Raw genomic sequence first — 57,671 nt, forward strand, 5'->3', positions numbered from 1 at the left:
CCTATGACGCAGCAGACCGGCTCATTAAGCTTGAGAACATCCGAAACGATGGAACCATCCTCTCCAGCTTTGAATACACCTATGATCAAGTCGGAAACATCCTTAAGGAAGTTCAGAATCAAGCGGGTTCACTCTATATTCGTACCTATACCTATGATGATGCCGATGAAGTCATCGCCTTTACGGAAGAAAAAGACGGACAGACCACGGAATATCGCTATACCTATGATTCTGCCGGGAACCGTCTAAGTGCAGATATCTCCGGCAATGACGGAACAAAACATATCAGCTATACCTATAACGAAAACAATCAACTTATCCGCTTGGACCAAGACGATCAGAACATCCGCTATGAGTATGACGAGAATGGCAATCTCATTAAAGCCACAACCCAAGGCAATCAAGTAACTGCTTATAACTATGACAGTGAAAACCGACTGATTCAGATTGCTGAACACCAAGGTAAAATTCAGACCTTCGGTTATGACAGTGATGGCAATAGACTTTTCAAAACGGTTGGAGTCTACGCCTTTGAACAGCTTCCTCTTCCCTTAGAACCTGGCGAAGGTAACGGGAAGGGCAATTCGGATGGAAACGGAAAAAGTGGAGACAACCCAGGCCAAGGAAAAGGCCCGAGTAAAAAGATTCAATCCTTGGGGATTTATTCGCTCATGCAGTTAAACCTCGGAGATTCTGTAGCCAAAAATGATAATAATAATGGAAATAGTAATGGCAACGGGAATTCTGGGAATAGTGGAAGCAGCAACGCGGGTGGAAATGGAAATTCCGGCGGAAACAGTGCAGGGAATGCCGGGAGCAATGGCAACGGAAATTCCGGCAATAATGGAAATGGACTAACGAATGGAAATAACGGTCAAGGAAATGGAAACCTAGAAAAGAACGACAAGAACACTTCCCAAGCGAAGAAACTCGGTATAGATAAAGAAAAGCTTAAGAAAGAAAAAGGGAATAAAGGGAAGCACCTCGGCTGGTATAAGCGAGCCGATCATCCAAAGAATCCATTCGGCGAGCAGATCATCAATAAGCCGGAATCCTATGAGACTGTCAACTATATTAACGACATCTCACTGGAAAATCCGGAAGTCCTCATGACCTCTGACCAACAAGGAACGTATAGAGGAGTTTACACCTATGGTCTCGAAAGAATAGCAGAACGAGATTTCGTAGCAGTCGAAGGGGTACCCAACGATCCCCTCTATTACCTCTATGATGGGCATAATAGCGCCACCCAGCTCATCAACTCTGCCGAAAATGTCCGAGACAAATACCGCTTTGATGCGTTTGGTGCCCCGATGCCCGGCGGAAAGCTCAGCCCGAACACACGACTCTTCAACAATCCATACGGTTATAACGGAGAAGCCCATGATATAGACTCCGGACTCCAGTATCTCAGAGCCAGATACTATGATCCTAACTTAGGGCGATTCCTCACAAGGGACAGCTATTTAGGGAATGTCCTTGAGCCCCTCTCCCTAAACCGCTACACTTATGCCAATAATAACCCGGTCATGTACGACGATCCCAGTGGACATTCACCATTATTAGTGGTTACTGCTCTAATCGGAGCAGCTGCAGGAGGATTATATGGGGCCTATACCTCAAAGCGAGACACAGGAGAAATTGATTGGGGTGAAGTTGGGAAAGATGCACTAATTGGGGCAGCAATAGGGTTAGGTGCCGGGGGTTTAATTGAAGCCGCTCCTGTGATTATGGCAACAGCAGCACCAACAATACTGCCTCTAGGGCAAAAGGTAATAGAAAAAACAACGCAGGTTTACCAGACAGCCCGTTATGCGACTACATCTGTGGAAGCAGCCAAAACGGTAGGGTACAATACAGCTGTACGATATGGAGAAGCCATTGTAAGTGAGGCTGTTGATATTGGGACGTCTATGTTCTCGGGGGATATGGATGGTTATGGCGTAAATAAATTCGGGCAATTAGCGTTAAGTAAGTTGCCAGGTCCTGTCAAGGGAAGATTAACGAAGATTTATCAGAATAAGACTGTAAGTTGTGGAACTGCCCCAGCGATTCAGACACAGGCTGTACCGAAGATCCCTGAGACGAAGATTGAGGTGCCTGGGGGTAAGGGAGCGCGTGAAGTTAAACTATTACCAGGGGAAGGTAATGTAGGTACATACAAAGATTTAATAAAATCTGGAAGTAGAGGCGACAACCTAACACCACATCATATGCCTTCTGCTGAATATATGAAAAGCAATTATGGCATTGTAAAAAATAATGGTGTGAGCATGAATATGGAACAGCCGACTCCTGGTGTTGGTGGAAGACACCGTATGACAAGAACATATGGTTCGGGTGCTGACTTAACAGAAACTCCACGTGATGCATTGGCACGTGATATAATGGATGCAAGAAGGATTTATCAAGAGGATGGGTTATATACACCAAGTATTCGGCAATCGCTCCAAGAGGTTATTGATATGAATAAGAGGCTTTACCCAGAAATATTTAATAAGGTTGGGAGGTAATTCGACTATGGATGTTAAATTAGAAATACAAAAGCTTCAACAAAATAGATTGCTGAGAAATTCAAATGAAATAAACGCCTTTGAATTGGCAATTGAGAACATTGCGTCATTGAAGGATGTTAAGCTTGTAAAGGACTTATGCAGCGGTTTTGATGACAAAACAGAAGACCATGAAGTAATGTTTGGACTTGTTCATGCAATCGAGGATTTTGAAGGCGAGGAAGGACTTTTTGAAATGGCTAAAGTAATACCGAGTATGCTCCCAAATGCGAAGGAATGGGCAACGATTTTAAACTATAGGATTCTAAACCATGAGCCATCAAGAAAGTTATATACAAAAATCCTTTTGAAAGTTGATTGTATGGTTAAAGATACTATAGTTGGAATACTCAAAGAAATAAGAAATGAAGACCCAGTACGCTTTGGAAATTCAGCAAATGAAGTGTTGTCTAATATTAAATAATCACTGGCTTTGTTAGGTTACATACCTTACAGACGGTTATCTTCGGATAGCCGTTTTTCTTTATGTATATTGGGAGGATGAACATGGTTTCTCCCTTAAAGATTAGAATCGGGGAAAAATCGTTTGCTCTTCTAAGCTATTCCTGTTAATTCACTATACTTCCCTCGAAGGTCTATGACAACTATTCTAACGTAAGGGGATATCAACGTACACACGGCATAATAAGGGTATCAGGTATCGCTTTTAGGGGTGATTAACAGTGAAGAAGATTAAAACAACTGCCTGAATCAAGGTTGGATTGAGGGTTGATGATAAATTGTTTCAAATGGAATATTTTTAGAGATAAGATTCAAAGTAACATATTTACACTATCAATTTATAAGGTGTTTAGAGATAAAGTTCTTGAATGTACACCGTGTTTTATGGTTGCAGATGGCTTAGCAAAGGCGATTTAAGAACTACGTTAAACGGATATACATTCGAAGATATTGAAGTATCTGTTAGTTATAAATTTACAGAGATATATCCTAATACGGAACTTCTAAATTTTAAGCGAATAGTACTCAAAGGATTAGTAGAAGTAGTTGGCGAAAATTATAAAGAATGCTCTGGACATGATTTCTACATTTCTCAAGAATTTATGACGGGAATAATAGTGTCACCCAACTTATTAACTCTTCAGGAAATGTCCGGGACAAATATCGCTATGATGCGTTTGGTGCCCTGATGCCCGGCGGAAACTCAGCCCGAACACACGGCTCTTCAACAATCCCTATGGCTATAACGGAGAAGCCCATGATATTGACTCTGGATTACAGTACCTCAGAGCCAGATACTATGATCCCGACTTAGGGCGATTCCTCACAAGGGACAGCTATTTAGGGAACGTCTTAGAGCCCCTCTCCTTAAACCGCTATACTTATGCTAACAACAACCCGGTCATGTATGATGATCCGAGTGGACATATACCATTATTAGTGGTTACTGCTCTAATCGGAGCGGGACTCGGAGCAGCCTATGGGGCCTATACCTCAAAGAGAGACACAGGAGAAATTGATTGGGGTGAAGTTCGGAAAGATGCACTAATTGGGGCAGCAATAGGGTTAGGTGCCGGGGGTTTAATTGAAGCCGCTCCTGTGATTATGGCAACAGCAGCACCAACAATACTGCCTCTAGGGCAAAAGGTAATAGAAAAAACAACGCAGGTTTACCAGACAGCCCGTTATGCGACTACATCTGTGGAAGCAGCCAAAACGGTAGGGTACAATACAGCTGTACGATATGGTGAAGCCATCGTAGGTGAGACCGTTGATATTGCAACGGACATGTTGTCCGGCAATTTAGAGGGCTATGGCTTAAATAAGCTAGAGAAATTAGCGTTTAGTGTTTTGCCAGGCAAAGTTGCAGGAAACTAGTTAAGTTATATAAGAATAAGACAGTAAGTTGTGGAGATGCTCCTGCGATTCAGACACAGGCTGTACCAAAGATCCCTGAGACGAAGGTTGAGGTGCCTGGGGGTAAGGGAACAAGTGTTGATACAGCTAATAAGAAATCTGTACCGGATTTTGTCAAAAAACAATGGGAAGCGGGAAATAAATTTAATAAAGATAATCGTCCTCGCTACCCTTATAATGAAGTAGAATTAGAATCAAAGGAAATAGGTGGTAAGAAATATGTTGTTGACTCCTATGTTCCAGGAAAGGAAATAATTTCGAGGAAATTCACCCAACTCGCAGAAGTTAAAGAAAAGACAGCTCTTGGCTATCTAAATGAATTCACTAAAAAGTATTCTTCCGGTTCAGAAATTTCTGCCGGTAAATTTAATCCTAATGCTCTAAAAGGTGGTCGACTAGAGGGAGAATTAATTCTGGAAGTTCCCGTACAAACAAAAGTAGTCCCACAATCAATTCTTGACGAGGCTACTAAGAAGAATATAATTATTCGTGACATTACCGGGAAGGAGTATAATTAATGGAAATTTACTATTGTGACAAGTGGTCTAATATTAAAAAGAAGCCTTGGAATATTATTGAAGATAGCACTGCAAGTATTCTTCATGCAAAACATCAACCATATACAGCTGTGTTAAGTGATGGGGGTCAACTGAAGTATATCGTTAACGTTACGGATAAATGGGTATCAGTAAGCTTTTTGGACAATCATTTTCGGAAATTCTTAAACTACGATTTTGTAGTTAAAGATGATAAAAGGGTATTCCTAAGGACGGTAATGTATTGGGAGTATGAAGGAGATACTGAGAATGAATTAAAGAGTATGATTTTTGGTTATCGGGAGAATGGTCACATTGTTATGGAACAAAGAGATTCTAAAACTGGTGAAATTGAAGAACGAGAAACGAACGATGATGTGTCTAGGAATTGGGATTCATTCCCTGAATTTGGTCAATATCTTAATTTATGCAGAGAAGAAAGATAACTAATTATAGGTCACTCGGTAGTGAATTGAAAATCATTGAACAAATGTAATTACCGATCTAAAGGCTTCTTCAATTTGCAGAAGAATTTAAATGCATAACCTTATGGTATTTTACTAAACAGGACGATTATGTCCTGTTTTTTTGTTTTTAGTAATTTTTAAAGTTCTATGGCGATTTGAGCATGAGTTTTATTTACACCCCAAACAAATTTTTAACCACTACCTTAACTATGACAGTGAAAACCGACTGATTCAGATTACTGAACACCAAGGTAAAATTCAGACCTTCGGTTATGACAGTGATGGCAATAGACTTTTCAAAACGGTTGGAGTCTACGCCTTTGAATCGCTTCCTCTTCCCTTAGAACCTGGCAAAGGTAACGGGAAGGGCGATTCGGATGGAAACGGAACAAGTGGAGACAACCCAGGCCAAGGAAAAGGCCCGAGTAAAAAGATTCAATCCTTGGGGATTTATTCGCTCATGCAGTTAAACCTCGGAGATTCTGTAGCAAAAAATGACAATAATAATGGAAATAGTAATGGCAACGGGAATTCTGGAAGTCATTGAGTTTAATGATCTTACGATATGGTCTTCACGTAGTTATCCGGATCAGAGTTCATCGGATAGGATAAAGATGATTGAGGTCTTATCCCAAAAAACCAATAAAACAATCCAACAGAAAGAATTTTGGGAACAATAGCGAGCAAACGCAAGTCTAGTTAACAAATCACATGGCTCCAAAGGAGGCCAAGGTAGCTTACTAAATCGAATTTGCAAGCTGCTAATTACGACAAAATCCGCGAAGAAATTATGTTATTCTATTACAAGATCAAAAAATCTACTGTTTATGGAAATGAAAATAATTAAATAGGCAAATCCACTGAAAAGTGGAGACGCAAAGCTATGGGTCTAAGGCTATAGAGCTATGATTGCCAAGTTGCTGATTATAAGCAGAATTAGAATTATGTTCTTTGGTCCTTCTCCCAAATAGGAGAAAGGCTTTTTTTATAATCATAAGAGCACTAAATGAACTTCTAGGTAGATAGCAGGAGTTATTTAGAAATTGTAGAATAAATGAGATATATCGCGATTTAGGGGAATGACTTATACAGTAAATTCGATGAATATGGAATGAATAAAGGAGTACAGATGAGCGAAAGTTTATTTCAACCCTCTTTAAATAAGGACAATCTTGAGGGGACAAAGACCTACGAAATAGGGAAGTTGCTTTATGTGGCTTTTTTTGGAGGGATAATCCCACTTGTGGCACTTGGAACACGAAATGGTCGATGGCTTAAAATAGATAAAAGGATTCTAAATGTATTAATTGGACTCGGTATGATTATTCTGCTTTCCAAAGTCATTATCTATGCTTTTATTACTCATACTCAACAGAATATTCTAATCGAGAGCAGATATGTAAGATATGCTTATAAAATGGCATCTGTTGGGCTATATATGGGTTATTATGGTGTAATGAAGAAAAAATTTAATCAGCATGTGTTATTGGGTGGAGAGACGAAGCCTATGCTTAAAGATGCAATAAAATGGATAATTGTAGGTATCGTAGGTGAATCTATTTTATTATTCGGAGGGGGCCCAATTATTAGTAATGTCATACGAATATGGGGTTAATAAGGTAGTTTTAAATGAAGTAATTCTATATATGGATATGAACCGTTATCAACAGGCTATCATTAAGTTGGAACAATTACTTTCCGAGGAACCGAATGATGGAAGTTTACTTTTCTTAATGGCGAATTGTTATTACTATTTGAATTCATATTCAGAAGCGACCGAGTATTGCAGAGAAAGTATGGCAAACGGTTTCTCTGCGCAACAATGTAATTATCTATTAGCTAGAATTTATATGGATACTGAGGAATTTGTTAAATCTGAAGAGCATTTTCTTGAGGCATTACGAATTAATCCCTCTGAAGCATCGGCTTTGGCTGCATATGGAATGCTCATGCTCAAATGTGGGCATGAGAAGAAAGCCTCCGCTTTAATGGATGAAGCAATGCGGATTGATCCAGAGAATGAAGCAGTATTACAATATAAGTTTCTGTATTACCTTCTCTATGAAAATAAGAATGCTCAGCTCAATATTTTACAAAAGTATTTAAACAATTCAAGTAGTGAAGTGAGAAAGCTGATAAAAATAGGAGTTTATAATCTACACAATAAAAATGTCAGGGAAGCACGCGAGAATTTCAGACAAGCATTTTTATTGGAGCCTACCAATCACGATTTGCTGATGATTTTGGAGAAGTTAGATAAGGAGTGTCATTGGGTCTTTTTCCCTAATCGCTTTGTAAAATGGCCAGCTTTAGTTTGGGTAGTTTTTTTTATCTTCATAATAGTAGGAAGCAACTTTATAGATTCTAATATTTTAGTAGTCATCGTTTTATTGTATATTCTTCTTGTGATTTATACATGGGTTTCGCCGCTGGTCTATAAAGTTATTATTCGTGTCAATCGGAAAATATAGAACTGAGTTAATTTAGCGATGATAACACTAATAGAAAAGGAGTCTTTGATGAATAATATAGAGATTATTAAAAGACTGGTTGATGAAAATCCTCAGAGTGGGAATGCTTGGTACTTATTAGGAAGTGAATACTTAGCGCAAAATAATTATCCTGAAGCTTTGATGGCCTTCTCAGAAGCATTAAAATACTGCGATGATGAAATAAAAAGTAAAGTCATCGTGGAACTTGCTAATTTATCTAATCAAAATACTCGTGGAGAAGCCATGGACAAGGCCAAAATTGAGAATGAAATAGATGAGATAAATGAAATAGATGAAATTGCTCAATTCGATGAATCGGAAGAGTTCGATAATAGCCCTGTTCCTTTGCGCGTAATTGAAGGAGGAAGAAACTCAAGCGGAGAAGTCAGAGAAGAGGTAAATATTCGCGTTGCTTTTAACGATGTCGGTGGGCTTGATCATTTAAAAGAGACAATAAAAATGAAAATTATTAAACCCTTTGTAAACCCAGGACTATTCGATCGTTTCAAGAAAAAAGTTGGAGGGGGTATTCTGCTTTTTGGCCCTCCAGGATGCGGCAAAACATATATTGCGAAAGCAACAGCAGGGGAATGTAATGCACATTTTATACCGGTACATATCACGGATATACTCGACCCCTATTTAGGTGTCAGTGCACAAAATATTAAGGATATATTCTCAACAGCAAGATCAAAAAGACCCTGTATACTATTTTTTGATGAGATCGATACGGTGGGGTATAACCGATCAAAGTTATCCTCAGAACATATGCGTCCCATAGTAGATCAATTGCTTTCAGAGATTGAAGGAATTGATACCAGTACGGATAAGTTACTGATTATTGGAGCAACAAATATGCCATGGGATATTGATCCGGCGTTTAAGAGGCCTGGACGCTTTGACAAGACTATTTTTGTTCCACCTCCAGATGAAATTGCTCGTGAAGTAATTTTTAGATTAAAAATTGCTGGAAAGCCTGTGGAATCCATAGATTATCATGTTTTGGCAAAAAATACAGAGCTCTACTCGGGAGCTGATATCGAAAACGTCGTCGAAGTGGCTACCGAAAGTGTAATAGCCGAGATCATGAATTCTGGAGTTGAAAGACCCATAAGTATGAAGGATTTACTAAGGGCTATTGAAGTGAGTAAGCCATCAACCATAGAATGGCTTAGAACAATAAAAAACTACGTGAAGTATGCGAATCAAGCCGGTTTGTATGATGATGTCGATAAATATCTTGTGCAGTACAAGAATATGATTTAGCTCCAATACAAATGAGCAATATTTTAGCCAGCAGTTCATTTTAAAACTGCTGGCTATATTAATGTATCACTCGAGTTTTGAGGAGAGTAAGCCTCACGTTTGACACCTAGAAAGTTGTAATTAAGATTACGGATACCGAGCGGCCATCGACCGATTGCCGGGGATGGTTCAGAACTGAAAAAGGAGTAGAAAGACAACTTTCCTTAGATGTTATGAATAATCGGGAGAGAACAGTATCGAGTAGTGGTGAGTATGTCAATAGTGTGATTTGCCAGCGACTGGGTTATAATGATAGTAGGATGGCTCCTTATTGACACACCCTACCTGAAGGAGTATAGTTTCTAATGTAATCATTAAGGAAACGACGGGATGGTGAGAAAACTGGACGCAGGAGGCCCTAGTCCGACTAAATTGAATAATTTATGCGAAATTTGGGGTGTGTCCGGTTATATTATAGAGCTTAGCTCCTAAAACCGGCCGCCCAAAGGGGGGGAGCCGGGTGCTCAAAGTATGTAAGAACGATGCGGGAAACTTCCAGGAGCTAACCCTGCAGACTCTCGTCAAAGGCTCATGGATCGGGTGTGTTAATCCGACAGCTGGGGAGTTAAGTGCTGTTGCAGAGGTGACAGATGTACCACTTGATTTTCTCAAAGCAGCTCTTGACGAAGAAGAACGATCACGGATAGAGTTAGAGGATCATTGTATTCTTGTCTTAACGAATATTCCGGTGATGCTTGGCGAGACGAATTATGATACGTTGCCTTTAGGAATTATTATGTCTGAAGATCATATCATTACCGTGTGTTTGGAGAATAATCCAGTTTTTTCGGAGTTCAACTGTGATTCTTCTCGTAGTTTCAATACGGCGAAGCGTACACGCTTTTTGTTCCAAATTCTTTATAAATCAGCGACGTACTACTTGAAGTATTTACGGCAGATTAATAAACAAACGGATCAGATTGAGATCGATTTGCGCAAGTCCATGAAAAATCAAGAGATTTTCCAACTGATGGACTTACAAAAGGGACTTACCTATTTTACGGCATCTCTTCGATCAAATGGTGTCGTGATGGACAGGTTACTGCGCTTGCGCTCGAATAGCCAGAGTCAACATTTGATTAAAATGTATGAAGAGGATGAAGATCTTCTGGAAGATGTCATTATCGAGAACAACCAGGCTATTCAGATGGTTGAGATGTATACGAATATTTTAAGCAGTATGACCGATGCCTTCGCTTCCATTATCTCAAATAACTTGAATATGGTGATGAAGTTCTTAGCCTCGATGACGATTATGCTTGCGATTCCGACGATGTTGGCCAGCTTTTGGGGGATGAATGTTCCTGTTCCCTTCAGAGACTCACCTTTAGGTTTTATGTTTGTACTAGTAGCTGCCTTTATAGCCGCAGGAATAAGCGGTTTCGTCTTATGGAAAAAGGAAATGTTTTAAGGGGAGGATGACCTCCCTTTTGTCATATATTGAAAGACCTTAGGGTTATGTGTATCATGAACTGGAGGTGAAGTATGTGCCAAAGATTTGGACGGTTGCAGAATTAACAAGCGAGATTAGTCGAACCTTTAATGAAAATCCCGACTTCATCAATTGTTGGGTTAGTGGAGAAATCTCTAATTATAAGAATCATCGTCCCTCGGGTCACTGGTATTTTACCTTGAAAGACGAATCCTCTAGCCTTAAGGCGGTCATGTTTCGAAGCCGCGCAGAAAGGGTCCGGTTTATCCCTCAGGATGGGATGAAGGTGCTCGTCCGAGGCAGTATCAGAATCTACGAACGGGATGGGAACATTCAGATCTATGCGGATGAAATTCAGCCGAGCGGCGTGGGCGCCCTTTACTTAGCTTTTGAACAACTAAAGCAACGCTTAGCAGAAGAAGGACTCTTCGAAGCTGAACGCAAGAAGCCTATTCCAAAGCATCCAAGTAAGATCGGAATCGTGACCAGCCCTACGGGCGCTGCGATCAAAGATATCTTGAAAGTAATGCATCGGCGGAATCCCCGAATTTCCTGGATACTTGCCCCAGCAGCTGTGCAAGGAGAGCAAGCACCGAGAGAAGTAGCTCAAGCGATCGCCCGCCTGAATCGGTATGATAAGGTGGATGTAATCATTGTGGGCCGTGGAGGTGGATCTATCGAAGAGCTCTGGGCCTTTAACACGGAAGACGTCGCTCGAGCCATTGCTGCCTCCGGTATTCCAGTCATTTCTGCAGTGGGACATGAGACAGATGTTACGATTGCAGATTTGGTTGCAGATTTGCGAGCCCCAACTCCTTCTGCCGCAGCAGAACTCGCTGTCCCAGTTCTCCTTGAATTAAAGTCAAATCTTGAGGAGTTGGAGGCGCGTCTTCGCCTTACAATGCTTGCTCAACTTCAAAGAAAAAGACAAAAAGTAAAAAGCCTTTCGACGATTGGCCCCTTATCGAACCCCTTTTGGCGTATTGCCCAGAACCGTCAGCGGCTTGATGCTTTAAGCGATCGCTTAGAACAGGGGATGACTAGATTTGTTTCGGATAAAAATGGTATACTAAAATTATTGGCAACTAAGCTCGATTTATTAAGTCCCTTGGCGATTCTAGGAAGAGGATATTCTCTGACCTATGGGCCAAAGGGAAGTGTCTTGAAAGATAGTGCAGAAGTCAATGTAGGCCAGCAGGTGCAAGTGCGTTTGAATGAGGGGACACTTACCTGTGCTGTGCTTGCTAAGGCCTCTAGTAGTGAATGAAGGTTATGCTTAGAAACTTAACCATAAGGAGAAAATAGGATGAAAGCCGAGGCTTCAAATTTACCCTTCGAAGAGGGAATTGACCAACTTGAGCGTATCGTTCGGGAACTCGAACAGAAGGATGTCCCTCTGGAGCAGGCCCTAAGCCTTTTCCAGCAGGGAATTAAACTCGTTCAGGACTGCAACCAGTTACTTGATCATGCTGAGAAGCAGATGGAAATTCTATTAGAGAATCCAAACGGTGAATTGGAGATTCGCCCGGCAGATTTTCCTGTGGAAGGATGATTTGTATCATGTTTCGAAAACAGTTAGAAAGTTATGCGCACCAAGTCGAGACATTCTTCGAGCAGCTTCCTTGGAAGAAGGGAGTGCTTGAGGAGAGTATGAGTTACTCCCTCATCGGCGGCGGAAAACGGATCCGACCTGTCTTAGCTTTAGCTGCGGCAAAGGCTACAGGAGGAGATGTAGAATGTATTCTTCCTGCTGCCTGTGCACTAGAACTCATTCATACATATTCGTTGATTCATGACGATTTACCGGCGATGGACAATGATGATTATCGGCGGGGCCGCTTATCCAATCATAAAGTCTTTGGAGAAGGAAAAGCTATCCTTGCTGGGGATGGTTTATTAACCTATGCCTTCGAGCTTATTGCCCAACCCATCAACGAAGTTGCTGCTGATCGTCAACTCCGCGTAATTCGAGAAGTAGCAAGGGCGGCAGGACCGGAAGGAATGGTGGGGGGCCAAGTCGCTGATTTGGAGGCCGAGGGTAAGAATCTTACCTTACCCGAGATAGAGCAAATTCATAGGATGAAAACGGGAGCGATGCTCGTAGTCTCGGCCCGTTTAGGTGCGATTCTCGCGGGGGGAACAGAAGAAAAGATTGAGGCTTTAACCCGTTATGCTCAAGCCATTGGGCTCGCGTTTCAGATTAAGGACGACATCTTGGATTTGGAAGGGGATAGCAAGACCCTGGGAAAGCCAGCACACAGCGATATTCAACAGCACAAATCCACTTATCCCTCTTTATTGGGTTTAGAAGGAGCAAAAGCAGAGCTGAAAGCAAGAACGTCTGAGGCTCATGCCGCTTTAGAGACTTTAACTGATCGAGCCATTTTCTTGCACGATCTGGCAGATTATATAGCAGAACGGAAACATTGAGGTGAAGCATGACCATCATTCCAGGAATTTTTGATAATACGATTTTAATATCCGCAGTAACTGCATGGTTGATTGCTCAGGTGTTAAAAGTCATCATTAATTTTACGCTTCATAGGACCTTCGATATAGGGTTTCTTATCAGCTCCGGAGGATTTCCTAGCTCGCATTCAGCTACGGTCAGTGCTGTAGCTTTAGGAGTGGGGAAGTATTATGGATGGGATTCACCTATTTTTGCTGTTGCGGCTATTTTCGGTATGATCGTAATGTATGATGCAGCAGGAGTGCGCCGTGCGGCTGGGAAACAAGCTGAGGTCATTAATCAGCTTGTGGCGGGGTTATATAACCAAATGTCAAATTTATCCCAAGAGAGGCTCAAAGAGCTGATAGGACATACCCCTTTTGAAGTCTTCGCAGGGGCTATCGTCGGGATTGTTGTGGGGCTATTAGTTTGATGGAGACTTGGGAGGGTAACTGTTGGGATATAAACGTAAAAGCTGGAAGCATTTTCTCTTCATCTTCCTGCTTAGCTTTGGTCTAGCGGTTGTCGCTGGATTAGGCACTGAGATTCTCATGGAACGAACGAATATTTTAACGGCTTGGATACTTTTACTTATAATCATTGTTATTAACATTGGATTTGATGTCATTGGAATTGCAGCGACAGCAGCTACGGAGAAGCCGCATCATGCGAAAGCTGCGAACCGAGTTCCTGGAGCTCGCCAAACGGTTTATTTAGTACGAAATGCGGATACCGTCGCTAATTTTGCTAATGATATCGTAGGGGATGTGACCGGAGCCCTAAGCGGTGGTATGTCTGCCTCTATAGTTTTGGAAATAATTAAAACCTACCCTGAGTTAGGGCCTCACGAAATTTGGATAAACACTCTGATGATTGCGTTAGTAGCGTCTTTAACGGTTACCGGAAAGGCGTTAGGTAAATCCCTTGGAATCCATGAGGCAGATGAAATTATGGGCCGAGTGGGGAGTGTTATTGCGCGTATAGAAGAGACTACGGGGTGGTCCTTCACGGACAAAAAACGGAAGGGGGGGAAGCGTAGTGGGGATTCTCGAAAGAATTAACGAACCTAATGACTTAAAAGCATTGAATTATCCCGAACTGCAAAAGCTTGCCCAAGAAATCCGAGAGGAAATGATTGAGGTCGTATCGACCAATGGAGGACATTTAGCTCCAAACCTAGGAGTTGTCGAGCTGACACTTGCACTTCACCGGGTGTTTGAAAGCCCGAAGGATAAGATTATTTGGGATGTGGGACATCAAACCTATATCCATAAATTGCTTACAGGACGACAGAAGGATTTTAAAAGCTTACGGCTTTATCACGGTTTATCAGGATTCCCTAAACGCTGTGAAAGCCCGCATGATTGCTTTGAAACTGGACATTCGAGCACTTCAATCTCGGCGGCTGTAGGTTTTGCAAAAGCTCGGGATTTAAAAAAGGAAAAGTGCCAGGTGATTGCGGTTATTGGGGATGGGGCTATGTCCGGAGGAATGGCATATGAAGCCTTGAATCATGCTGGACATAGTAAGACGAATATGATCGTCGTACTTAATGATAACGAGATGGCGATCTCCCATAATGTTGGGGCCATGGCTTCTTATCTAAGTCGCTTGCGCACCAACCCTCGTTATGATCGAAGCAAAGATGAAATTGAGAACTTACTCAAAAAAATCCCAAAAGTAGGCTCGAAAATGGCTAAGGCTGCTGAAAAAGCGAAAGATAGCCTAAAATATCTACTTGTTCCTGGATTATTGTTTGAAGAGCTTGGCTTTACCTACCTCGGCCCGATTGATGGTCACAATCAAATGGCAATGGAACAAGTCTTTGAACAGGCTAAGCAGGTCAAAGAGCCTGTGCTTGTACATGTGCTGACTAAAAAAGGAAAAGGGTATGGACCTGCCGAAAAAAATCCGGATGTCTTTCACGGAGTGGGGCCATTTAACAAGGAGACGGGGGAAATTAACAAGAAACCAGCCCCGCCGACCTATACTCAGGTATTCGGAGATACTCTCTGTCAGATTGCCGAAGAAGATTCAAGAGTTGTAGCGATAACTGCCGCCATGCCGGGTGGCACTGGACTAACGAAATTTGGACAAAAATTCCCGGACCGTTTCTTTGATGTGGGGATTGCCGAACAACACGCCGTGACGTTTTCTTCTGCTCTTGCCCTAGGAGGCTTGAAACCTGTTGTATCCATTTATTCCACGTTTTATCAAAGAGCCTATGACCAGGTACTTCACGATGTTTGCCTCCCTGGGGCAAATGTCGTTATGGCAATTGACCGGGCCGGAGTGGTGGGAGATGATGGTCCGACCCACCATGGGGTTTTTGATATATCCTTCTTACGAGTCATCCCTAACCTCGTTTTCATGGCTCCAAAGGATGAAAATGAACTTCGTCATATGTTAAATACAGCATTGAAGCTTGAGGGTCCAGTCGCTCTGCGATATCCACGCTCTGTAGGCCAAGGAGTTGAACTGGATGAAGAATTGAAGGAACTTCCTTTAGGGAAAGCAGAAGTACTTCGCGAAGGAAAAGACGTGACCCTGATTGGAATCGGCCCCATGGTCTATACCTGTTTGGCAGCAGCTCAAGAATTACACCATCGTGGAGTGGAAGCCACTGTCATTAATCTCCGCTTTATTAATCCAATCGATCGGGAGACCATTCTTCGCTATGCGAGAATGACAAAACGTATGATCACCCTAGAGGACCATATGTTGGCTGGTGGTATGGGGAGTGCAGTCCTGGAAGTTATCAATGATGCGGGATTGACCGATGTGGCGGTTGAACGGTTAGGCTATGACGAGTATGTAGAGCAGGGAGCCATCTCCTTGCTTCATCAAGCGTATGGGTTATCAGTCAAGGGAGTATTAACAGCAGTGGAACGATTAAAGGTCTTACAGCGGATTGAGGGGAGAAACCGTGTCTAAGGGTAAAGAACGGCTTGATGTTTTGCTTGTTAAGCAAGGACTTGTAGCGAGCAGGGAGAAAGCTAAGGCAATGATTATGGCAGGATTAGTTTTCTCAGGTGGGCAACGTTTGGATAAACCGGGTCTTGACCTTCCGGAGAGTACTGTGCTCGAGCTAAAAGGGGGAGCCTTACCCTATGTTTCCCGTGGAGGGCTCAAGCTTGAGAAAGCTCTTAAAGCATTTCCACTATCCATGAAAGAAGCGATTGTTGCAGATATCGGAGCTTCTACCGGGGGGTTTACAGATTGTGCTTTGCAAAACGGTGCAGAACGCGTCTATGCCATCGATGTAGGATACGGTCAATTGGATTGGAAATTAAGAAGCGATCCCCGAGTCGTCTGCATGGAACGGGTCAATGCACGCTATCTGGATGAAAACTCTTTGCCAGAAAAAGTAGACAATGTCGTCTCTGATGTAGCCTTCATCTCTGTGACTAAGATCTTTCCGGCGATGCTTGCCATTCTCAAAGATAAGGGACAAGTTATCACCTTAATTAAGCCCCAGTTCGAAGCTGGACGAGAGCATGTCGGAAAAAAAGGGGTCGTGAAGGACCCTCAGGTACATGTTCAGGTTATAGAACATGTACTTGAAGAAGCGGAGAAATTGGGCTTTACGGTGAAGGGGTTGGAGTTTTCTCCAATCCGCGGGCCAGAAGGAAATATTGAATATCTTGCGTGGCTTATGCGTGAAGAAGAGATGGGAATACCTTGGCGTAAACTCGCTCCCGAGATTGTCCAGAAGGCGCAAGAAGGAACGGAGTGAGTCTGTGGATCGAGTTGGATTGTGGATCAATCACAGTAAACCTGAAGCAAAACTCTTAGGTCACCAACTAACCCAGTGGTTTCAGGCCAGGGGATGGGAAGCTTATAGTCAATGGGAGGAGATAACCTCTCAAGGTGTTAATTTCCTTATTTCTCTTGGTGGAGATGGAACCCTTTTAGAAGCGGCCAGGGAGGCCGCGCCGTACCAGATACCAGTCCTTGGAGTGAATCTGGGGCGGCTCGGATTCCTCTGTGAGATTGAAAGGGATGAAATCTATCTGGCACTCGAAAAGGTTCTGCGCCAAGAGTATAAAGTTCAAGAACGACTTATGCTTACCGCCTCCATAAAAGGCACAGATAAGAGCGAGTACACCCTACAGGTACTCAATGATGTTGTTTTTATGAGGCACACTTCTGACGGAATGGTTACGCTCCAGGCAAATCTTTCAGGTGAGCCTTCTGTGAGTTACCCTGCGGATGGATTGATTGTTGCTACTCCCACGGGATCGACCGCCTATGCTTTATCGGTCGGGGGACCCATCATTAGCCCCGAGGTACAGGCGATTTTGATTACTCCACTGGCGGCACATTCCTTATCTGCACGCCCTATGGTGGTCTCTGATCAAGAGAAGATTGATATTCTTTTGGCCCGAGGAACTGAATGTAGGGTAACCTTTGATGGACGTCAGAGTATTCTTTTGCGACCTGGTGAAACCGTACGAATCGAGACGGCGCCGATCAAAGCTTTGCTCATCCGATTAGGAAAAAGAAGCTTTCCAAGTGTAGTAAGAGAAAAGTTAAGGGATCGCTGGCATGATTAGACGACTTCAAGATATTCAAGGCTTTCTTCGGGAAGTCCTTAAACCATTTCTTCATCCTGGAGACATCGCCCTTGATTTAACTGTAGGACGTGGCAGGGATACGCTTTTTCTCGCAGAAAATATAGGAGAGACGGGTCAGGTCCACGCCTTTGACGTTCAAGAAAAAGCTCTCGAAGAAACACGGAAGCTCCTTATTGAAAATGGCTTAGAAGAGCGGGTTCACCTTCATCACTTGAATCATGCCCGCTTACTTGAAAAGGTTCATTCTTCTGTCCAGGTCGCCATGTTTAATTTAGGATATCTACCTGGGCATAGTCATGAAATCACCACGCAAGCCTCTTCGACGATTCCTGCCCTTGAAGCGGTATTAGAACTCCTTTGCATAGGTGGAGTTGTTGCACTCACGGTTTATCGGGGGCATGAAGGGGGAAATGAGGAAGCTCAAGCGGTCGAAATATTTCTGCGAGGTTTACCGCGACGGACCTATAGTGTCTTACGTGGAGAATATACGAACCAAGGGGAAAACACACCGTATTGGATTTTGGTTCAAAAGAACAAGGGGGATATTGGATGAAAGCCCGACGGCAGATGAAGATTCAAGAAATTATTACTAAGCAATCGATTCATACTCAGGAAGAGCTCGCCGAACGATTACGTCAAGAAGGCTTTGATGTCACTCAAGCAACAGTCTCTCGTGATATTAAAGAAATGGGCTTGATTAAAGTTCCTACTTCGGATGATGACTATCGATATGCCGTTCCCGGGTCGGCTCAGCCAACGAATTCTCCAGAACGATTAAAACGTCGAATGAGAGAGACTGTTGTTACGGTTAATGATAGTGAAAATTTGATTGTCATTCGAACCATTCCAGGAAATGCCCAGGCTCTCGCTGACTTGATCGACAAAAGTAATTGGGAAGAAGTGATTGGTACTGTCGCTGGGGATGATACGATCTTACTTATAGTTAAACCCCTGAGTGCAGTTCCGACCATCCGAACACGGATGGCCCGCCTCATGGAATAGTTCGTCATGGGATAAGGGGGAGAGGGATAGATGTTATCTGAATTGCACGTAGAGAATTTTGCCCTGATGGAAAAAGTAGAGTTGCATTTTTCTTCTGGATTAACGATATTCACAGGAGAGACTGGGGCAGGAAAATCCATGCTGATTGATGCCCTAAGTGTTTTATTAGGGGGAAGAGCAAGTGCTGATTTTATCCGTCATGGAATGGAAAAAGCTTTGGTTGAAGGCATTTTTGAAGAATGTCCTCAGGCCGTGCTCGACCGTTTAGACGAAGCAGGGTATCCGGTCGAAGAGGGACAACTTTTTCTATCACGTGAAATCAATCGCAATGGCAGAAATATCTGCCGTTTACAAGGACGGACCGTTCCCTTGAACCTTTATCGGACCTTAGTTCAGGGCCTCGTTGATATTCATGGACAGATGGAGCATCAGTCTTTATTTCAACCCGAAACTCATCGCGGATTACTCGATGCCTTTGGGGGAGAGAAGCATATGAAGCTTCTCGATGCAGTGAATCAAAGTGCTCGCGACTATCGAAATTTACTTAGTAAAGAACGACAACTTGTTCAATCCGAAGCTGAGAGGGAGCGTCGTGAAGATCTCTTACGTTATCAGATTGATGAAATCACAGAGGTGGATCCCAAACTCGATGAGGAAGAAAACCTACAGCTTGAAAAGAAACGGCTAGGCAATGCAGAAAAGATAATGAGTATTACCTCTGAAGTTTATGCTAACTTATATGAAGGAGCAGATACTCCTTCGGCTTATGATTTAATTGGCCGGTGTAGGAAAGCCCTTCAGGAGCTTGCACGTTTAGACGAGGAATGCAGTTCGATGCTTGAACCGATCGAAGCTGTTTATTATATGATTGAAGATCTCGCATCTCAAGTGAATACCTATCAAGAAGACTTTGAATTCGAGCCAGGTCGTCTGGATCAGATTGAAGAGCGGTTGATTCAATTACAGCACTTGAGAAAGTATGGACTTAGCATTGATGCGGTTTTACAGACTAAGGAAGAGATGGTCGAGGAACTTCTGACTATTTCCCACCTTCAAGAAGAATTGGAGGCTTTACGTCAGGAGAAAGAAACAAACCTCAAAGACTATCAAGAAAAGGCGACTCAATTGTCACTTGAGCGGAGGAAGCAGGCTGAGCGCCTTGAAAAGGGCCTGCAAGGTGAACTAGCAGATCTTGGGCTTGAGAAAAGTCGTTTTGAAGTTCGCTTTACAGAAATGGATGACCCACAGATCGGGGGAAGTGAAGAGATTGAATTTTACTTCTCGGCTAACCTCGGAGAACCCCCAAAACCTCTTGCTAAAGTCGCTTCCGGCGGAGAAATGTCTCGCCTCATGCTCGCTCTTAAAAGTTTGCTCGCTCAGATTGAAAGCGTCGGAACCTTTATCTTTGACGAAGTAGACAGTGGCGTAGGAGGACGTACCATCCTAAAGGTTGGGGACAAGTTGGCAAGGATCTCTGAGAACAAACAGGTATTTTGCATTTCGCATGCTGCTCAAGTAGCTGCTTACGGAGATCATCATTTTGGTATAGAAAAAGAGATCGTTAATGAACGAACTCGATCGCGCGTTGAATTGTTGTCTGAAGAGGAAAGGATTCATGAACTTGCTAGAATGCTCGGTGGAGATGAAGCTAAAATTGCTTTGGACCACGCTGAAAAATTATGGAAAAATGTTCATGGATAATCTCATAAAAATTGATTATAGTGGAGATTTTAAGATAGAAGGCTAATTTGGCCTTCTGTTTTTTTATTTGGAAATCATGGAACGTATTATACAGGATGAAAAGAAAGCAAGTTGGATAATTTAACAGTAGATTTCAATTTAAATACGTATTTCAATCAAATTCGGGGAGAAAGGAAGAAATATGGGGAGACAAAAAGACGGAGGGTGATAAGAGAGTGAAAACGAAGAGAGCCATGGTCTTCGCAAGTGTTCTTCTCTGTACCTTCCTCAGTCTTAACCCAACTATCAGACAAATAGCACAACTTCCCGAGCATCGGGAACAAAGCCAAATCACAATGCCTCAACTCACCGGTGTTTTGTCTTATCTGATAGAAGCGAAAGAGACTTCAAGGACAGATGCAGTCATGGCCACAAAAACGGACAAATCAGAAGTGATTCAAATATCCTATAAACTCTTTGGAATTTTTCCGTTGAAAACCAGCGAAATTGAGGTCATGCCAAATCTTAGACTTCTCCCAGGTGGACAATCTATTGGAGTGAGCTTGCAAGCTAAGGGTGTGATGATTGTTGGACAAGCAGCGGTTCAAGGTAAAGAAGGAAAATTAATTTACCCTGCAAAGGAAGCTGGCATTGAGGTTGGAGATGTGATTCTAAAGATCGATGGTTTAGATGTGCATTCAGACCAAGATGTTGCAAATGCTATCCATCGAGCAGGTGAAAAACAAGGCTTCTCGGAGATCCTCTTAAATCACAATGGACAACTTCTTCAAAAACGTGTAAACACGGTGTATTGCTCAGAAACAAGGCGTCATCGCATTGGACTCTATGTTCGCAATGAAGCTGCTGGAGTAGGAACCTTAACGTTTTATGAACCAACGAGTAAAAAGTATGGAGCCTTAGGACATGTTATCAATGATGCAGATACCAATCAAAGAATTGAAGTGTCCAATGGAAATGTAGTAGCCTCAACGATTTACGCGATCGAAAAAGGTAGACGAGGACATCCCGGAGAAAAAATCGGATCATTCGTTAATCAATCCAAGTTCACTGGAAATATCGAAAAAAATAGTGTTTCAGGAATTTTCGGTTCCTTAGAAGGTGAGATAGTCAATCCCTACTTTAAAGAGCCTGTTCCTGTAGCTTGGGAATCTGAAGTTAATGAAGGACCTGCGAAAATATATACCGTTCTTGAAGGAGAAAGAATTGAAGAATATGAAGTTCAAATCGAACGAATCATGCGGAATAGAACCGATAGTAAAAATATGGTTGTCCGGGTGACTGACCCTAGGTTACTCGACAAAACAGGCGGGATTATCCAAGGAATGTCGGGAAGCCCGATCATACAAAATGGAAAAATAATTGGTGCTGTTACTCATGTCTTTGTGAATGACGCTTCTCGTGGCTATGGAGTCTTCATTCAAAATATGTTGAAGGAAGCAGAACTTCTCGAGAAGAAGAAGGCAGCATAACCTAACTAATTGGCTTCTTATCCCTTTCAGCGGGACGAAAGTACTCGCTGGAAGGGGTTTTCTTTGAGAATTATAAAAAAATTATCGCAATTTACCCGAGAATAGTGTTGTACAGACAAGGTTTAATGTTATACTATACTAGGTACTTAAATGAAGTGCACCTTTTTTAATGGTAAATTTTTGTTAAGCTTGTAAATTTTTTAGCAAGAAGCAGGAAAATATTAAATAATTGTCGAATGACTAAAAAGTACTTTGCATTCCGAAGCAAGGGGGAGCAGTTTTTTATGCAAAAACCCATCAGAGTCTTACTAGCAGACGATAACCGAGAATTTGTTGAGGTATTAAAGGAATACATAACTCGGCAAGAGGACATGCAACTTGTTGGAATTGCCTATCACGGGAACGAAGCTTTAGACCTAATTTACCGTGAACAACCTGATTTAGTGGTTTTAGATATTATCATGCCGCATCTGGATGGCTTAGGAGTCTTGGAAAAGATTCAAAGTGATATTCAGAAGCCGCATGTTATTATTTTAACAGCCTTTGGTCAGGAAAGCATGACTCAACGGGCCGTGCAGCTCGGTGCGGATTATTTTATCCTGAAGCCCTTTGATCTGGAGACCTTAGGGAAAAGAATTAGGCAATTGCAGGGTACTGAGCCAATTGCGAATTTGAATCCTAGTTTACATGGGACTTTTTCTGCAGGAAACACTGGTATAGCTTCCTTTAATTCTAATACTAATTCTAATTCGACACTTGTTTCTCCAAACAATACACGAAACTTAGAAGTTGAAGTGACTCGAATGATTCATCAGATGGGAGTTCCAGCACACGTAAAGGGTTATCAATACTTAAGAGATGCTATCGTAAGTGTAGTCCAGGAAGTATCCCTCCTCGGTGCGGTGACCAAAGAACTCTATCCGATGATTGCGGATAAATACAACACCACCCCAAGTCGGGTAGAGCGAGCGATTCGTCACGCCATTGAACTGGCCTGGGATCGTGGGAATATTGACTTTATGAATCGATTCTTTGGCTACACTATTAATGTCGATCGTGGTAAACCTACAAATTCTGAATTTATTGCGATGGTAGCTGATAAGCTGAGAATGGCAAAAATGATGTGATATACCCATTCAATGCTATGACATAGAACCATTTTTTATCGTTTAGTTCTGTGTAATGAATAGTTTGTTACTAACACCTTCCTTCAGCCCTTATTAGGTATGATGGGAGGTTTTTATTTTGAAGTTTTATAATTTTGACGTAAAGGTGCAGAGAGAATTGATAAGGCAACGGAAAAAATAATTCACCTATCGTTTTGGTTGATAATACAATAAGCATGGCTATTACTTCAAAATTATGTAAGTGAAGATGCAACTCCTATTACCCCTATTGTAACAGCAAGCATCGAGCGCGAATGTAACAGCGCCTTAGAATCGTATAACATTACAAATTGATGCAGAAAATAAACTTGTAACGGGTTATGTTGCATTCAGTATTCGTCACTTCCAAGGGAAATGCTCTGACGAAGCAGTAAAAGTAGACGGGTACAAAGACTACATGTCGTATTATTTAGCGAATAAGTAATCGATCCAAAGCTCTTGCGTCGTAGATGCAAGAGCTTATTGTTCTTTCATCCGGAAGGATATTGGACAAAGGTTCTTGAATAATATCATATTGAATATTCAAATTCCTCAATAGGAGGGCTAAACTTGTTTCATCACGATGAGCTGGAGGGGCATATAGACCGATCTGAATACGAAAAATTGAGTGCACAAGTGAACAGCCTGATTGAGGTTCAGACCTTGCTTTCAGCGATTATTAATTCTACCCAGGATGCAATCTCTGTCGTCGATGAAAACGGGTTAGGAATCTTAATCAATCCTGCCTATACACGACTGACAGGTTTAACAGCAGAGGATGTCATCGGTAAGCCTCCCACAGTAGATATCGCAGTTGGAAAGAGTATGCATATGCACGTCTTAAAGACAGGAGAAGCGGTTCAGAGGGTTTCAATGAAAGTGGGACCTAAGGGAAGAGAAGTTCTGGTTAATGTGGCGCCGATTCATGTGCAGGGTAAAATTCGCGGTTCTGTCGGTGTAATCCATGATGTATCTGAGATTCGAAAGCTTTCCGAGGAGTTAGAAGGTGCCCGGCGCCTGATAAGGCATTTGGAAGCTAAATATACCTTCAAAGATATTATTGGGGAAAGCGCAGTGATGAGAGAAGCTGTCGACCAAGCACAGCGAGCTGCACAGACGCCAGCGACTGTTATGCTTCGAGGAGAGAGTGGAACCGGAAAAGAACTTTTTGCGCATGCCATACATCAAGCTAGTCTACGTCTTAAGGATCAGTTCATCCGCGTGAACTGTGCAGCTTTAACGGATAATCTACTGGAGAGTGAACTCTTTGGTTATGTCGAGGGGGCATTTACTGGAGCCAAACGAGGTGGGAAAATCGGGCTTTTTGAGGAAGCAAATAAAGGAACCCTTTTTCTTGATGAAATCGGGGGAATCAGCCTAAATCTCCAGGCCAAGCTTCTACGTGTTCTCCAGGAAAAAGAGCTTGTTAAAGTGGGAGATAACAAACCTGTAACGGTAGATGTCAGAGTGATTGCTGCGACGAATCTTAATCTAGAAGAAGAAGTCCGAGAGGGTCGCTTTCGTGAAGATCTCTATTATCGCCTGAATGTCATTCCAATTTTCATCCCCCCTCTAAGATGTAGGCGTTCAGATTTACCATCGTTGATTCACCATCTCATCCGTAAATTCAATCAGGACTATGGACGGTGTGTAGAAAAGATTGGAGAAAGCGCTTTAGATATTCTTAATCACTACGATTGGCCAGGTAATGTACGTGAATTGGAAAATGTCTTAGGCCGAGCCATTATTAATATGCGAATAGGTGAGACCGTTATCGAGGAAGGTCATCTCCCGATTTTAGAGACCATTCCTTCACTATCCCCTTCATCGAGGGGAGCGAGCGAGGCAGCAAAACTTGAAAATGCTTTGATGGCTACGGATTTAAGCATGGGTTTTGAAGCCCTTCAGAAGAAGTGGGAAAGAGAGATTGTTCAGCAGGCATTAATACAGTCAAGTGGAAATAGAACAAAGGCAGCACAGCTTTTAAAAATGTCTATCCGCAATTTTTACTATAAATTAGAGAGGAATGAAATAGAGTAAGCTTAAAGAATAATGTAGAAATAAGGTAAGATAAAGAATAAAACTAAAGAGTAAAGGTAAATCGTAAAAGGCAAAGAATATAAAAGCTATGAGCATATGAAGAAAACTGCAGGCATCGCTTTGCAGTTTTGCAAGAAATTGCATGGTCATACTTCAAAAAAGGTTCACTCGAGTGAGCCTTTTTTTTGATTAATGAGTGAATCCTCCCACCACAGGCTTTAAAAATTTTAATAATTCTGAATATGATTACCAAGCTGTCCTGGCATTCCTTTTGCAATACCTATAGGTATATCAAAAAGGCTATGTATACTTCTCAAGACCTATCGGAGTTGTATCAATGCTTAAAGCGGAAGGGGATTGAGTATGGGTATGTTTGATACGATGGAAAGGTCAGATTACGAACAGCTCGTCTTTTGTCAGGATAAGGCGTCTGGGTTGAAAGCAATTATCTGCATCCATGATACGACTTTGGGACCGGCTCTTGGGGGCACTCGGATGTGGAACTATCAGACTGAGGAGGAAGCTATTCGGGATGTCATGCGATTAGCACGGGGTATGACATATAAGAATGCAGTAGCGGGCTTGAATATCGGGGGCGGAAAAACAGTCATTCTCGGGGATTCGCGGACTGAAAAGAGTGAAGAACTCTTTCGAGCGCTCGGGCGGTTTGTTCAAGGCTTAGGTGGCCGTTATATTACGGCGGAAGACGTCGGTACAAACGTCCAGGATATGGATTGGGTGCGATTGGAAACGCAATTTGTGACAGGAGTCTCATCCTCGTACGGCTCTTCAGGGGATCCTTCCCCGATGACCGCCCGGGGAGTATGGCGTGGGATAAAAGCAGCAGCTTATGAAGTCTATGGGTCAGCCAATCTTTCTGGGAAAACGATTGCTGTGCAAGGTTTGGGACATGTCGGACGGTATTTGGCGCACCATCTTGCAAACGAAGGAGCCCGACTCATTGTCACGGATCTTAATTCGGAGGCAGTACGCCAGGTGGTTAACGAGACTGGAGCAACGGCTGTGAATCCAGAAGAAATCTATGGCGTCGAATGCGATATCTACGCCCCCTGCGCCTTAGGTGCTGTGATTAATGATCTTACGATCTCACAACTAAAGTGTCGTATCGTTGCAGGTGCAGCTAATAATGTCTTGGCTGAAGAGAAGCACGGCGATCAACTCGATGAACTCGGGATCCTCTACGCACCGGATTATGTTATTAATGCGGGTGGAGTCATCAATGTTGCAGATGAACTCGAAGGGTACAATTATGAGCGGGCCCTAAAGAAGGTAGAAGGAATCTATGACAATCTAACTAAGGTCATTGCAATAGCGAAAAGGGATCACATCCCTACCTATCAAGCAGCGGACAGAATGGCAGAAGAACGAATCGAGAAAATAGGGCGAGTGCGGAGTACATTCTTGCGTGTTTAGGTGAAACCCCAGTACCTAGAATAGCCGAAAGAAGGGGGTAGCTATATGCGAAAAGTAGAGTTTGAGGAGGATCGCTGTAAAGGGTGTGAACTCTGTGTTGAGGTATGCCCAAAGCAGATCATCGTCATGGGAGAGCACGTTAATTGGATGGGCTTTCATCCAGCCGTGATTACAGATGAGGAAGCCTGCATCTCCTGCGCCTTCTGTGCCAGGATGTGCCCGGATACCGTCATCACGGTGAGGAGGGAGGAGAAAAAGCATGACTAAGGTACTGATGAAAGGAAATGAGGCGTTAGCAGAAGCTGCAGTGAGAGCAGGGTGTCGCTTCTTTTTTGGGTACCCGATCACTCCACAAAATGAAATCCCCGAATACTTATCCTGGCGGCTTCCGCAAGTGGGTGGAGTTTTTGTCCAAGCTGAATCAGAAGTGGCGGCAATTAACATGGTGTATGGGGCAGCAAGTGCAGGTGCCCGAGTGATGACCTCTTCTTCCTCTCCTGGAATCAGTCTTAAGCAGGAAGGGATAAGTTATATGTCTGGATCAGAGCTCCCTTGTGTTATCGTCAATATGCAAAGGGGTGGGCCAGGACTCGGAGGAATTCAACCAGGCCAATCGGACTACTTCCAAGCAGTGAAGGGCGGAGGTCATGGGGACTATCATCTTCTTGTTTTGGCGCCAGCAACAATACAAGAAGTTGTAGATTTAATGGGAAAAGCCTTTGATCTCGCTGACAAATATCGAAATCCGGTCATGATTTTGGGAGACGGAATATTAGGGCAAATGATGGAAACCGTCGAATTACCAGATGAGGAGCTCCCTGTACAATTGCCTTTAAAGCCTTGGGCTTTGACTGGCGCAAAGGGACGCTCCCCGCAAGTGATTCATTCCTTATTTCTGGATCCGGAGAAGCTTGAGCAACATAACCTTCACTTAAAAGCGAAGTATGACACCATGAAGGAACATGAAACGATGGCAGAAAACTATCTCACGGAGGATGCAGAGATTATCCTAGTGGGTTATGGCTCAGCGGCTCGAATTGCCAAGGCTGCAGTGGAGCAAGCGAGAAAACTAGGAATCAAGGCAGGTCTCTTTCGTCCAATTACACTCTATCCTTTTCCGACAAGAGAAATCCGTACTGCGTGTGCCGGTGCAACTCAAGTCTTAACCGTGGAATTGAGTTTAGGCCAATTGATAGAGGATGTGCGCTATCATCTGGAGTTCAAGCTTCCTGTTCATTTCTACGGCCGTGTAGGGGGAATGGTTCCCACTACGCGTGAGATTTTGACAGAGGTTTTGCGCCTCGTTCAGGAAGGGGGAGCAGAATGATTACGGTGTTCGAACGTCCGAAGGCCCTGACCCAAGCGAAGACTCATTATTGCCCTGGCTGTACTCATGGAATTATTCATCGCTTAGTTGCTGAGGTTATTGATGAGTTAGGAGTACGAGAAGAAACGATCGGAGTGGCTCCAGTAGGATGCTCCGTTTTGGCCTACAACTATTTTAATTTGGATATGGTAGAAGCGGCACATGGTCGTGCGCCAGCAGTTGCTACCGGAATCAAGCGGGTTCATCCAAATAAAGTCGTTTTTACCTATCAGGGGGATGGGGATCTTGCGGCCATTGGCACAGCGGAGATTATTCACGCGGCGGCTCGCGGCGAGAAGTTTACCACTATTTTTGTAAATAATGCGATATATGGAATGACGGGTGGACAGATGGCTCCCACCACTCTTGTTGGTCAAGAGGCCATGACTGCTCCCCAAGGGCGCGATCCTCAATCCCAAGGTTACCCGATTCGAATGTCTGAGATTCTAGCCACTTTGGACGGGGCAGCGTTCATCGCTAGGGTATCTGTGCATAATCCACAGGAAGTTATGAAGGCGAAAAAAGCAATTCGTAAAGCGTTCGATGATCAACTGAATAAGAAAGGCTTTACTTTAGTTGAAGTCTTATCAACATGCCCGACAAACTGGGGACTGACACCTTTAGAAGCGCTCAAGTGGCTGGAAAAGAACATGATTCCTTATTACCCCCCTGGGACTAAGAAAGAACTTGGGGAGGTGTGAAGGATGCTGCAAGAAATCATCCTCGCTGGATTTGGTGGCCAGGGTGTCATGTCGATGGGGCAGCTTCTGGCCTATGCCGGAATGTATGAGGATAAGCATGTAAGTTGGATTCCCTCTTATGGCCCAGAGATGCGAGGTGGAACAGCAAACTGTGCCGTGACGATTTCTGATATACCTATTTGTTCCCCTATTGTGAGCGAACCTAATACTTTAATAGTCCTGAATCGACCTTCTTTAGAGAGGTTTGAAAAGGAGGTTCGACCCGGAGGTCTGCTTCTGATGAATTCCACGTTGATTCTTACAGAGCCCCAACGGGAGGATCTCCGTATCCTAAAGATTCCCGCGGATGCTCTTGCCAATGAGAAATTTGGGAATAGTCTTGTAGCAAATATGATCATCCTAGGTGCCTTACTCGAACTCACACAGGCAGTTTCTGTGGAATCTGTAGAGAAAGCACTGAAGAAAGTTTTGCCCGATTATCGGCATTCGCTCATTCCACTCAACCGAGAAGCCTTAGAGTTTGGGAAGGAATTTGGGAAAGCATATATCAGTGCATAATGACTATTTTAAGATCACATTGGATCAAGATAAGATAATTAAGGTTATGTGCAAAAATATATATGACGATTTATGAGCTGTCTTGGTTCAAAACTTAGAGACAGCTCTTTTTTATGCTATACTTTATATATCTTACATATGGAAGAAGAAAGCGATTGTTTTCTACGTCTCTATATAGTAGGGAGATCTCGTTGTCTTCTTAATCGGAGTCTAAGGAGGGGAAACTTCTGATGTCATTTGGGATAGTTTCAATACTAGGGATAGTTCCGGTAGTATTAATACTCTTGATTGTTGCCATCATCTTTTCAGTTCGTTCACAGCAAAAAGGTATGGAACCAGAACACCAAGTAGAAGGGGGAAAACGTATGATTAAGACGGTTTACACGTATTTGATTCTGTTTGCAACCTTGATGATGACCATTGGAGGAAGTGTTGCAGCCTTCATGGCAGTAGCTGATTTGGTTTCTCCTCCCAGTTATTACATGTCTTTTGATCAGTATAAGAATGGGTCAGTGGGAATTAAAGAACCAATGCCCACTAATCCTAATCAGTCCCCAGCTCAAACTGAGGTAAGAAGTGAAGAGCAATTACAGAAAGACTATCAAGCTCTAGCCAATGAGGAAAAGAACCGTGCACGTGAACGCGCTCTGAATAGCTTGATTAAGAGTTTTGGGTGGATTGTGATTCCTTTGCCGGTGTTCCTGTATTATCAGCGGAGGTTGAGGCAGGAATAGCATTTTCTAGAACGATGTCTCCAGGACTTTGTTTTACACCGTTCGCTCTATAAGCTATGCGGACCGAACTAATCGCTCAAGGTCTCCGCGGAGACGGGTTCACCTTCAGCCGTTAAGTTGTCCTCTTGGGCATGCGGCTTCGGGCGAAACCCTCCACTGGAGGCTTTCGTGGCCAAATCGGCGTCCCGATAGTCGTAGTAGACTATCGCACTTGTTTGCCTCGTGGCCGGTTGGAAACGTCGTGTTTCCAACCCATCTCCGCTGCGATCTTTTCGTGAAGTTCGGTTTTCCGCTTGCTTAGAAGCCGCTCCCTTCTGTAAAACAAAATCCTTCGGCGGTTTCTTAAAGAAATATGCTCACGTAACTCTATTAAAACAATATTGGATCTTTGCAGCCTAGCGAGACTATTCGCTCGGCTGCTTTATTTTTTTTAGTGGACAGGATATGATAAAGACAGGTTATGATGAGGGTAGGAGTTGATTTCTTTGAAAGAGAATATGGATAAGCTTGAAGAAGTATGTGTTCGGAAAGAGACCGTATTTACGGGTCGGATGCTTCGATTAGACCGTGATACGGTTCGCCTACCAAATGGGGTGGAAACAACGCGGGAAGTTGTGCGGCATCCCGGAGCGGTTGCAGTCTTGCCTTTTAAAGGGGAGGATCTGCTTCTTGTTCGGCAATATCGATATCCAATTGAGCAACTTACGTTGGAGATTCCGGCTGGTAAGTTAGATCCGGGAGAAGAGCCTTTGGTCTGTGCCGAACGCGAACTTCGGGAGGAGACGGGATATCGGGGAACCTTAGAGTTTCTTGGAACCTTCTATTCGACACCAGGTTTTACGGATGAGGTGATGCATCTCTATAAGGCAACTGATTTAATATGGGACCCTTTGACCGCTGATGAGGATGAATTCTTAAATGTTGAGCGTATCTCTTGGTCTGAAGCAAAGGAGAAAGCGTTCTCATGTGGATTTAATGATGCGAAGACAATTCTTGGGATACTGATGTTAGCGGGGAGAAACCCGTGATCACCGTATTTGCCGATCTTCATATTCATATCGGACAAAGCTTAGATGGTAAACCGGTTAAGATTACAGCGGCTAAGACGATGACATTGCCAAATGTCTTGCAAGTCTCTCGAGAGATCAAAGGACTTTCAATGATTGGAGTGATAGATGCACATTCTCAAGGGGTACGTAACGATATTAAAACGTTACTCCAAGAAGGTGTCCTCCAGCCGATTGAAGGCGGGGGATATCAGGCAGGGGATTTGACGGTTATTTTGGGAACAGAAATAGAATTGTCCGTCGGAGAGGGCTCTGCTCATTTTCTTGCTTATTTCCCTACTCTGGAGAACCTTGAACGGTACATTAAGGGGGTTCAACCTTATATAAAGAACTGGCAACTCAGCTCACAAAAGGCCCACTTTGAAGTGGAGCAATGGCTTGAAGCTGTCGCTGAAGGAGAGGGTATTTGGTTACCCGCTCATGCATTTACTCCCCATAAGGGAATATATGGGAACTGCTGTCATAGCCTTCTAGACGTATTACCTGGATTGCCGCCTGCCTTAGAAATCGGGTTAAGCGCAGACCGTCAGATGGCCAGATCAATCAGGGAATTGGAACAGGTTGTTCTATTTAGTAATTCTGATGCCCATTCTCTGCCCAAGATCGCAAGGGAATATAATCTATTGCAACTCACAGAAAGCTCGTTCCGTGGCCTGGCAGATCTTGTTTATATAAAGCATGGCCAAGTTCTAGCGAATTACGGTCTTCCTCCAATATTTGGAAAGTATCACAGAACCTATTGCCTCGTTTGTGAGCGTATTGTCGAAGAAAATCCTCCACAGCTTCAGTGTCCGCATTGTGGGAGTAAGCATGTGGTGAGAGGAGTGCTCGATCGTCTGGTGAGTATTGCTGACAGTGAACTATCGAAGGAAGCGGATCCTCGTTATGTTTATCAACTCCCCTTGAGTGAATTGCCAGGCATTGGGCCGAAAATGTACAAACGGTTACTTGAAAATTTTGGCACGGAAATGGCAATCCTTCATGAAATACCAGAAAAGGATTTAGTGAAGGTGGCGGGGGATAAAATTGCACAATGGATTCTTCGTTCACGTGCTGGGAAGTTAGAATTTCAAGCTGGGGGCGGAGGAGTATTTGGCAAGGTGGTGGACATACTTTCCTAACCTCGCGAATAGGATGTCTATAGCTAAGGGTATTAGTGGTGTAAGCCCTGGGGCATATAGACAAGGGGGTTGGAAGGTATGCGTAAAAAATTAGCAGAGCATATCCGACAATATTGGGTGATTTATCTGACACTGTCTAGTGTTTATTTGGCCGGGATTATTTTTGGGTCAATCGGAGTTGGGGCCTTAGACCGCACCGAGGCCTCGCAACTTAGCTCGTTTTTGGACAACCTTTTAGCGAGTCAACCTAAAGGGTTAGAATCAAGCTTCCTTTTGCAACTTGCTAGGGAGCAGTTTATTATCATGGCTGGGATCTGGATCCTCGGATTAACAGTCATTGGTACCCCTTTAATCTTCCTGATTGTTTTCACACGAGGATTTATCCTCGGATTTACGATCAGCTTTATTATCGGAGTAAAAGGCTTCTGGGGGCTTGGACTCGTCCTCATTTCCATTCTTATCCCAGCAATCGCGGGAATTCCACTCCTCCTCCTAGGAGCAGGTTTAGCGACCATCTTTTCCTTCCTTCTCCTAAAAGGGAAACAAGCCGGTGAATCCTTACGGCGAGAATTCATGTATTATTCCCTGGCGACGATCCTAGTGTCCCTCAGCTCTGTATTTGTCGGAGTCTCGCAAGGGTACTTCTCGATACTTGGAGTGAGATTCTTTAATTTGTGAGTATAAGCTGGTAAAGTCTCTACATAAAGACAGCTCTGGTTAAGGAATTACTTCTTTATCCAGAGCTGTCTTTTATATCATCAATATAACGCATCAAGACAATCCTTTCCTGCATAGGTTTTAGGGATTGGGGGGCGAATACATGCAGAAAGGTAAAAGTTGGCCGGAATTTTTTTTCTACTTGGCACGGGTCTTTGTGCTTCTGGTCTTGTTAGCAGTTCTATTGCCTAAGTTAGTCACAGTCTGTAGTACCTGGATTTCATCCTATAACCGTGACGAAGAGAAACCAAGTGGTAACCCTATGCGAGTAGAGGAGCAACAACCATCCTGGAGTAAATTTGTGATTCAGCTTTTTCCGGATGAAAAAAGATAATCTCTGAAATTGAGTTTTCGCAGGAAAACCCCGTTCACTTCTAGAACTTATTGTTAAAGTGGGGGGATTGCTGTGGAAGTCCAAGATACGATCTGGATTAAGAAATACTTGACTTATTTAAATGTTGAACGGGGGCTTTCCCAAAACACTCGTCAAGGATATGAACGAGACTTAACTAAGTTAAAGATATTCCTGCATCAACGGGGGGGAAATATTGAAGGTTGTGACGGAAATGACCTTTTTCTGTTTCTTCTCCAGGAGAAAAGTCAGGGGAGGTCTGCTCGTACCTTAGCCCGGTTCCTCGCCACGCTGCGAGGGCTATTTTCTTTTCTCCTTGCAGAGGACCTGCGTACGGATGACCCCACCGAATATCTAAGTTCACCCAAGCTTGAACAGAACTTGCCTCACGTGTTGTCTGAGGGGGCTTTGGACAAACTTTTGGGTGAATCTAAGAGTAGCACTCAAGGTATGCCTCAAAATGAAATGAATTCTGAAAATAAAAGTGACGATTCATATCTTATGCGTAATATCGCAATGATTGAGGTATTATATGGATGTGGATTGCGGGTTTCTGAGTTGGTTGACCTTAAGGTTCAGGATGTTGTTTTCGAGACAAGGACGATTCGTTGTCGTGGGAAGGGAAATAAAGAGCGAATTGTTCCCATTGGGGAATGTGCTTTAGAGGCCTTGAAGAACTATTTGGAGGGTCCTCGGGAGCAGCTGGCAGGGAAAAATAGAACGGATGTCTTATTTCTGAATATAAGAGGTAAAGGACTCACCCGACAAGGGGTTTGGGATATTCTGAAAAAGTGGGCTAAAGCACATGGTGTCAATGAAAATGTGCATCCCCATTTATTTAGGCACAGCTTTGCTACGCACCTTTTGGATCACGGTGCTGATCTGCGCTCAGTTCAAGAGATGCTTGGACATGCGGATATTTCAACAACGCAAATCTACACGCATTTGTCTCGTCAGAGATTGATGGAGGTATTCCGTCAAGCTCATCCGAGAGCAGATTAGAGGAAGTAGACCCCATACATAGTAGAAGATGAAGGAGGGTTTGCACTTGAGAAGAGCAATCTTGATCGTACTAGACAGTGTTGGTATCGGAGAAATGCCTGATGCACAAGACTATGGCGATGTTGGAAGCAACACATTGGGAAATATTGCTCGAGTTCGGGGTGGACTTCATTTACCCTATCTCCAAGAATTAGGCCTAGGAAACATTCACCCTATTCAAGGCGTAGCACCGGTTCAAAACCCGAAAGGAAGTTTCGGGAAGATGGCCGAGAGATCACCTGGAAAAGATACGACGACAGGGCATTGGGAAATAGCTGGAGTAGTCTTGGAGAACGCATTTCCAACCTTCCCACAAGGATTTCCACAGGAATTTATCGAAGCGTTCGAAAAGCGGATTGGGCGTCAGGTGATTGGAAACGAGGTTGCCTCCGGAACCGAAATTATTCAAAGATTAGGGAAAGAACACGTACAGACGCGAAGTCCTATCGTATATACTTCTGCCGATTCTGTCTTTCAAATTGCCGCACATGAAGAAGTCATTCCCCTGGAGGAACTGATGCGAATCTGCGAAATCGCCAGAGAGATGCTCGTCGGGGAATTAAAGGTTGGACGAGTGATTGCTCGGCCCTTTTTGGGGACGGAAGAGAACTTTTATCGAACCACAAATCGCCATGATTTAGCTATTGAACCCCCCCACGAAATTCTCCTCGATGTGATTAAGGAGAAAGGACTTGATGTTCTGGCAGTAGGGAAGATCAAAGATATATACGCAGGTCATGGAGTCACTGAGTATATCTTGATCAAAGGTAACATGGATGGTGTGGACAAAACCATAGCATTCATGAAAGAGAAGAAACCTGGTTTAGTTATGACTAACTTAGTGGACTTCGATATGCTCTATGGTCACCGAAATAATGTGGAGGGATATGCTAAAGCGTTAGAAGAATTTGATGCTCGTTTGCCGGAAATTTTCGCTTTGCTAGAAGAAGAGGATGTATTGATCTTCACTGCAGATCATGGTTGTGATCCGACGACTAAGAGCACGGATCATTCTCGGGAATATGTTCCTTTGCTCCTCTTCGGAAATCAGGTTATACCTGGTCGGAATCTAGGAGTCCGTTCATCCTTTGCAGACTTAGGAGCTACCCTAGTTGAATACTTTGGAACAGCCACTTTACCTCATGGGGAGAGTTTTTTAAGTGAGTTTTTGAAGGAGGTTTAAATAAGAATGATCAGTGAGAAAGAGTATATCGAGAAATTAAGTGAGGCTCGGAGGTACTTAAGCGAAAAGGTTAATATTCTTCCCGAGATGGGAATTATCCTAGGATCAGGTTTAGGTGGCTTCGTTGAAATCATGGAGGATAAGATTGCAATTCCTTATCGAGACATCCCAAATTTTCCAGTCTCTACAGTAGAAGGGCACAAAGGGGAACTCGTCTTTGGGAAAGTGCACGGAAGACCGATTGTCGCGATGCAGGGGCGTTTTCATTATTATGAAGGGTATAACATGCAGGAAGTAACTTTTCCGGTCCGGGTCATGCAAGTTCTCGGAGTTAATGGCTTAATAGTTACGAATGCAGCTGGAGGGATCAATCCTGCGTTTCGCCCTGGGGATTTAATTCTGATCAAAGACCATATTAATATGATGGGGGATAACCCGCTTAAAGGTGCCAACCTTTCCAATCTCGGCCCGCGCTTCCCAGACCTTAGTGAAGGCTACGATCTCGAGTGGCGTCAGAAGGCATTGCCGATTGCTCAAGAAATTGGAATCAACCCTCAAGAAGGAGTCTATGCCGCGATGAGTGGGCCGAGCTATGAGAGCCCGGCTGAAATTCGCTTCCTCCGCACAATCGGCGCAGATCTCGTCGGAATGTCCACCGTACCAGAGGTTATAGTGGCCAATCACGGCGGAATGCGAGTCCTTGGGATCTCCTGTGTCACGAATATGGCAGCAGGAATACTTCCTCAGCGTTTGAGTCATGCTGAGGTCATGGAGACGGCAGAACGCATTGAGAAGCAGTTCGTGAGGTTTGTGCAGGCCTTAGTAAGAGCTCTTCCCTAAGAATTACGTTGAAGAAGCCGTTGCAAGTCGAGTTACTTTACAGACGCTCGGAAAATACGCTCGCAAAGCAAACTAAGGGCGGAACTGCTTCTTGCAAGCTGCGGGGTACCCGCCTAAATCGCTCCTGCTCAATAGGCGGCGTGTCACGTCCCTGTGACCCGCCCCGCTATATGGGGTGCAGTTCAGCCTGAGTTTGCTAGCTGCTCGCGAAGAAACCTCGCGTTCTGTAATCGTAACTCACTATGCAGGATGGCGTGGGCATTCTTTGGAGAATAGTCTAGCAATGCTTAGCAGAATTACTTAGGCAATTCTTTACAGTAACTTAGTCAATCTGATAGAAATTAATCCTCAGCATGTTGCACCTTGAGAGACATACAAGAACATAAATACTGAGAAACAACCCAAGGATTTTGTTTTACAGTAGTGAGCGGCTTTTAAGTGAGCGGCTACCAATCTTCGCGAAAAGTACGTGCGGAGACGGGTTGGAAACATGGACGTTTCCAACCGGCCACGAGGCAAACAAGTGCGATAGTCTCCTCCGACTATCGGGACGCCGATTTGGCCACGAAAGCCTCCAGTGGAGGGTTTCGCCCGAAGCCGCATACAAAAGAGGATAGCTTAACGGCTGAAGGTGGACCCGTCGTAGCGAAGTACTTGAGCGATTAGATTGGTCCGCGCAGCTTACAGAGCGAACGAAGTAAAACAAAATCCTGGAGACTCACTCCAAAACTTTTCTTCTGGCATACTTCATAGTGACCCAAGACTTACTCAAAATTCTTCAGACTAAGAGGTGAATCACACGATGCGCATGGTCGACCTTATCGAAAAGAAACGCGATGGCGGCATCCTTACCCGAAACGAGATAAACTTTATTATCCGCGGCTACGTCAACGGCGAGATTCCAGACTACCAAATCTCTGCCTGGGCGATGGCTGTTTTCTTCCGAGGTATGATAACAGAAGAAATCGCCGAGCTTACCCAGGCTATGGTCGAAAGTGGAGAAGTACTCGATTTATCCGGGTTAGGCGGGCGATTTGTGGATAAACACAGTACAGGAGGAGTGGGGGATAAAACAACCCTTTTACTCAGTCCAATGGTTGCTGCATGTGGAGTTCCTGTCGCTAAAATGTCCGGTAGGGGTCTTGGGCATACCGGCGGGACGATCGACAAACTCAGTTCCATCCCGGGGTTTAAAGTCGAGCTTGAACTTAAAGAATTTCTAGAGCAGGTCAAGACAGTCGGGCTTGCTGTCATCGCGCAGACGGGGAATCTGGTACCGGCAGATAAAAAGCTTTATGCTTTGCGTGATGTTACTGCAACGGTCAATTCGATTCCCCTCATTGCTTCTTCCGTGATGAGCAAAAAGATTGCCGCCGGAGCCCAAGGGATTGTCCTTGATGTTAAGTTCGGCTCTGGTGCCTTTATGGAGACAAAAGATGAGGCTAGGGTACTTGCTGAGAAGATGGTTGGGATAGGGAAGACTTTGGGCCGGAAGACCATCGCTGTCTTGAGTTCCATGGAGCAACCTTTAGGAAGTGCAATAGGGAATAGCCTAGAAGTCTTAGAGGTACTAGATGCCCTGCAAGGTAAAGGACCGGATGATCTAGTAGAGCTTTGTCTTGAATTGGGATCCTGGATGCTTGTCGCAGGTCAACGGGTTAAGGATACGAAAGAGGGTCGTAGGTTACTTCTGGGAACTCTTCTCGGTGGCGCAGCTTGGGAAAAATTCCGTGAATTTATCATAGCCCAAGGAGGGGATGTGAAGGCCCTAGAAGAAAGGAAACTTCCTCTCGCATCGCAGCGTATTCCTGTATTAGCAAAGGAAACCGGGTATATTCAGAGTGTTGATGCACGGGAAATCGGGCGCTTGGCTATGACTCTGGGAGCGGGCAGGTTAACGAAGGAAAGCTCGATTGACTTAGGGGCAGGAGTCCTCTTGTTGAAAAAGCAAGGGGACTGGGTTGAAGCTGGTGAACCTGTACTAGACCTCTATACGAACTTATCGGACAAAATAGAAGAGGGTTTGCGGCTTGCGAGTGATGCCTTTAAAGTGGGCCTTGAGGAACCTCAACGTCTTCCACTGATTGAAGAAGTAATTTCATAAGAGATGAAATTAAAAATTCTAATTTTAAAGCTCTGTTCACCTTGTTCGCTTTCATAAGACTTGCCCAGCTCACGTACTCTTTTAGTAATAATGTGGTTTTAGGGAGTGACTAAAAGATGCGTGAAAAGAAAGTTTACCCTCTTGCAGGTGAATTAACGACTGCTCAGCGTTATGTCGTCCTCGGAAATGCAGACCGATTCTTAAAGCATAAACATGCTTGGAAAGCATGGAAAACCTTAAAACAATTTGGTTGCGTCGCTTTTCCAGTCGCAGCTGATCTTCAGCGATTGGAGGGCTCCAAGGTTTACCCTGAGTTACCTGCATTACAGGATAAAGTCGATGTAGTCGTTCCGTGTTTGAGGGCTGAGCTTATCCCAGAAATTATTACACAGGCACAGGCTTGTGGCGCAAAAGCAGTTTGGTTTCAGGAACGAAATTGGACACAGGAATTTCAGGACCAAGCAGACGCTGCTGGAATTCAAGTGGTTCGCGGTTGTATACTAAAACATAAGAAGCATAGTAAGCCCTTTTGCTTCTTAAATCCTTGCTACTGGCATGGCTATAAATCACCGAAAGCGCCTAAACGCGGATATTAATAGTGATATCGCAAAGCAAAGAACCAGCTCTCCCTTGTCAAAAGGAAGAAGTCTGGTTCTTTTTTATTCCAGGACGTTTTTTGATGCCGAAGAAATTATGGTTTTTTATATTGAAAATTTTTATTGATATAATCCACTGAAAATATCATTGATTCCTTTGTCTCGATAGAATTCGCTTTTCTGGGAATAATAGTTTTATCACGTTTTAAAGGGGGTCAAAAGAATGCGTAAAGTATTAGCATGGATTTTTGCATTGACGCTGTTACTAGGGAATGCAGCTTTTCCAGCACAGGTGCTCGGTGCAGAATTAGAGACGGACGCTATAAGTGCCATTCTCATGGATGCTGAATCAGGGCAGATTCTCTATGAAAAAGAGCCCAATAAGGAGCTAGCTCCTGCAAGTGTCACAAAATTGATGACTTTATTGGTTTCTGCAGATGCAGTGGAGACAGGGCGTGTTAAACTCTCAGATAAAGTGACAGCCAGTGAAAATGCCTGTAAATTAGGCGGTTCGCAGATTTATCTAGAGCCAGGAGAAACCTTCTCCTTAGAGGAAATGCTTATCTCAATTGCAGTAGGCTCAGCTAATGATGCTTGTGTGGCCGTGGCTGAACATATTAGTGGGACAAATGAAGCCTTTGTAGCAGAAATGAATAGAAAAGCCCAAGAGTTGGGAGCGAAGAATACACATTTTGCTAATGCCTATGGATTACCTGCTGAAGGTCACTACACGAGTGCTTATGACTTGGCACTCATGGGACGTGAAGCGCTAAAATACCCACTCGTTCGCAAATTGACTAACATGAAAGAGTATGACCTGCGTGACGGAAAGTTTAAACTTTGGAATACCAATAAACTTCTTTGGTGGTATCAAGGGGCAGATGGCTTTAAAACAGGATGGACCAATGAGGCCAAGTATTGTTTAGCCTCTACTGTGGAACGTGAGGGTCTACGTCTCATTGCAGTGGTGATGGGGGTTCCTCAGGTACGAGGACATTTTGCGGAATCTATGAAGATTTATAATTACGGCTTTGCAAAATACGCACATAAGGAATTTGCTCCTGCAGGACAGAAACAGGGAGTTGTACAAGTCCATAAAGGGGTTGAGTCTGAGGTCGTCGCAGTGACAGAGAAAGCCTTAGGAGTTACAGTGGAAAAAGGGAAAGACAAAAATATCTGGGCCGAAACAAAGCTCAACCCAGATATCGAAGCACCGATTAAAGCAGGGCAAAAGGTGGGGGAAATTGTACTCTATAGAGATAATGAACTCTTGACAACCGTCAATCTCGTTGCTGAAAAGGCGATTGGAAAGGCCGGGATGGGTCAACAAATCAATCGTACCTTGCGAGGAGTATTTGGTTTCTAATCCTTACTACACTATCAAATTTAGACTTAGGTCGCTGAATCCGAATTTGGGACCTGAAGGAGTTGGCGAATACGATGCAACGCGGCCCGTTCAATTCTAGAAATCTGTACTTGGGATAGATTGAGTTGGGCTGCAATCTCACTTTGCGTCTTGTCCTCGAAAAAGCGCATCAGAAGTACTCTTTTTTCTCTTTCCGGGAGCTTATCAAGGACTTCCTTAAGAGCAATTTTTTCGAACCAACTGGGTTCTAATTCCTTATCCAAAGGAAGTTGATCCAGAACATAAATCGGATCGGAGTCGTCCTGATAGAGTGTATCGTGAATGGAGGTTGGGCTTTGGACTGCTTCTAGCGCAGATACTATCTCTTCACGGTCGACTTCGATATTTTCTGCTATTTCACCAATCGTAGGTTCCCGTCCGAGAGTAGCCGCTAAGCTTTCCCGTGCCCGATTGACCTTATAGACAAGTTCCTTATAAGAGCGTGGAACCTTAATAGGATGATCATCTCTTAAGAAACGCCTTATTTCTCCGATAATCATGGGCACAGCATAGGTTGAGAATTTTACACCGTAGGTGAAATCAAATTTATCTATGGCTTTAATGAGACCAATGGTGCCGATTTGAAAGAGATCTTCAAGTTCATAGCCACGATGTGAGAAACGCTGAACTAAGTTGAAAATTAACTTAAGATTGCAGTTGATGAGTCTTTCCCTTGCGTCTTCATCACCTTCTTTTGCTCGATGTAATAAATTCATCATTTCATCATCGGAGAGCAGAGGGAAGCGGGGAAGGTTCATTTCCGTAAGTCTTTGAATCATTTTTTCTACCCCCCTAATGCGTGGAGGGCTGGATTTTATCGAGCTGTTTCATCATGGTGACGGTGGTTCCTTTATCGACCGTTGATTCGACTTGTAAATCATCCATGAAGGATTGCATGAAAACAAATCCTAATCCCATACGCTCAGGATCGGTGCTATAGGCAGGCTGCATTGCTTGCTCTACATCCAAGATTCCACAGCCTTCGTCTCGTACGACGATCCTCAAGGCTTCAGAGTCAAGATCAATATCAAGATAAACTAGTTCCTCCGGATTATTGCGATATCCATGAATAATTGCGTTGGAAACTGCTTCACTGACTGCGACTTTAAGTTCTTCGATATCATTGAGAGAAAGATCCAGTTGCGCGCCGATGGAAGCAATTAACATCCTGGCAATTCCAACATTTTCAGCGAGACTAGAGAATGTAAGTCCTAAATGATTTTTTTTCATCTTGCGTTTCCCTTCCTTCCATCTTCCTGGCTTCGTGTATCATCGGTAGAAAACTGAATGATTTTAGGTAATCCTGATAGCTCCATGATTTTGAAGATATGGGGTGGCACATTGGAAATAATGATTTTTCCTCCCATGGGCATAAGTTTTTTATATCGTCCGAGAATCACTCCAAGTCCAGAACTATCGATAAAGCTCACCTCTTTTAGATTGAGGATGACAGTACGGATTCCCCGACGCTCGATCTCGTTATCAATAGTTTGACGTAGATTCTCAGACGTATTCATGTCGAGTTCACCCTTTAAAGATAAGAGCAAAGTTTGTCGCTCTATTTTTTTTTCTATGAGCAAAGTTTGTTCCCTCCTACATACGTCTTTATGTAAAATCAATTCGACGACATCCATAATTTTCCTTCTTGATAAAAATAAAAAATAATAGTTTCGATAAAAAATTGGGATAATCCATGAGACCCTCGCATAAATTGTGATTTTGGGTTTCATACTAAGTGTTAGCTAATCTTTAGCAAGGTTGTCCTAAATAGGAATAATATGTAACATTACGGAATGGCTGATGAGAAAGGAGTGATTAGAATGGCAGGAAAAAATCTAAGACCACCTACGATCGAGGTTACCCCCCAGGAATACCAAGATCTATCAAAGTTAATGACTCCAAAGCCGACTCTAGCCAAAAATGTTATACGTGCCTTTATCGTTGGGGGGCTAATCTGTGCCTTTGGACAACTTGTAATCAATTTTCTAACTCTGGTAGGACTTGAACGCTCAGAGGCCTCGACCGCAGCGACAGCGTTCCTCATTCTTCTTGGAGCACTTCTCACAGGGCTTGGAGTATATGATGACATAGGAAAATTCGCGGGGGCCGGCTCTATTGTCCCCGTCACTGGTTTTGCAAACTCTATAGTTTCACCCGCTTTGGAGTTTAAACGGGAGGGGTATGTGATGGGGGTCGGAGCCAAACTATTCACAGTCGCTGGCCCGGTTTTAGTTTATGGAATAGCCACCTCGATCGCGGTTGGGATAATATACTATTTCTTACATTAAACTTACAGAATGGGGGATGAACATTGATATGAATCTCAAGCGCGTTGGCAATCAGACGGTGGTGTTCGCTAATCCTCCGGTAATTCTCTCCTCATATTCTGTAGTAGGACCGAAGGAGGGACAAGGTCCACTGGGAAATACATTTGATGCGGTCTGGCAGGATAATATTAATGGCAATACATCCTGGGAGATTGCTGAGAGTAAAATGCTTGAGGCTGCCATACAAGGTGCTATTGAGCAAACCAAGCTAAAGCCCGACGAGATCGACTACATGTTGGCTGGAGATTTACTGAACCAGATTATTTCTGCTAATTTTGCAGCCCGTAGTGTGGGGCTTCCTTTCATCGGGGTCTACGGAGCTTGCTCTACGATGGCGTTGAGTATGGCTCTTGGTGGTATGTTAATCGATGGTCAATTCGCACGTAATGTCGTGGTCGGAGTATCAAGCCATCATGATACGGCAGAGCGCCAGTATCGATTGCCAACGGAGCAAGGGGGTCAGAGGGCTATGAGTGCCCAGTGGACAGTCACTGGGGCTGGTAGTTTAGTGCTGGCTCAAAGTGGGACAGGGCCTCGAATCACGGCGGCGACTATCGGGAGAGTACTTGATTATGGAGAGAAAGACGTAAACAACATGGGAGCAGCGATGGCACCGGCGGTTGCGGATACTATTCTAAACCATATGCATGATTTGAATCGCAACCCGAAAGACTATGATCTCATCGTTTCAGGTGATTTGGCGAATGTGGGTCTAGCTTTGGCTAAAGAAGTATTGAAAAAAAGTGGACTGGACATGGGGAGTAAATTCACAGATTGTGGAGTTCTCATTTATGACTCGAGCCAGGATGTTCATGCTGGAGCGAGTGGCTGTGGTTGTTCGGCAGTGGTTTTTGCTGGGGACATCATGAAGAAGCTCAAGTCGGGTGAATACAAACGAGTTTTACTCGTTGGTAGTGGTGCTTTACACAGTCCGACGTCATCTCTGCAGGGAGGGTCGATTCCTGGAATCGGTCATGCGGTGGTTATAGAAGCCAAGAGGGAGGAAAAATAAGATGTTTGAACAGGTGATACCTGCTTTTATAGTAGGCGGTCTGATTTGCGTCATTGGACAACTCCTTATGGACTTAACGAAACCCTCGTTTACCCCAGCCCATGTTCTCGTGACCTTCGTGACCGGGGGCACGATATTGGGCGCGCTAGGCTTATATGGACCTTTAGTAAAGTATGCTGGAGCTGGTGCTACCATCCCTTTATCTGGGTTTGGGTATAACCTCGCCAAAGGGGCGATGGAGGCTGTGGAGAAGAAAGGATTGATGGGTGCCTTCTCCGGAGGGGTAGAAGCTTCTGCTGTAGGCATCGCAGCGGCTGTTCTCTTCGGATACTTAGTCTCGGTTACGTTCAATCCCAAAGGATAAGAAGCTGATGCTTAACCATCAGATATAGGAAGGCTTACACGGTGGACAGGGGGCGATAATTTGAACAACTCGAGTGAGCAAGATGTAAAGGTTAGTAAGAATTATCAAGAGAATCTAGACTATCTCAATCGGGAACTTGGGGTTCCCGATAGTTTTGATATCGTCTTACGAGAAATGTCTATTGGCGGGAAAAAGATTGCCATATACTCTGTAAATGGCATGGTGAACACTGAAGTCGTGAGTCTTATCTTGGATGCCTTGATTGATTTGGAACGTGCCGACTTAGTGGTAAATACCTTGAATAAGCTCGTTAAAGGACGTATCGTCAACCTTCAAGTTTCTGAAGTCGATACGATGGATAAAATCCTCTATTTCATTTTATCAGGTCCGATGGCGATCTTTGTAGAAGGTCAAGAAAAGGCCATCATCGTAGATGTTCGGAGCTTTCCTGCACGTGCACCGAGTGAGCCGGAAATTGAGCGGGTTACTCGAGGGTCGAGGGATGGGTTTACAGAGACACTTGTCTTCAATACAGCACTTATTCGACGGAGACTAAGAGATCCAAAACTACGCATGAAAATCATGCAGGTAGGTGGACGATCCAAAACAGATGTTTGCGTTGCCTATATCGAGGATATCACCAACGATCAGCTCGTTAAGGAGATAACTGAAGAGATCCAAAAGATTAAAATTGATGGGATTCCAATGGCAGAAAAAAGCGTCGAGGAATTCATTTTAGGAAGTAAGATCTGGAATCCTTATCCACGGGTCAGGTATACCGAAAGACCGGATGTCGCAACAATACACCTCTTAGAAGGGCATGTTATCATCCTCGTTGATACTTCCCCTTCAGTGATGATTGCTCCAGCAACCTTTTGGTCCCATGTCCAACATGCCGAAGAATACCGTCAGGAACCGATCGTTGGGGCTTATATGCGCTGGGTACGTTTCCTGGGAATCTTCGCAGCTCTCTTTTTGCTTCCGCTTTGGTTAGCTTGCGCAATGAATCCCCAGGTTCTCCCAGAGTGGATACAATGGATAGGGATAGAAAAACCTGGAAAAATAGGACTTCTTCCTCAAGTGTTTTTAGCAGAATTTGGCGTGGACTTAGTTCGAATGGCTGCAATACATACTCCAGGGCCATTAACGGTTGCCTTAGGTTTAATTGCAACGTTTATGATTGGTGATGTCGCAATTAAAGTCGGAATATTCACGCCAGAAGTCATTGTGTATATTGCGGTCGTTACCGTAGGAACCTTTGCAACACCAAGTTACGAGTTGGCACAAGCGAATCGTTTGGCCAGACTACTCCTCATTGTTATGGTCGCACTTTTGAATTTTATCGGATTTGGAATTGGAGTAGCACTCCTCTTCTTCTTACTTTGGAGGACAAAATCCTTTAAAGTTCCATATCTATGGCCACTTTTACCACTTGATATTAAAGCATTTGGAACTATTCTGGTTCGATCTCCAGTTCCTATCAAGAATAAACGGCCGAGTATCCTAAAACCAAAAGATGCCATTCGCCAACCGCAAGGGCATAAAGAATAAGGGGGGATCTAGCAAGTGAAATTAGGGTTTCCACGTGCATTAACGTATTACGACTATTATCCCTTTTGGGCTGGCTTTTTTCATAAACTTGGAATCGATTTAGTGACATCCCCCTTAACCAATCGACAAATTATGGAGATAGGGTTGAAGAAGGCGCCTGATGAAACCTGCTTGCCGGTTAAAATTCTCGTCGGGCATTTAAATGCATTGGAAGAGGTCGATGGGATATTTTTACCCCGACTTGTCAGTATGGAAGAGAATACTTATCTCTGCCCAAAAATTCTGGGGCTTCCTGAGAGTGTGCTTTATGCCGTTCCTCCCGGGCAAGCAGTTTATACCGTCGATGTAAACTGGAGAGAGGGGAGACGGGATGTTCTCAAAAATCTTGAGCTTTTCGCGTTGAAAATAGGGCGCTCCAAAGCTCAAGTGAGAGAAGCGTTTGTGCAGGCCAATCAATGGCACCAAACGTATGAGCACATGCGTAGTAGAGGATGGAGCTTTGAAGAAAGCATGGAATGCTTTGAAAATTTAGCGGAGCCGATGAAACTCAATGAGTTAGGATTTGACGCGAAACGCTCGAATAAGCTAAAACCCTCCGAATTCGAGGATGGATGGTTGCTCGATCGTGAAACAGAGCAAAAGTCGACCGAAGAAGACCGTCCTAGAATCGCCTTGATCGGACATAGTTACCTCGCGTATGAGTCCTATGCCAATTTGAATTTGCTTCAGCGGCTGCGAGAAAAAGCTGAGTTATACGTCGTAGAAAACATCGAGTCTAAACTTATTGATCAAAAACAGAATGCCTTACACAAAAAGATCTTCTGGAGCCATGCTAAGAAAATATATGGAGCCGGAGGCACCTTTGTCGACGATCCTAAAATCGACGGACTCATTTATCTGTCTTGTTTCGGTTGTGGAACCGACTCCATGACCAATGATCTTCTGGCACGTAGAGCACGTGCCGAGCAAAAACCTTACATGGTGGTTACTCTGGATGAACACAGTGGAGAGGCAGGCTTGGTTACACGAATTGAAGCTTTTCTAGATATGTTAGAGAGGAGGATGGGAAATGAAAGTAACGTTTCCACATATGGGAAACTCCTGGATCGTTATTCAAGCACTGTTTGAGACGCTCGGAGTGGATTATGTCGTTCCCCCAGTGAATAGTAAAGAAACTCTAAATATTGGGACGAAGCTTTCTCCTGAGTCCGCCTGTCTTCCCTTTAAGTTGAATCTTGGAAACTATGTTCAAGCGTTCACTGAGGGAGCGGACACAGTAGTGATCACTGGGGGGATCGGTCCTTGCCGTTTCGGATATTATGGTGAACTTGAACGTCAGATTCTTCAGGAGGCGGGATACCCTTATGAGGTTGTGATTTTAGAACCGCCTGATGGGAGCTTATTCGGGTTAGCGCAGCGGATTCGCTATCTCGCAGGCAAAAAGAATTCCTGGAGTAAAATTGTGAAAGCTATGCAATTTGCCTATCGGAAAAGTCTAGCGCTCGATCGAATAGAGGATTTAATTCATGAGCTTAGACCAAGGGTTCGGATACCTTTGGAAGCCGATCAACTCTATGAGGGAGCAAAAAAACGTTTGGTCGCAGTGATGACTTATGAAGGAATTGAAGGAGTAATACAATGGCTTCGGGCCCGAATTCGTGAAGTAGAATTAAAGGATGAAGAAGACTTTCTTGGGCATAGCCCCCTTAAGATTGGAATTGTGGGAGAAATCTATACCATTCTAGAACCCTTTACTTCTGTCGATGTGGAAAAAGAACTCGGAAATTTAGGAGCTCACGTGGACCGTTCTATTTATCTTTCGGGTTGGGTTGGGCAGCATGTATTCCAAGGCTTGGCCCAAGGGTATCGACCTCTTAAGCCCTATTACAGCTTAGCAAAGCCCTATCTAAACCACTTTGTCGGGGGGCATGGGCAAGAATCGGTTGGCGCGGCAGTGAAGTACGCTAAAGATGGGTATAATGGAGTCATCCAGCTTTTGCCTCTTGGGTGTATGCCGGAAATCGTTGCTTCGAGTATCTTACCCCAGATTCAAGAGGACTATAGAATGCCGATTATGACGTTAACAGTGGATGAACATACAGGTCGAGCAGGTGTTCAAACCCGCTTAGAGGCGTTCGTCGACTTATTAGAGCGTTCTCGTCAAAAGGATTCAGCGATGAAAGAGGGAGTGTTGAAACTTGCGAGTAAGTAAGTGTTTTCTGGGAGTAGATGTTGGGTCAGTAAGTACAAATATCATTCTCCTAACTGAAGAGGGAACGGTAGCCGAGTCAATGTATTTACGTACCCAAGGGCGCCCTATGCAAGCCATTCAAGAGGGTTTGAAAGTGCTCCGTACGAAGATTGGTACTTCCGCTGAAATACTTGGAGTCGGGACGACAGGGAGTGCTCGTCAACTTGCTGCTACTTTGCTGGGTGCTGATGTGGTGAAAAATGAAATCACGGCTCATGCAGTAGCTGCCTCGCGCGTACATCCGGAGGTGCGGACGATTCTTGAAATTGGTGGTCAGGATTCTAAAATTATAATATTGCGTGATGGTGTGGTGGTTGATTTTGCCATGAATACGGTCTGTGCAGCTGGGACAGGCTCCTTTCTTGACCAGCAAGCTTCTCGTTTGGGAATACCCATTGAACAGTTTGGTCCCTTAGCTTTACAGGCACGACATCCAGTTCGGATTGCAGGACGCTGTTCTGTTTTCGCAGAATCTGATATGATCCATAAACAGCAGTTGGGACATCCCCTTCCAGATATTCTGGCGGGGCTTTGTCAAGCTATGGTGCGAAACTATCTGAATAATGTAGGGAAGAATAAAGAAATCCTGGGTCCAATATTTTTCCAGGGTGGGGTTGCTGCAAATCCAGGAATTAGAAAAGCGTTCGAGGAGGAGTTAGAACAAGAAGTGATTGTTCCTGAGCATTTCTCGGTCATGGGTGCCCTTGGAGCAGCCTATTTAGCCCAAGAACGCTTTGCGCAGAAGAAAGGGTACACGACAAATTTCCGCGGTCTAAAGCTAGCAGAAACCAATTTTAAAGCCCGGAGCTTTGATTGCAAAGGATGTGCCAATCACTGTGAAGTTGTCGAGATTGGACAAGAGGAGAAGATACTTTCCCGTTGGGGTGACCGCTGTGGAAAATGGTCGGCCGGAGATCGGCATGAGTCACTAAACAACCCTGCCATTCAAAGTGTAAATGAATGAGTCGCTTAAGAAGGACTATTTTTCAGCGGCCGAACAAACACCATATCCAAGACCACTAGGGTAAGGATGGCAACAAGAATGCTCTCTAGTCCTTTAGAAGGAAGTGTGACTTCAGATTTCCCCCAAGAGTAAGGCGTAAGGTTTGGGATCGAGCTCTGAAGCTGACTGGTGTAGGGGTATTGAGAATAGTTCGGATAGGGATATCCATTCGCGTAATTGACGTAATTGGAGTAATTATATGAGGACTTGTGATAGGGATTTACAGGAGGGTTTATATAAGAAGCGGTAGCATAGTTATTTGTATAATAAGAATAAGAAGGCCCCCGTGGCCCGAAGATGCCCGAACTCATTCAGCATAACCTCCTGTTCTGCAATAGATAGAGAAGAATATGTGGATTGGCTTGCGCCAAAGAGAAGGGCTGTTTGGCGCAAGCCATATTTTATTGGGGGCCGGAAAGTGCGGAGGAATTATCCCCTATTATGCTCCATTTCTTATTGAAGAGCCTTACTTGTGATTCTTCCGGCGCCCAAGCTTCGTTTTCGTAGAGGTAATCCGGTCCAGAGAAAGGTTTAGAATTACGGAAGAATCTCGGCACGAAGGCAACCGGGTTCTCGTGTTCGTTTGTTTCAGAGCAAGATGGACTTGAGGATACTTCATCACTGGATTGAGTTGCACGATTTCTAAAGAAAAACACGGATTCGGCTCCCCCTTTCAGCTTATCTTAATGGTATTATATGCCAATTGCTTATATTTGCTACTTAATGAAGGAGTCAGGTGTTGTTCACAAGTAGAAGGTACTTATTGAAGATGCTTTCTACTTTCTTTTTGATATTTACGCAACGGAACGTTCAAGGCCATTCCTTTCAATATCCAGAAATTAACGCACAGAAAGGGTGCATAAACCCAAAGCTAATGTTTGAAGCTATGAAGGAGATTTTATAGAAATGGAGTGAACTCCAGATGCCAAAAAATAAAAAGGGTTTAGGTCATATTCTTCATTTTCTTCGGGTTTATGGACTCAATGCTATTTTTGGTTTTGGCTTAGGAGTTGTCATCGTTTTATTTGCTATAACCGCTTTAGGAAGACCAGGAGCTATGGGCACAGAAGCAAAGGGAATCAATAAGAGTAACACTTCGAATCCAATTAATAATAGCCAGACTTCTCCCCAAAGCGAGGGAAGTGAGCAGGGATTCAATTTAGGTAAAAGTGAAGAGCCCGGTGAAGTCGGAGAAGAGAAAACCTTGAGTGACGTATCCTTGAAGAACCGTTTTACGGTGTTACTTGTGGGTATGGATAATCGCCCTGAGGAAGAGTTCATGAGTAATACGGATAGTTTGATTGTTGCAAGCTTTGATCAGAAAAACAAAAAGATGGTGCTTCTTTCGATTCCTCGGGATACACAAGTGCTGCTTCCTGGCAAAGGAAAAGAGAAAGTGAATGCTTTGGCCCGTTTGGGGAAAGGAATCCCTTCGACGATGCAATTTGTCCAAGAGCTCATTGGAACCCCGATTGATGGGTATGTTATGACTAATTTCCAAGGCTTTAAGAACATTGTTGATAGCCTTGGAGGTATTACCATCAATGTGGAAAAAAATATGTACTTTGATACAGGAGATAATAAAGATCGGTATATTGATTTAAAAAAAGGGACTCAACGCCTGAATGGAACGCAAGCATTACAGTATGCACGTTTCCGTAATGACGAGCTTGCTGATATAACAAGGACGTCGCGTCAACAAGAAGTCCTCAAAGCGATTGTTTCTGAAGCAACAGAGACACGAAATCTCCCGAAAATTCCATTTCTCATCCCGAAGATCTCACAATCGATTGAAACTAATCTGAATATGAGTCAACTTTGGGCGCTTGCCATGGCTTTGAAAAATCGTGAAGACTATGAAGTCATTAATCAAACGTTGCCAGGAAAGTTTTCCATAGAAGAAGGAATAAGCTATTGGAAGGTCGAACCAAGGGATTCAACAGAAATGTTAAGTAAACTTTTTCAGGGGAAGAAATCACCGGTTTTTGGGTATAATGCATCTTCGGCTACCCAGAAAAAAACATCATCTGTAGAGATAATTACTGATTCTTCAAAGCCAGAAGATAAGCAAAAAGAACTCAGTTCGGATAAGGTACAGACCAATTCACTGAAGCCGAATGAAGCAAGGAACGAAGGAACTGAGAAAACGCAGAACCACGAAAATCAAGGAATTACCTTTGAAGTGGTTGCCCCCTAGTATTTGCAAGGGAAACTTCTTGATAAGGGGATAGACATGGAACGCATTACAATTCAAACGCATGAAGCTCAAGCAGGGTTTACATTAACTCTTCTGGAACGGCATGAATGGGATAGGCTTCCCGAAATTTTTTCAATGGATAAAGAGCTTTTTCATACTCATTGGATGAATCAACCTCACCCTATAAAAGAGGGTGTCAAAACGCCGATCCATGAAGGGTATCTTCCGATAAAGCCAGGAGTAACCCGCTTAAGACCGGGTCTTCATTACGTTATATATAGGGATCAGGATCGACAAGGTAATCCTTGCCCAGTGCAATTTTTCTTAGCCCATGAGCAGTTTGTACTCATCGAAAATCTCTCAGTATCCATTGAGAAGGTCAAGGAATGGGCTGAAAGAGGAATCGTAAACGATTCAAAAGATCTTGCCAGAGTGCTTGGAGCACGTGTTTTGAGGCACCATCAAGGCCGCTTAGAGTTTATAGAGGACAAAATGCAGAAGTTAGAAGGAGAGATTCTGAAGAACCCTGTATCGGAGCAGCAGGCAACGATTATCACACTTCATCACCAGATAATTGGTATCAAAAAATCCTTGAATCGGCATTTGGCGGCCTTTACTCGTTTAGCATCCCTAGAACAGGAAAGCGGAACCTTGTGGAATGAATTGATTACCGAAATGGAACGAGAACTGGAGAATGTTCGACAAACCCATGATCTGATTGAAAGCTTGCGGGAAGCGTATCAAGCTGCTATGGATAATCGAGCCAATGAAATCATGAAGTTCTTGACGATTTTGGCGACCGTGTTCTTGCCCATAAATCTTCTCACCAGTTTTTTTGGAATGAATTTCGAACACATGCCGTTTCTCCAGCATCCCTATGGTATTTATGTATTTTTAGGATTATCAGTGCTCATCATTATTGTCGTTCTCTTATTTTTTCGGAAAAAAGATTGGTTACGGTAGAGAAGTTGTAGCTGTACATTTCCGGTAAAGAGGGTTATAATGTTTTAGTCTATTCTTAGGATATATGATGGAGGTTTTTTGATGGAGAAGTTGTTCGAAAAAATGAAGGAGTATTTACATATGGATACGGAAATTCCCTATGATGAATTCTCCGAGTACTATAAGAGTCTGATTGATACCTTGAATACAACCTTTGAAGACCTGGATCAAGATATGCGGATAAAAGCTCGTTATATCTGTTCAATCGTTCAAGCAAATGCTGAATCTCGTGGACAAAGAAGCAAGACGAATACTAAGGCGTACAAAAAGATTAATGCAAAATGTGCTTTTTGGACGGATGCCATTAACTTTAGACTCATTAAAGACGGAATGACCCAGGCCGATATTGATAAAGCAGTAGAAGCAATAAACGATAGTATCTGAAGAAATTAATCTAAAAGAATGAGAAGCACTTCTATTTAAGAGAGGTGCTTCTCTCTTTCTTGCTGGATTTACCCAAAAAATGTTATAATCATACTCATAAGTCTTTAGGAGGGTATAAGGAAGAATAGCCAATGATAGCGATTCTTACTCATCGACAGATGGATTTTGATGCATTAGCATCTATGGTAGCAGCTCAAAAACTTTATCCGAAGAGTGTCATGGTTGTAGAGGGTAAATTCAATCCTTATGTACAGGATTTTGTAGCTTTAGCCAAAGACCGTCTGCCTTTTCAACGATTGCAAGATATCGATTGGAAAGTGGTTAGCAAGATTGTCCTAGTTGACACTCATGATCTGCATCGTGTCGCAGGGTTAAAAGCCAACCATGCTCTGGAAAAGATACCGATTGAGATTTTTGACCATCATCCCTATGAGGGTCCGATACCTTCAGGAATAACGATTGAAGGCCTCGGCGCGTGTACAACGTTGCTCGTCGAAAAACTCAATGATCTGGATATTCCCATAAGCAGCTTTGAGGCCACCCTATTTGCTTTAGGCATTTATGATGATACAGGCAGTTTGCTCTTTGAGAGTACAACCGTTCGGGATGTAAAGGCTGTTGCTTATCTGTTGAATGAAGGCGCAAATCTCGGTGTTGTTGCCGAGTATCTACGTAAACCCTTAACAGAAGAGCAGAAGGTGTTGCTACAGCAGCTTCTCGACCGAGGGGAAACTGAGTATTTCGATGGTTTACCTGTTTATATTTCTTCAGCTGAGAGCGAAGACTATATCGGGGGGCTCGCTCTTCTAGCCCATCGTGTGGGAGAAATGGAGGGCGCAGAGACCTTATTTCTAGCTGTTCATATGGAGAATCGGATTTATCTTGTTGGACGTTCAAGAGGGAGAGGCTTGCCTGTGAATCTTATCGCTCAAGCGTTTGGTGGAGCTGGACATCCTCGTGCTGCTTCAGCGACTCTGAAGGACGCTGCCTTGGAAGAGGTTCTTCTACGTTTGCGAACTGAGCTTCGAAAGCGCGCCCAAACCCCAAATCTTGTGAAGGATATTATGAGTTATCCGGTAAAGGTGGTTCCGCCGGATATGAAGCTCGCAGATGTGGAACAGATTCTTCTCAAGTATGGGCATACTGGAGTTCCGGTTGGGCAAGATGGTAAGATTGTGGGGATAATCTCTCGTCGAGATGTTGATAAGGCACTTAAACATGGGTTAGGACATGCCCCTGTGACAGGGTTCATGACCCGAGAAGTCATCACTGTCGAGTCAAGTGCAAGCTGGGAAGAAGTTCAACGAATGATGGTTCAGCATGATATTGGCCGGGTGCCAGTTCTAGAAGACGGGAAGATTGTTGGGATTGTTTCCCGATCGGATATTTTACGTTTAGTCCATGGCAGCGCTGTCCCGACTGAGGCTGCCTTAACTCGGAATCGTAGTTTGGCAATGCGCCAAGACGTTTTGCAGTTACTCAGTGATTTACCTGAAGTTATACGTTCGCTTCTCAATACAGTACAACGAGTCAGCAATGAACTGGGGTATTCCGTTTTCATTGTCGGTGGTTTTGTACGTGATTTACTCCTGAGAGTCCCTACCCACGATCTAGATTTCGTGGTTGAGGGAGATGGGCATGCGTTTGCAAAAGCGTTATATGCTAGACTTAATGAAGGCCAGCTCGTTTTGCATGAACAGTTTGGAACGGCTAGGATCGAATTTCCAGATGGATCACACTTGGATGTCGCGAGATCCCGCTGGGAATACTACGCCTTTCCGGGTGCCTTGCCTCAAGTAGAAGAATCACGTTTAAGAGATGATATGTTCCGTAGGGACTTCACCATTAATGCGATGGCCATAGCGATTAATTCGACTCGTTACGGTGAATTAGTGGATTATTATGGAGGACTGAGAGATCTCAAACAAGGAGAGATTCGTTTCCTACATAACCTTAGTTTTATTGAAGACCCCACTCGGATTCTTCGAGCGGTACGCTTTGCAGGGCGTTATCATTTTCATTTAGCTAAAGAAACCCGTGAAGGAATTAATACCGCTCTCCAAGCAGGGATATTGCACCAGTTAAGCATTGAACGCTTCACAGAGGAAGTTATTATTCTTCTTCATGAGCAGAATTTTGGAATCATGGGGGAATGTCTAGTTGAACTCGGTGTCTTCCAGGAGTGGTTTGAGGCAGACCTCCCATGGGATTTTTCTCAACCCGCTTTGAGGACAGAAGTTTGTCTGGATAAGAGATGGCTTATTGTTCTTCACAAGATGGACAAGTCACAGCTTGAGATACTCCTGCAAAAGTTGCGTTTAACTAAGGAACTCAAGGGAATGAGCATTAAATTCTTCGAAGTTTCGGAAAGGCTCACCTCTCTAGTTTCATCTGAATACTCTTTTAGTGCTGAGAGGTCTTCTGAGTACTCTCTCCGCTTTCGAGCACTGGACACCATTTTGTGGGGTGTTCCCGCATTGCTCCTGGATGTACTTGCTCTGAAGGAAGAACTCCAGAGACCGATTGAAGAGTATCGCCAAGCGGTCGAACAGATGGACTTGACCCTAGACGGATCAGATTTACTCCACTTGGGAGTGAAGGAAGGTCCAGAAGTGGGGCGAGTCCTGAAAGAAATTCGTTATGCTTGGTTGGAAGGGAAAATCCGCACCCCAGAAGAAGAAAAGGAGTTTGTACTCCGTCATTTCCTATTAAGTGATTGAGTCATTTAGGTGCCCAAACATAAGGAGGGGAAATTGTGTTCGGTTTTAATCTAGCTTCGATCATTGCCAATATACCAGCCCTGTTGATTGGATTTGCCTTCCACGAATTTGCGCATGCTTGGGTCGCTGACCGCTTAGGGGATCCAACCCCGAGGAGCCAAGGGCGATTAACTCTAAATCCGTTTGTCCACCTCGACCTCTTTGGAACCTTGATGGCGCTCCTCTATCAATTCGGTTGGGCAAAGCCAGTTCTCACACAGCCCCATTACTTTAAAGGAAATCTAAAAAGGGGTATGATGTTGGTTGCGATAGCAGGGCCAATCGCAAATCTTCTGATGGCATTTTTTGCTATGCTCGCTTGGGTTATTACCTTGTCCTCGCTAGGAACTTCCACATGGTCACCCATACTTTCTCAAATATTTATGGCAATAGTGATCATGAATTTAGGCTTAGGAGTATTTAATTTACTCCCCATTCCGCCTCTAGACGGTTTTGCAATTTTAAGATGGTTACTTCCCGGACGTTTTTATAAAGTTCTTAACACTCTTGAGACGTATGGGATGTTTATCTTGGTTATCGTACTTTTTACCAACATTCTGGGGATTGTGCTAAGGCCAGCTGTTATAGGTCTTTATTCACTCTACCAAAAAGGTGCGCTTTTATTGCTCTCACCCTTTATAGGGTAGGCTTCACTGTGTAGTTATAGCATATCAGATGATGAAATGCTGTTGGGGTCGTGTAGCTTCTCGCACATTGGACCTTCGGGCGTGAATCTACACCGTAGACTCACGTACTTAGCGCTCCAGGGCTGGCTCACTTGCTTCCGTAGGAGCTTCGCCAAACCTCAGGGTAATACCTGAAGTGAACCAGGTGGCTACGTTAGCTAAGGCCGAAACCCTACGACGGGTTTCGCCTACGAAAGCATCGTTAGCTTTATCGCCCCTCCGCCGCAAATCGTTCAGCTAGGGCCGAAACCCTACAACGGCTTTCGTCCTGTGCGAGAAGCTACGCTTTCAGGTCTTTTATAGTATTTCTTTATAGATTTTTTGGGTGATACCAATTTGAAAGGGGTTTTGTAAGTGAAGGGAAGAATATTTAGTGGAATGCGGCCGACGGGGTCGTTGCATATTGGACATTTAAGTGTCATCCAGAATTGGGTGGCCTTACAGTCGGAGTATCAAAGTTTTTTTGGAATTGTAGATCAGCATGCTTTAACTACCGGATATGAAGACCGGTTAAATTTTGGTGAGCTCGAACGGGAAATTGCTTTAGATTGGTTAAGTGTCGGGATCGATCCGGAGAAGAGCGCTGTCTTCATTCAATCCCACGTCAAGGAACATGCGGAATTGCACCTGCTGTTTTCCATGATTACACCACTTTCATGGTTAGAGAGAGTTCCTACGTATAAGGATCAGATACAACAATTGGGAAAAGAAGGGGGAAAAGACCTTTCAACTTACGGATTTTTAGGGTACCCTCTATTAATGGCTGCTGATATTTTAGTGTATAAAGCAAGTGCAGTACCCGTCGGTGAGGATCAGATTCCCCATGTAGAATTATGTCGCGAAGTCGCTCGTCGTTTTAATTTCCTCTATGGATCGGTATTCCCTGAACCGAAGGAAATCATTGGAAAGGTTCCTCTTCTACCCGGAGTTGACGGTCGGAAAATGAGTAAAAGTTATAACAATACGATATCTTTGACCGCCTCAACGGAAGAGATAAAAGCAAAAGTTCAACAGATGGTTACAGACCCGGCACGCTTGCGTAAGGATGATCCCGGTCACCCTGAAGTTTGTATCGTGTACAAGTTCCACCAAATTTACACCCCAGAAGTCGCCGAAGTGGAAGAGAACTGCCGTGGAGGTAAAATTGGCTGTGTAGCCTGCAAACGCCATTTGGCTGAGAATCTCGATAAGCTGTTGACCCCTTTCCGTGAGCGCCGTGCCCAATGGGAAGAACCAGGGAAATTAGAGAAGGTCTTAGATGCAGGCGCGGAGCGCGCTCGAAGTGTAGCGTCAGAGACGATGAAAGAAGTACGTCAATCCATGGGTCTTCGATGAATACTACGAAGGCGACTCCGTATGTCGAATTGCCGATGTTCCAAGGCCCACTCGATCTTCTTTTACACCTGATTCAACAGGAAAAAGTGGATATTTATGACATTCCTATCGCTAAGATTGCCGATCAATTCATAGAAGCTGTGCGTCAGATGGATGCGTTAGATATGGAAGTCACCAGCGAGTTTTTAGTGCTCGCTGCTCAGCTTCTGCATATGAAGTCTCGTTTACTTCTCCCTAAACCACCAAAGGAAGTGGTTGAAGTCGATGAAGGAGATCCTCGTCAGGAATTAGTGGAACGACTATTAGCCTACCGAGCGTTCAAACAGGCATCTGAAGTTTTAGGTGTACTCCAAGTCTCTTCCGGTCAACGCTATTTTCGTGAAGTTAATCCAGATGAGATTCGAAGCCACTTCCCAGTGGAAGATCCCTTGGATGGAATTCAATTCGAGGAATTATGGCACGCGTTCCAACGAGTCGTTGAGCGGGCTGAACAAGGAGAAGATATTCGGACCGTAGCACCTGATGAAATTCCCATC

At 43.9% G+C, this 57,671-nt stretch carries 60 protein-coding genes, 1 pseudogene and 1 riboswitch (2 of these 62 running past the window's edge); of the genes and pseudogenes, 56 read left to right on the top strand and 5 right to left on the bottom strand.

Annotation, left to right across the window (positions count from 1 at the left end; genetic code table 11):
* The 31 genes and pseudogenes from ACZ42W_RS08465 to ACZ42W_RS08615 form a co-directional block, all read left to right on the top strand.
* A protein-coding gene (locus ACZ42W_RS08465) for a DNRLRE domain-containing protein (protein WP_464169961.1) crosses the window boundary here: on the top strand, window positions 1-2,513 show its 3' end. Its footprint begins 6,955 nt before the window's first position; the window shows 2,513 of its 9,468 coding nt (coding positions 6,956-9,468); its start codon lies off the left edge, out of view; the stop codon is at window positions 2,511-2,513.
* A 7-nt stretch (window positions 2,514-2,520) separates the two neighbouring features.
* A complete protein-coding gene (locus tag ACZ42W_RS08470; RefSeq protein WP_464169962.1) occupies window positions 2,521-2,976 on the top strand; it encodes an Imm30 family immunity protein in 456 nt (151 codons plus the stop codon).
* Between the two features lie 800 nt (window positions 2,977-3,776).
* Window positions 3,777-3,881, top strand: a pseudogene (locus ACZ42W_RS08475) (RHS repeat-associated core domain-containing protein); the annotation flags it as partial.
* Window positions 3,882-3,917: 36 nt separating this feature from the next.
* A complete protein-coding gene (locus ACZ42W_RS08480; RefSeq protein ID WP_464169963.1) occupies window positions 3,918-4,391 on the top strand; it encodes a hypothetical protein in 474 nt (157 codons plus the stop codon).
* 92 nt (window positions 4,392-4,483) lie between these two features.
* A complete protein-coding gene (locus tag ACZ42W_RS08485) occupies window positions 4,484-4,948 on the top strand; it encodes a hypothetical protein (RefSeq protein ID WP_464169964.1) in 465 nt (154 codons plus the stop codon).
* Window positions 4,948-5,412 carry a hypothetical protein gene (locus ACZ42W_RS08490; RefSeq protein WP_464169965.1) on the top strand — a complete coding sequence of 155 codons (465 nt, stop codon included), beginning with the start codon at window positions 4,948-4,950 and terminating at the stop codon, window positions 5,410-5,412. Before ACZ42W_RS08485 ends, ACZ42W_RS08490 begins: the two co-directional genes overlap by 1 nt.
* Window positions 5,413-5,554: 142 nt before the next feature.
* Window positions 5,555-5,980, top strand: a complete 426-nt coding sequence (locus ACZ42W_RS08495; RefSeq protein ID WP_464169966.1) for an RHS repeat domain-containing protein — start codon at window positions 5,555-5,557, stop codon at window positions 5,978-5,980.
* 293 nt (window positions 5,981-6,273) lie between these two features.
* Window positions 6,274-6,358, top strand: a riboswitch (cyclic di-GMP riboswitch).
* Window positions 6,359-6,562: 204 nt separating this feature from the next.
* On the top strand, window positions 6,563-7,048 hold the full coding sequence (locus ACZ42W_RS08500; RefSeq protein ID WP_464169967.1) for a hypothetical protein: 486 nt from the start codon (window positions 6,563-6,565) through the stop codon (window positions 7,046-7,048).
* Complete coding sequence (locus ACZ42W_RS08505) at window positions 7,026-7,904, top strand: tetratricopeptide repeat protein (RefSeq protein ID WP_464169968.1); 879 nt, start codon at window positions 7,026-7,028, stop codon at window positions 7,902-7,904. The genes ACZ42W_RS08500 and ACZ42W_RS08505 overlap by 23 nt, the downstream gene beginning before the upstream one ends.
* Window positions 7,905-7,952: 48 nt before the next feature.
* Window positions 7,953-9,191: an AAA family ATPase gene (locus ACZ42W_RS08510; protein WP_464169969.1), complete on the top strand. Its 1,239-nt coding sequence runs from the start codon at window positions 7,953-7,955 to the stop codon at window positions 9,189-9,191.
* 499 nt (window positions 9,192-9,690) lie between these two features.
* Window positions 9,691-10,641: a magnesium transporter CorA family protein gene (locus tag ACZ42W_RS08515; protein ID WP_464169970.1), complete on the top strand. Its 951-nt coding sequence runs from the start codon at window positions 9,691-9,693 to the stop codon at window positions 10,639-10,641.
* A 76-nt stretch (window positions 10,642-10,717) separates the two neighbouring features.
* On the top strand, window positions 10,718-11,929 hold the full coding sequence (gene xseA, locus ACZ42W_RS08520) for an exodeoxyribonuclease VII large subunit (RefSeq protein ID WP_464169971.1): 1,212 nt from the start codon (window positions 10,718-10,720) through the stop codon (window positions 11,927-11,929).
* 39 nt (window positions 11,930-11,968) lie between these two features.
* Window positions 11,969-12,214, top strand: a complete 246-nt coding sequence (gene xseB, locus ACZ42W_RS08525; protein ID WP_464169972.1) for an exodeoxyribonuclease VII small subunit — start codon at window positions 11,969-11,971, stop codon at window positions 12,212-12,214.
* Window positions 12,215-12,222: 8 nt separating this feature from the next.
* The gene (locus ACZ42W_RS08530) at window positions 12,223-13,092 is read left to right on the top strand and encodes a polyprenyl synthetase family protein (protein ID WP_464169973.1); all 870 of its coding nucleotides are present in this window, start codon (window positions 12,223-12,225) and stop codon (window positions 13,090-13,092) included.
* Window positions 13,093-13,100: 8 nt separating this feature from the next.
* A complete protein-coding gene (locus tag ACZ42W_RS08535; protein WP_464169974.1) occupies window positions 13,101-13,544 on the top strand; it encodes a divergent PAP2 family protein in 444 nt (147 codons plus the stop codon).
* A 22-nt stretch (window positions 13,545-13,566) separates the two neighbouring features.
* Window positions 13,567-14,172 (top strand): hypothetical protein, encoded by a 606-nt coding sequence (locus tag ACZ42W_RS08540; RefSeq protein ID WP_464169975.1) that lies wholly within the window; start codon window positions 13,567-13,569, stop codon window positions 14,170-14,172.
* Window positions 14,150-16,045, top strand: a complete 1,896-nt coding sequence (gene dxs / locus ACZ42W_RS08545; RefSeq protein ID WP_464169976.1) for a 1-deoxy-D-xylulose-5-phosphate synthase — start codon at window positions 14,150-14,152, stop codon at window positions 16,043-16,045. Before ACZ42W_RS08540 ends, dxs begins: the two co-directional genes overlap by 23 nt.
* Window positions 16,038-16,847 (top strand): TlyA family RNA methyltransferase, encoded by an 810-nt coding sequence (locus ACZ42W_RS08550; RefSeq protein ID WP_464169977.1) that lies wholly within the window; start codon window positions 16,038-16,040, stop codon window positions 16,845-16,847. Before dxs ends, ACZ42W_RS08550 begins: the two co-directional genes overlap by 8 nt.
* Before the next feature lie 4 nt (window positions 16,848-16,851).
* Window positions 16,852-17,667: an NAD(+)/NADH kinase gene (locus ACZ42W_RS08555; protein WP_464169979.1), complete on the top strand. Its 816-nt coding sequence runs from the start codon at window positions 16,852-16,854 to the stop codon at window positions 17,665-17,667.
* Window positions 17,660-18,241 (top strand): tRNA 5-(aminomethyl)-2-thiouridylate-methyltransferase MnmM, encoded by a 582-nt coding sequence (gene mnmM, locus ACZ42W_RS08560; protein WP_464169981.1) that lies wholly within the window; start codon window positions 17,660-17,662, stop codon window positions 18,239-18,241. Before ACZ42W_RS08555 ends, mnmM begins: the two co-directional genes overlap by 8 nt.
* Window positions 18,238-18,690, top strand: coding sequence for an arginine repressor (argR, locus tag ACZ42W_RS08565; RefSeq protein WP_464169982.1), 453 nt, complete (start codon window positions 18,238-18,240; stop codon window positions 18,688-18,690). Before mnmM ends, argR begins: the two co-directional genes overlap by 4 nt.
* A 30-nt stretch (window positions 18,691-18,720) precedes the next feature.
* Window positions 18,721-20,391, top strand: coding sequence for a DNA repair protein RecN (gene recN / locus ACZ42W_RS08570; RefSeq protein ID WP_464169984.1), 1,671 nt, complete (start codon window positions 18,721-18,723; stop codon window positions 20,389-20,391).
* A gap of 215 nt (window positions 20,392-20,606) precedes the next feature.
* A complete protein-coding gene (gene spoIVB, locus ACZ42W_RS08575; protein ID WP_464169986.1) occupies window positions 20,607-21,860 on the top strand; it encodes a SpoIVB peptidase in 1,254 nt (417 codons plus the stop codon).
* A 284-nt stretch (window positions 21,861-22,144) separates the two neighbouring features.
* Complete coding sequence (gene spo0A, locus ACZ42W_RS08580) at window positions 22,145-22,987, top strand: sporulation transcription factor Spo0A (protein WP_464169987.1); 843 nt, start codon at window positions 22,145-22,147, stop codon at window positions 22,985-22,987.
* Between the two features lie 588 nt (window positions 22,988-23,575).
* On the top strand, window positions 23,576-25,045 hold the full coding sequence (locus tag ACZ42W_RS08585; protein ID WP_464169988.1) for a sigma-54 interaction domain-containing protein: 1,470 nt from the start codon (window positions 23,576-23,578) through the stop codon (window positions 25,043-25,045).
* A 363-nt stretch (window positions 25,046-25,408) separates the two neighbouring features.
* Window positions 25,409-26,479, top strand: coding sequence for a Glu/Leu/Phe/Val family dehydrogenase (locus ACZ42W_RS08590; RefSeq protein WP_464169990.1), 1,071 nt, complete (start codon window positions 25,409-25,411; stop codon window positions 26,477-26,479).
* A gap of 45 nt (window positions 26,480-26,524) precedes the next feature.
* Window positions 26,525-26,746 (top strand): 4Fe-4S dicluster domain-containing protein, encoded by a 222-nt coding sequence (locus ACZ42W_RS08595; RefSeq protein ID WP_464169992.1) that lies wholly within the window; start codon window positions 26,525-26,527, stop codon window positions 26,744-26,746.
* Window positions 26,739-27,806, top strand: a complete 1,068-nt coding sequence (locus ACZ42W_RS08600; RefSeq protein ID WP_464169993.1) for a 3-methyl-2-oxobutanoate dehydrogenase subunit VorB — start codon at window positions 26,739-26,741, stop codon at window positions 27,804-27,806. Before ACZ42W_RS08595 ends, ACZ42W_RS08600 begins: the two co-directional genes overlap by 8 nt.
* Complete coding sequence (locus ACZ42W_RS08605; protein WP_464169994.1) at window positions 27,803-28,546, top strand: thiamine pyrophosphate-dependent enzyme; 744 nt, start codon at window positions 27,803-27,805, stop codon at window positions 28,544-28,546. Before ACZ42W_RS08600 ends, ACZ42W_RS08605 begins: the two co-directional genes overlap by 4 nt.
* Before the next feature lie 3 nt (window positions 28,547-28,549).
* Window positions 28,550-29,104, top strand: coding sequence for a 2-oxoacid:acceptor oxidoreductase family protein (locus ACZ42W_RS08610; protein WP_464169995.1), 555 nt, complete (start codon window positions 28,550-28,552; stop codon window positions 29,102-29,104).
* A 230-nt stretch (window positions 29,105-29,334) separates the two neighbouring features.
* Window positions 29,335-29,838 (top strand): hypothetical protein, encoded by a 504-nt coding sequence (locus ACZ42W_RS08615; RefSeq protein ID WP_464169997.1) that lies wholly within the window; start codon window positions 29,335-29,337, stop codon window positions 29,836-29,838.
* 68 nt (window positions 29,839-29,906) lie between these two features.
* Here the strand turns inward: ACZ42W_RS08615 and ACZ42W_RS08620 are convergent, their stop codons facing one another.
* Window positions 29,907-30,089 carry a hypothetical protein gene (locus ACZ42W_RS08620; protein ID WP_464169998.1) on the bottom strand — a complete coding sequence of 61 codons (183 nt, stop codon included), beginning with the start codon at window positions 30,087-30,089 and terminating at the stop codon, window positions 29,907-29,909.
* A gap of 246 nt (window positions 30,090-30,335) precedes the next feature.
* On the opposite strand from ACZ42W_RS08620, the gene ACZ42W_RS08625 reads away from it, so the two are divergent.
* The 11 genes from ACZ42W_RS08625 (at window position 30,336) to ACZ42W_RS08675 (ending at window position 40,225) form a co-directional block, all read left to right on the top strand.
* Window positions 30,336-30,866, top strand: coding sequence for an NUDIX domain-containing protein (locus ACZ42W_RS08625; RefSeq protein ID WP_464170916.1), 531 nt, complete (start codon window positions 30,336-30,338; stop codon window positions 30,864-30,866).
* Window positions 30,863-32,026 carry an endonuclease Q family protein gene (locus ACZ42W_RS08630; RefSeq protein WP_464170000.1) on the top strand — a complete coding sequence of 388 codons (1,164 nt, stop codon included), beginning with the start codon at window positions 30,863-30,865 and terminating at the stop codon, window positions 32,024-32,026. Before ACZ42W_RS08625 ends, ACZ42W_RS08630 begins: the two co-directional genes overlap by 4 nt.
* 78 nt (window positions 32,027-32,104) lie before the next feature.
* Window positions 32,105-32,704: a stage II sporulation protein M gene (gene spoIIM, locus ACZ42W_RS08635; protein ID WP_464170001.1), complete on the top strand. Its 600-nt coding sequence runs from the start codon at window positions 32,105-32,107 to the stop codon at window positions 32,702-32,704.
* 142 nt (window positions 32,705-32,846) lie between these two features.
* Window positions 32,847-33,077: a hypothetical protein gene (locus tag ACZ42W_RS08640; protein WP_464170002.1), complete on the top strand. Its 231-nt coding sequence runs from the start codon at window positions 32,847-32,849 to the stop codon at window positions 33,075-33,077.
* 72 nt (window positions 33,078-33,149) lie between these two features.
* Window positions 33,150-34,097, top strand: coding sequence for a site-specific tyrosine recombinase XerD (gene xerD, locus ACZ42W_RS08645; protein WP_464170003.1), 948 nt, complete (start codon window positions 33,150-33,152; stop codon window positions 34,095-34,097).
* A 46-nt stretch (window positions 34,098-34,143) separates the two neighbouring features.
* Window positions 34,144-35,319, top strand: a complete 1,176-nt coding sequence (locus ACZ42W_RS08650; RefSeq protein ID WP_464170004.1) for a phosphopentomutase — start codon at window positions 34,144-34,146, stop codon at window positions 35,317-35,319.
* Window positions 35,320-35,325: 6 nt separating this feature from the next.
* Complete coding sequence (locus ACZ42W_RS08655; protein WP_464170005.1) at window positions 35,326-36,159, top strand: purine-nucleoside phosphorylase; 834 nt, start codon at window positions 35,326-35,328, stop codon at window positions 36,157-36,159.
* 438 nt (window positions 36,160-36,597) lie between these two features.
* Window positions 36,598-36,825, top strand: a complete 228-nt coding sequence (locus tag ACZ42W_RS08660) for a hypothetical protein (RefSeq protein ID WP_464170006.1) — start codon at window positions 36,598-36,600, stop codon at window positions 36,823-36,825.
* A gap of 136 nt (window positions 36,826-36,961) precedes the next feature.
* Window positions 36,962-38,263, top strand: coding sequence for a pyrimidine-nucleoside phosphorylase (locus tag ACZ42W_RS08665; protein ID WP_464170007.1), 1,302 nt, complete (start codon window positions 36,962-36,964; stop codon window positions 38,261-38,263).
* A 116-nt stretch (window positions 38,264-38,379) separates the two neighbouring features.
* Complete coding sequence (locus ACZ42W_RS08670) at window positions 38,380-38,859, top strand: CoA-binding protein (protein ID WP_464170008.1); 480 nt, start codon at window positions 38,380-38,382, stop codon at window positions 38,857-38,859.
* Window positions 38,860-39,082: 223 nt separating this feature from the next.
* Window positions 39,083-40,225: a D-alanyl-D-alanine carboxypeptidase family protein gene (locus tag ACZ42W_RS08675; RefSeq protein WP_464170009.1), complete on the top strand. Its 1,143-nt coding sequence runs from the start codon at window positions 39,083-39,085 to the stop codon at window positions 40,223-40,225.
* A gap of 26 nt (window positions 40,226-40,251) precedes the next feature.
* Here the strand turns inward: ACZ42W_RS08675 and sigF are convergent, their stop codons facing one another.
* Genes sigF through spoIIAA form a run of 3 tightly spaced genes read right to left on the bottom strand, consistent with a single transcriptional unit; the run spans window position 40,252 to window position 41,844 of the window.
* Window positions 40,252-41,043: an RNA polymerase sporulation sigma factor SigF gene (sigF, locus tag ACZ42W_RS08680; protein WP_464170011.1), complete on the bottom strand. Its 792-nt coding sequence runs from the start codon at window positions 41,041-41,043 to the stop codon at window positions 40,252-40,254.
* Between the two features lie 13 nt (window positions 41,044-41,056).
* Window positions 41,057-41,494 carry an anti-sigma F factor gene (spoIIAB, locus tag ACZ42W_RS08685; RefSeq protein WP_464170013.1) on the bottom strand — a complete coding sequence of 146 codons (438 nt, stop codon included), beginning with the start codon at window positions 41,492-41,494 and terminating at the stop codon, window positions 41,057-41,059.
* A complete protein-coding gene (gene spoIIAA / locus ACZ42W_RS08690) occupies window positions 41,491-41,844 on the bottom strand; it encodes an anti-sigma F factor antagonist (protein WP_464170014.1) in 354 nt (117 codons plus the stop codon). The genes spoIIAB and spoIIAA overlap by 4 nt, the downstream gene beginning before the upstream one ends.
* A 240-nt stretch (window positions 41,845-42,084) precedes the next feature.
* Here spoIIAA and spoVAC point away from each other — a divergent pair, with 240 nt between their 5' ends.
* Genes spoVAC through ACZ42W_RS08725 form a run of 7 tightly spaced genes read left to right on the top strand, consistent with a single transcriptional unit; the run spans window position 42,085 to window position 48,733 of the window.
* Window positions 42,085-42,552 carry a stage V sporulation protein AC gene (spoVAC, locus tag ACZ42W_RS08695; protein WP_464170015.1) on the top strand — a complete coding sequence of 156 codons (468 nt, stop codon included), beginning with the start codon at window positions 42,085-42,087 and terminating at the stop codon, window positions 42,550-42,552.
* A 28-nt stretch (window positions 42,553-42,580) separates the two neighbouring features.
* Complete coding sequence (gene spoVAD / locus ACZ42W_RS08700; RefSeq protein ID WP_464170918.1) at window positions 42,581-43,603, top strand: stage V sporulation protein AD; 1,023 nt, start codon at window positions 42,581-42,583, stop codon at window positions 43,601-43,603.
* 1 nt (window position 43,604) lies between these two features.
* Complete coding sequence (spoVAE, locus tag ACZ42W_RS08705) at window positions 43,605-43,967, top strand: stage V sporulation protein AE (RefSeq protein WP_464170016.1); 363 nt, start codon at window positions 43,605-43,607, stop codon at window positions 43,965-43,967.
* Window positions 43,968-44,027: 60 nt separating this feature from the next.
* Entirely contained in the window at window positions 44,028-45,518 is a 1,491-nt protein-coding gene (locus ACZ42W_RS08710; protein ID WP_464170018.1) for a spore germination protein, read from the top strand.
* A gap of 15 nt (window positions 45,519-45,533) precedes the next feature.
* Window positions 45,534-46,646, top strand: a complete 1,113-nt coding sequence (locus tag ACZ42W_RS08715) for an acyl-CoA dehydratase activase-related protein (RefSeq protein WP_464170020.1) — start codon at window positions 45,534-45,536, stop codon at window positions 46,644-46,646.
* Window positions 46,588-47,730, top strand: a complete 1,143-nt coding sequence (locus ACZ42W_RS08720; RefSeq protein ID WP_464170022.1) for a CoA protein activase — start codon at window positions 46,588-46,590, stop codon at window positions 47,728-47,730. Before ACZ42W_RS08715 ends, ACZ42W_RS08720 begins: the two co-directional genes overlap by 59 nt.
* Window positions 47,717-48,733, top strand: a complete 1,017-nt coding sequence (locus ACZ42W_RS08725; RefSeq protein ID WP_464170023.1) for an acyl-CoA dehydratase activase — start codon at window positions 47,717-47,719, stop codon at window positions 48,731-48,733. Before ACZ42W_RS08720 ends, ACZ42W_RS08725 begins: the two co-directional genes overlap by 14 nt.
* Before the next feature lie 5 nt (window positions 48,734-48,738).
* Here ACZ42W_RS08725 and ACZ42W_RS08730 read toward each other — a convergent pair whose 3' ends face one another.
* Complete coding sequence (locus ACZ42W_RS08730; RefSeq protein ID WP_464170024.1) at window positions 48,739-49,083, bottom strand: hypothetical protein; 345 nt, start codon at window positions 49,081-49,083, stop codon at window positions 48,739-48,741.
* Between the two features lie 611 nt (window positions 49,084-49,694).
* On the opposite strand from ACZ42W_RS08730, the gene ACZ42W_RS08735 reads away from it, so the two are divergent.
* The 7 genes from ACZ42W_RS08735 to ACZ42W_RS08765 all read left to right on the top strand — a co-directional run.
* Window positions 49,695-50,969, top strand: a complete 1,275-nt coding sequence (locus ACZ42W_RS08735) for an LCP family protein (RefSeq protein WP_464170025.1) — start codon at window positions 49,695-49,697, stop codon at window positions 50,967-50,969.
* Window positions 50,970-51,005: 36 nt separating this feature from the next.
* Window positions 51,006-51,932: a CorA family divalent cation transporter gene (locus ACZ42W_RS08740; RefSeq protein ID WP_464170026.1), complete on the top strand. Its 927-nt coding sequence runs from the start codon at window positions 51,006-51,008 to the stop codon at window positions 51,930-51,932.
* Between the two features lie 81 nt (window positions 51,933-52,013).
* Window positions 52,014-52,355: a hypothetical protein gene (locus tag ACZ42W_RS08745; protein WP_464170027.1), complete on the top strand. Its 342-nt coding sequence runs from the start codon at window positions 52,014-52,016 to the stop codon at window positions 52,353-52,355.
* A 131-nt stretch (window positions 52,356-52,486) separates the two neighbouring features.
* A complete protein-coding gene (locus tag ACZ42W_RS08750; protein WP_464170028.1) occupies window positions 52,487-55,075 on the top strand; it encodes a CBS domain-containing protein in 2,589 nt (862 codons plus the stop codon).
* Window positions 55,076-55,110: 35 nt separating this feature from the next.
* Window positions 55,111-55,761, top strand: coding sequence for a site-2 protease family protein (locus ACZ42W_RS08755; RefSeq protein WP_464170029.1), 651 nt, complete (start codon window positions 55,111-55,113; stop codon window positions 55,759-55,761).
* 393 nt (window positions 55,762-56,154) lie between these two features.
* Window positions 56,155-57,135: a tryptophan--tRNA ligase gene (gene trpS, locus ACZ42W_RS08760; RefSeq protein WP_464170030.1), complete on the top strand. Its 981-nt coding sequence runs from the start codon at window positions 56,155-56,157 to the stop codon at window positions 57,133-57,135.
* Window positions 57,132-57,671: the 5' portion of a segregation and condensation protein A gene (locus ACZ42W_RS08765; protein WP_464170031.1), read on the top strand. It continues 225 nt past the right edge of the window; only the first 540 of its 765 coding nucleotides appear in the window; its start codon is at window positions 57,132-57,134; its stop codon lies off the right edge, out of view. Before trpS ends, ACZ42W_RS08765 begins: the two co-directional genes overlap by 4 nt.

The organism is Desulfitobacterium elongatum (assembly GCF_055378975.1).

Excerpts from the sequence above, each read along its gene's own strand:
- ACZ42W_RS08470 (WP_464169962.1), top strand. The coding sequence starts at position 2,521 with ATGGATGTTAAATTAGAAATACAAAAGCTTCAACAAAATAGATTGCTG.
- ACZ42W_RS08480 (WP_464169963.1), top strand. The coding sequence starts at position 3,918 with ATGTATGATGATCCGAGTGGACATATACCATTATTAGTGGTTACTGCT.
- ACZ42W_RS08490 (WP_464169965.1), top strand. The coding sequence starts at position 4,948 with ATGGAAATTTACTATTGTGACAAGTGGTCTAATATTAAAAAGAAGCCT.
- ACZ42W_RS08500 (WP_464169967.1), top strand. The coding sequence starts at position 6,563 with ATGAGCGAAAGTTTATTTCAACCCTCTTTAAATAAGGACAATCTTGAG.
- ACZ42W_RS08505 (WP_464169968.1), top strand. The coding sequence starts at position 7,026 with ATGTCATACGAATATGGGGTTAATAAGGTAGTTTTAAATGAAGTAATT.
- ACZ42W_RS08510 (WP_464169969.1), top strand. The coding sequence starts at position 7,953 with ATGAATAATATAGAGATTATTAAAAGACTGGTTGATGAAAATCCTCAG.
- xseB (WP_464169972.1), top strand. The coding sequence starts at position 11,969 with ATGAAAGCCGAGGCTTCAAATTTACCCTTCGAAGAGGGAATTGACCAA.
- ACZ42W_RS08530 (WP_464169973.1), top strand. The coding sequence starts at position 12,223 with ATGTTTCGAAAACAGTTAGAAAGTTATGCGCACCAAGTCGAGACATTC.
- ACZ42W_RS08535 (WP_464169974.1), top strand. The coding sequence starts at position 13,101 with ATGACCATCATTCCAGGAATTTTTGATAATACGATTTTAATATCCGCA.
- mnmM (WP_464169981.1), top strand. The coding sequence starts at position 17,660 with ATGATTAGACGACTTCAAGATATTCAAGGCTTTCTTCGGGAAGTCCTT.
- argR (WP_464169982.1), top strand. The coding sequence starts at position 18,238 with ATGAAAGCCCGACGGCAGATGAAGATTCAAGAAATTATTACTAAGCAA.
- recN (WP_464169984.1), top strand. The coding sequence starts at position 18,721 with ATGTTATCTGAATTGCACGTAGAGAATTTTGCCCTGATGGAAAAAGTA.
- spo0A (WP_464169987.1), top strand. The coding sequence starts at position 22,145 with ATGCAAAAACCCATCAGAGTCTTACTAGCAGACGATAACCGAGAATTT.
- ACZ42W_RS08590 (WP_464169990.1), top strand. The coding sequence starts at position 25,409 with ATGGGTATGTTTGATACGATGGAAAGGTCAGATTACGAACAGCTCGTC.
- ACZ42W_RS08595 (WP_464169992.1), top strand. The coding sequence starts at position 26,525 with ATGCGAAAAGTAGAGTTTGAGGAGGATCGCTGTAAAGGGTGTGAACTC.
- ACZ42W_RS08600 (WP_464169993.1), top strand. The coding sequence starts at position 26,739 with ATGACTAAGGTACTGATGAAAGGAAATGAGGCGTTAGCAGAAGCTGCA.
- ACZ42W_RS08605 (WP_464169994.1), top strand. The coding sequence starts at position 27,803 with ATGATTACGGTGTTCGAACGTCCGAAGGCCCTGACCCAAGCGAAGACT.
- ACZ42W_RS08610 (WP_464169995.1), top strand. The coding sequence starts at position 28,550 with ATGCTGCAAGAAATCATCCTCGCTGGATTTGGTGGCCAGGGTGTCATG.
- ACZ42W_RS08615 (WP_464169997.1), top strand. The coding sequence starts at position 29,335 with ATGTCATTTGGGATAGTTTCAATACTAGGGATAGTTCCGGTAGTATTA.
- ACZ42W_RS08625 (WP_464170916.1), top strand. The coding sequence starts at position 30,336 with ATGGATAAGCTTGAAGAAGTATGTGTTCGGAAAGAGACCGTATTTACG.
- spoIIM (WP_464170001.1), top strand. The coding sequence starts at position 32,105 with ATGCGTAAAAAATTAGCAGAGCATATCCGACAATATTGGGTGATTTAT.
- ACZ42W_RS08640 (WP_464170002.1), top strand. The coding sequence starts at position 32,847 with ATGCAGAAAGGTAAAAGTTGGCCGGAATTTTTTTTCTACTTGGCACGG.
- ACZ42W_RS08655 (WP_464170005.1), top strand. The coding sequence starts at position 35,326 with ATGATCAGTGAGAAAGAGTATATCGAGAAATTAAGTGAGGCTCGGAGG.
- ACZ42W_RS08665 (WP_464170007.1), top strand. The coding sequence starts at position 36,962 with ATGCGCATGGTCGACCTTATCGAAAAGAAACGCGATGGCGGCATCCTT.
- ACZ42W_RS08670 (WP_464170008.1), top strand. The coding sequence starts at position 38,380 with ATGCGTGAAAAGAAAGTTTACCCTCTTGCAGGTGAATTAACGACTGCT.
- ACZ42W_RS08675 (WP_464170009.1), top strand. The coding sequence starts at position 39,083 with ATGCGTAAAGTATTAGCATGGATTTTTGCATTGACGCTGTTACTAGGG.
- sigF (WP_464170011.1), bottom strand. The coding sequence starts at position 41,043 with ATGATTCAAAGACTTACGGAAATGAACCTTCCCCGCTTCCCTCTGCTC.
- spoIIAB (WP_464170013.1), bottom strand. The coding sequence starts at position 41,494 with ATGAAAAAAAATCATTTAGGACTTACATTCTCTAGTCTCGCTGAAAAT.
- spoVAC (WP_464170015.1), top strand. The coding sequence starts at position 42,085 with ATGGCAGGAAAAAATCTAAGACCACCTACGATCGAGGTTACCCCCCAG.
- spoVAD (WP_464170918.1), top strand. The coding sequence starts at position 42,581 with ATGAATCTCAAGCGCGTTGGCAATCAGACGGTGGTGTTCGCTAATCCT.
- spoVAE (WP_464170016.1), top strand. The coding sequence starts at position 43,605 with ATGTTTGAACAGGTGATACCTGCTTTTATAGTAGGCGGTCTGATTTGC.
- ACZ42W_RS08720 (WP_464170022.1), top strand. The coding sequence starts at position 46,588 with ATGAAAGTAACGTTTCCACATATGGGAAACTCCTGGATCGTTATTCAA.
- ACZ42W_RS08730 (WP_464170024.1), bottom strand. The coding sequence starts at position 49,083 with ATGAGTTCGGGCATCTTCGGGCCACGGGGGCCTTCTTATTCTTATTAT.
- ACZ42W_RS08735 (WP_464170025.1), top strand. The coding sequence starts at position 49,695 with ATGCCAAAAAATAAAAAGGGTTTAGGTCATATTCTTCATTTTCTTCGG.
- ACZ42W_RS08740 (WP_464170026.1), top strand. The coding sequence starts at position 51,006 with ATGGAACGCATTACAATTCAAACGCATGAAGCTCAAGCAGGGTTTACA.
- ACZ42W_RS08745 (WP_464170027.1), top strand. The coding sequence starts at position 52,014 with ATGGAGAAGTTGTTCGAAAAAATGAAGGAGTATTTACATATGGATACG.
- ACZ42W_RS08750 (WP_464170028.1), top strand. The coding sequence starts at position 52,487 with ATGATAGCGATTCTTACTCATCGACAGATGGATTTTGATGCATTAGCA.